The sequence below is a fragment of the Armatimonadota bacterium genome, assembly GCA_031432545.1.
Taxonomy (GTDB): Bacteria; Sysuimicrobiota; Sysuimicrobiia; order Sysuimicrobiales; family Sysuimicrobiaceae; genus Caldifonticola; species Caldifonticola tengchongensis.
The window spans coordinates 1-57,671 of the sequence record JAVKGX010000007.1; the positions used below are offsets into that span (position 1 = coordinate 1).

51 protein-coding genes and 1 pseudogene (1 of these 52 running past the window's edge) are annotated in these 57,671 nt (G+C 69.2%); 49 read left to right on the forward strand and 3 right to left on the reverse strand.

Annotated elements, in window-relative coordinates:
* Nucleotides 1-71: 71 nt before the first annotated feature.
* The 4 genes from QN163_07650 (at nt 72) to QN163_07665 (ending at nt 4,144) form a co-directional block, all read left to right on the forward strand.
* A complete protein-coding gene (locus tag QN163_07650) occupies nt 72-1,430 on the forward strand; it encodes a CCA tRNA nucleotidyltransferase (protein ID MDR5683883.1) in 1,359 nt (452 codons plus the stop codon).
* 40 nt (nt 1,431-1,470) lie between these two features.
* Entirely contained in the window at nt 1,471-2,298 is an 828-nt protein-coding gene (locus QN163_07655) for a ParA family protein (protein MDR5683884.1), read from the forward strand.
* A complete protein-coding gene (locus QN163_07660; protein ID MDR5683885.1) occupies nt 2,261-2,752 on the forward strand; it encodes a hypothetical protein in 492 nt (163 codons plus the stop codon). The genes QN163_07655 and QN163_07660 overlap by 38 nt, the downstream gene beginning before the upstream one ends.
* Before the next feature lie 153 nt (nt 2,753-2,905).
* Entirely contained in the window at nt 2,906-4,144 is a 1,239-nt protein-coding gene (locus QN163_07665; protein MDR5683886.1) for a copper amine oxidase N-terminal domain-containing protein, read from the forward strand.
* A 23-nt stretch (nt 4,145-4,167) separates the two neighbouring features.
* Here the strand turns inward: QN163_07665 and pfp are convergent, their stop codons facing one another.
* Complete coding sequence (pfp, locus tag QN163_07670; protein ID MDR5683887.1) at nt 4,168-5,442, reverse strand: diphosphate--fructose-6-phosphate 1-phosphotransferase; 1,275 nt, start codon at nt 5,440-5,442, stop codon at nt 4,168-4,170.
* Nucleotides 5,443-5,526: 84 nt separating this feature from the next.
* Here pfp and asnS point away from each other — a divergent pair, with 84 nt between their 5' ends.
* From asnS to QN163_07880, 42 genes and pseudogenes are all read left to right on the forward strand, one after another.
* On the forward strand, nt 5,527-6,825 hold the full coding sequence (asnS, locus tag QN163_07675; GenBank protein MDR5683888.1) for an asparagine--tRNA ligase: 1,299 nt from the start codon (nt 5,527-5,529) through the stop codon (nt 6,823-6,825).
* A 144-nt stretch (nt 6,826-6,969) separates the two neighbouring features.
* Complete coding sequence (rimP, locus tag QN163_07680) at nt 6,970-7,467, forward strand: ribosome maturation factor RimP (GenBank protein ID MDR5683889.1); 498 nt, start codon at nt 6,970-6,972, stop codon at nt 7,465-7,467.
* 57 nt (nt 7,468-7,524) lie between these two features.
* Nucleotides 7,525-8,760, forward strand: coding sequence for a transcription termination factor NusA (gene nusA, locus QN163_07685; protein ID MDR5683890.1), 1,236 nt, complete (start codon nt 7,525-7,527; stop codon nt 8,758-8,760).
* 69 nt (nt 8,761-8,829) lie between these two features.
* On the forward strand, nt 8,830-9,096 hold the full coding sequence (locus tag QN163_07690) for a YlxR family protein (protein MDR5683891.1): 267 nt from the start codon (nt 8,830-8,832) through the stop codon (nt 9,094-9,096).
* A 15-nt stretch (nt 9,097-9,111) separates the two neighbouring features.
* Nucleotides 9,112-11,520, forward strand: coding sequence for a translation initiation factor IF-2 (gene infB / locus QN163_07695; protein ID MDR5683892.1), 2,409 nt, complete (start codon nt 9,112-9,114; stop codon nt 11,518-11,520).
* Between the two features lie 33 nt (nt 11,521-11,553).
* A complete protein-coding gene (locus QN163_07700) occupies nt 11,554-11,835 on the forward strand; it encodes a DUF503 domain-containing protein (protein MDR5683893.1) in 282 nt (93 codons plus the stop codon).
* Nucleotides 11,836-11,877: 42 nt separating this feature from the next.
* Nucleotides 11,878-12,252 (forward strand): 30S ribosome-binding factor RbfA, encoded by a 375-nt coding sequence (rbfA, locus tag QN163_07705; protein ID MDR5683894.1) that lies wholly within the window; start codon nt 11,878-11,880, stop codon nt 12,250-12,252.
* The gene (locus QN163_07710) at nt 12,224-13,201 is read left to right on the forward strand and encodes a DHH family phosphoesterase (protein ID MDR5683895.1); all 978 of its coding nucleotides are present in this window, start codon (nt 12,224-12,226) and stop codon (nt 13,199-13,201) included. Before rbfA ends, QN163_07710 begins: the two co-directional genes overlap by 29 nt.
* Before the next feature lie 7 nt (nt 13,202-13,208).
* A complete protein-coding gene (gene truB, locus QN163_07715; GenBank protein MDR5683896.1) occupies nt 13,209-14,096 on the forward strand; it encodes a tRNA pseudouridine(55) synthase TruB in 888 nt (295 codons plus the stop codon).
* Entirely contained in the window at nt 14,093-14,686 is a 594-nt protein-coding gene (locus QN163_07720) for a hypothetical protein (protein ID MDR5683897.1), read from the forward strand. Before truB ends, QN163_07720 begins: the two co-directional genes overlap by 4 nt.
* 155 nt (nt 14,687-14,841) lie before the next feature.
* Nucleotides 14,842-15,111, forward strand: a complete 270-nt coding sequence (rpsO, locus tag QN163_07725) for a 30S ribosomal protein S15 (protein MDR5683898.1) — start codon at nt 14,842-14,844, stop codon at nt 15,109-15,111.
* 162 nt (nt 15,112-15,273) lie between these two features.
* On the forward strand, nt 15,274-17,511 hold the full coding sequence (gene pnp, locus QN163_07730) for a polyribonucleotide nucleotidyltransferase (GenBank protein MDR5683899.1): 2,238 nt from the start codon (nt 15,274-15,276) through the stop codon (nt 17,509-17,511).
* 44 nt (nt 17,512-17,555) lie between these two features.
* Complete coding sequence (locus QN163_07735; protein ID MDR5683900.1) at nt 17,556-18,839, forward strand: pitrilysin family protein; 1,284 nt, start codon at nt 17,556-17,558, stop codon at nt 18,837-18,839.
* A 28-nt stretch (nt 18,840-18,867) separates the two neighbouring features.
* The gene (gene dapB, locus QN163_07740) at nt 18,868-19,689 is read left to right on the forward strand and encodes a 4-hydroxy-tetrahydrodipicolinate reductase (protein ID MDR5683901.1); all 822 of its coding nucleotides are present in this window, start codon (nt 18,868-18,870) and stop codon (nt 19,687-19,689) included.
* A gap of 3 nt (nt 19,690-19,692) precedes the next feature.
* Complete coding sequence (locus QN163_07745; protein ID MDR5683902.1) at nt 19,693-20,733, forward strand: aspartate-semialdehyde dehydrogenase; 1,041 nt, start codon at nt 19,693-19,695, stop codon at nt 20,731-20,733.
* On the forward strand, nt 20,730-22,004 hold the full coding sequence (dapG, locus tag QN163_07750; protein MDR5683903.1) for an aspartate kinase: 1,275 nt from the start codon (nt 20,730-20,732) through the stop codon (nt 22,002-22,004). Before QN163_07745 ends, dapG begins: the two co-directional genes overlap by 4 nt.
* 79 nt (nt 22,005-22,083) lie before the next feature.
* Complete coding sequence (dapA, locus tag QN163_07755; protein MDR5683904.1) at nt 22,084-22,977, forward strand: 4-hydroxy-tetrahydrodipicolinate synthase; 894 nt, start codon at nt 22,084-22,086, stop codon at nt 22,975-22,977.
* Between the two features lie 39 nt (nt 22,978-23,016).
* Complete coding sequence (locus QN163_07760) at nt 23,017-24,684, forward strand: ribonuclease J (GenBank protein MDR5683905.1); 1,668 nt, start codon at nt 23,017-23,019, stop codon at nt 24,682-24,684.
* A gap of 115 nt (nt 24,685-24,799) precedes the next feature.
* A complete protein-coding gene (locus QN163_07765; protein MDR5683906.1) occupies nt 24,800-25,615 on the forward strand; it encodes an undecaprenyl-diphosphate phosphatase in 816 nt (271 codons plus the stop codon).
* Nucleotides 25,612-27,957, forward strand: coding sequence for a DNA translocase FtsK (locus QN163_07770; GenBank protein MDR5683907.1), 2,346 nt, complete (start codon nt 25,612-25,614; stop codon nt 27,955-27,957). The genes QN163_07765 and QN163_07770 overlap by 4 nt, the downstream gene beginning before the upstream one ends.
* A 93-nt stretch (nt 27,958-28,050) precedes the next feature.
* Nucleotides 28,051-29,130, forward strand: coding sequence for a BMP family protein (locus tag QN163_07775; GenBank protein ID MDR5683908.1), 1,080 nt, complete (start codon nt 28,051-28,053; stop codon nt 29,128-29,130).
* A gap of 68 nt (nt 29,131-29,198) precedes the next feature.
* Nucleotides 29,199-30,719, forward strand: a complete 1,521-nt coding sequence (locus tag QN163_07780) for an ABC transporter ATP-binding protein (GenBank protein MDR5683909.1) — start codon at nt 29,199-29,201, stop codon at nt 30,717-30,719.
* The gene (locus QN163_07785; protein MDR5683910.1) at nt 30,716-31,849 is read left to right on the forward strand and encodes an ABC transporter permease; all 1,134 of its coding nucleotides are present in this window, start codon (nt 30,716-30,718) and stop codon (nt 31,847-31,849) included. The genes QN163_07780 and QN163_07785 overlap by 4 nt, the downstream gene beginning before the upstream one ends.
* Before the next feature lie 8 nt (nt 31,850-31,857).
* Nucleotides 31,858-32,790: an ABC transporter permease gene (locus QN163_07790; protein ID MDR5683911.1), complete on the forward strand. Its 933-nt coding sequence runs from the start codon at nt 31,858-31,860 to the stop codon at nt 32,788-32,790.
* A 21-nt stretch (nt 32,791-32,811) separates the two neighbouring features.
* Nucleotides 32,812-33,630 (forward strand): DUF4115 domain-containing protein, encoded by an 819-nt coding sequence (locus QN163_07795; GenBank protein ID MDR5683912.1) that lies wholly within the window; start codon nt 32,812-32,814, stop codon nt 33,628-33,630.
* A gap of 9 nt (nt 33,631-33,639) precedes the next feature.
* Nucleotides 33,640-35,271: an isovaleryl-CoA dehydrogenase gene (locus QN163_07800; GenBank protein ID MDR5683913.1), complete on the forward strand. Its 1,632-nt coding sequence runs from the start codon at nt 33,640-33,642 to the stop codon at nt 35,269-35,271.
* Nucleotides 35,268-36,536, forward strand: coding sequence for a competence/damage-inducible protein A (locus tag QN163_07805; protein ID MDR5683914.1), 1,269 nt, complete (start codon nt 35,268-35,270; stop codon nt 36,534-36,536). Before QN163_07800 ends, QN163_07805 begins: the two co-directional genes overlap by 4 nt.
* A gap of 4 nt (nt 36,537-36,540) precedes the next feature.
* Nucleotides 36,541-37,113, forward strand: a complete 573-nt coding sequence (gene thpR, locus QN163_07810; GenBank protein MDR5683915.1) for an RNA 2',3'-cyclic phosphodiesterase — start codon at nt 36,541-36,543, stop codon at nt 37,111-37,113.
* Nucleotides 37,114-37,167: 54 nt separating this feature from the next.
* Nucleotides 37,168-38,241 carry a recombinase RecA gene (gene recA / locus QN163_07815; GenBank protein ID MDR5683916.1) on the forward strand — a complete coding sequence of 358 codons (1,074 nt, stop codon included), beginning with the start codon at nt 37,168-37,170 and terminating at the stop codon, nt 38,239-38,241.
* A gap of 116 nt (nt 38,242-38,357) precedes the next feature.
* On the forward strand, nt 38,358-38,603 hold the full coding sequence (locus tag QN163_07820; GenBank protein MDR5683917.1) for a DUF3276 family protein: 246 nt from the start codon (nt 38,358-38,360) through the stop codon (nt 38,601-38,603).
* A 146-nt stretch (nt 38,604-38,749) separates the two neighbouring features.
* Nucleotides 38,750-39,016, forward strand: coding sequence for a VOC family protein (locus tag QN163_07825; protein MDR5683918.1), 267 nt, complete (start codon nt 38,750-38,752; stop codon nt 39,014-39,016).
* 123 nt (nt 39,017-39,139) lie between these two features.
* Nucleotides 39,140-39,895: pseudogene (gene dapB, locus QN163_07830) on the forward strand (4-hydroxy-tetrahydrodipicolinate reductase).
* A 16-nt stretch (nt 39,896-39,911) separates the two neighbouring features.
* Nucleotides 39,912-40,298 (forward strand): DoxX family protein, encoded by a 387-nt coding sequence (locus QN163_07835; protein MDR5683919.1) that lies wholly within the window; start codon nt 39,912-39,914, stop codon nt 40,296-40,298.
* Nucleotides 40,259-41,050 carry an O-methyltransferase gene (locus QN163_07840; GenBank protein MDR5683920.1) on the forward strand — a complete coding sequence of 264 codons (792 nt, stop codon included), beginning with the start codon at nt 40,259-40,261 and terminating at the stop codon, nt 41,048-41,050. The genes QN163_07835 and QN163_07840 overlap by 40 nt, the downstream gene beginning before the upstream one ends.
* Before the next feature lie 57 nt (nt 41,051-41,107).
* The gene (locus QN163_07845) at nt 41,108-42,082 is read left to right on the forward strand and encodes an ornithine cyclodeaminase family protein (protein ID MDR5683921.1); all 975 of its coding nucleotides are present in this window, start codon (nt 41,108-41,110) and stop codon (nt 42,080-42,082) included.
* A gap of 184 nt (nt 42,083-42,266) precedes the next feature.
* Nucleotides 42,267-43,235, forward strand: a complete 969-nt coding sequence (locus QN163_07850; protein MDR5683922.1) for a quinone oxidoreductase — start codon at nt 42,267-42,269, stop codon at nt 43,233-43,235.
* 154 nt (nt 43,236-43,389) lie between these two features.
* On the forward strand, nt 43,390-44,097 hold the full coding sequence (locus tag QN163_07855; protein MDR5683923.1) for a regulatory protein RecX: 708 nt from the start codon (nt 43,390-43,392) through the stop codon (nt 44,095-44,097).
* 67 nt (nt 44,098-44,164) lie between these two features.
* Nucleotides 44,165-47,203, forward strand: a complete 3,039-nt coding sequence (locus QN163_07860; protein ID MDR5683924.1) for an ATP-dependent DNA helicase — start codon at nt 44,165-44,167, stop codon at nt 47,201-47,203.
* Between the two features lie 77 nt (nt 47,204-47,280).
* Nucleotides 47,281-47,958 (forward strand): HAD-IA family hydrolase, encoded by a 678-nt coding sequence (locus tag QN163_07865; GenBank protein ID MDR5683925.1) that lies wholly within the window; start codon nt 47,281-47,283, stop codon nt 47,956-47,958.
* The gene (locus tag QN163_07870; GenBank protein MDR5683926.1) at nt 47,955-49,124 is read left to right on the forward strand and encodes a DNA repair exonuclease; all 1,170 of its coding nucleotides are present in this window, start codon (nt 47,955-47,957) and stop codon (nt 49,122-49,124) included. Before QN163_07865 ends, QN163_07870 begins: the two co-directional genes overlap by 4 nt.
* A complete protein-coding gene (locus QN163_07875) occupies nt 49,121-51,295 on the forward strand; it encodes an AAA family ATPase (GenBank protein MDR5683927.1) in 2,175 nt (724 codons plus the stop codon). The genes QN163_07870 and QN163_07875 overlap by 4 nt, the downstream gene beginning before the upstream one ends.
* Before the next feature lie 80 nt (nt 51,296-51,375).
* On the forward strand, nt 51,376-52,803 hold the full coding sequence (locus tag QN163_07880; protein MDR5683928.1) for a class II fumarate hydratase: 1,428 nt from the start codon (nt 51,376-51,378) through the stop codon (nt 52,801-52,803).
* A 29-nt stretch (nt 52,804-52,832) separates the two neighbouring features.
* Here the strand turns inward: QN163_07880 and QN163_07885 are convergent, their stop codons facing one another.
* Nucleotides 52,833-53,267 (reverse strand): DUF420 domain-containing protein, encoded by a 435-nt coding sequence (locus QN163_07885; protein ID MDR5683929.1) that lies wholly within the window; start codon nt 53,265-53,267, stop codon nt 52,833-52,835.
* 189 nt (nt 53,268-53,456) lie between these two features.
* Between QN163_07885 and QN163_07890 the strand changes: the two genes are divergently transcribed.
* The 3 genes from QN163_07890 to QN163_07900 are packed head-to-tail and all read left to right on the forward strand — an operon-like array spanning nt 53,457 to nt 56,789.
* Entirely contained in the window at nt 53,457-54,638 is a 1,182-nt protein-coding gene (locus tag QN163_07890; GenBank protein ID MDR5683930.1) for a glycosyltransferase family 4 protein, read from the forward strand.
* 6 nt (nt 54,639-54,644) lie between these two features.
* Nucleotides 54,645-55,646, forward strand: coding sequence for a glycosyl transferase (locus QN163_07895; protein ID MDR5683931.1), 1,002 nt, complete (start codon nt 54,645-54,647; stop codon nt 55,644-55,646).
* A gap of 15 nt (nt 55,647-55,661) precedes the next feature.
* Nucleotides 55,662-56,789 (forward strand): glycosyltransferase family 4 protein, encoded by a 1,128-nt coding sequence (locus QN163_07900; GenBank protein ID MDR5683932.1) that lies wholly within the window; start codon nt 55,662-55,664, stop codon nt 56,787-56,789.
* On the opposite strand, the gene QN163_07905 is transcribed toward QN163_07900, so the two are convergent.
* On the reverse strand, nt 56,701-57,671 hold the 3' portion of the coding sequence (locus QN163_07905) for a glycosidase (protein MDR5683933.1). 64 nt of this gene lie beyond the right edge of the window; 971 of the gene's 1,035 nt are visible here — the last part of the coding sequence; its start codon lies beyond the right edge, outside the window; it ends in the stop codon at nt 56,701-56,703. The two genes, QN163_07900 and QN163_07905, sit on opposite strands and share 89 nt — an antisense overlap.

Here is a 57,671-nt window from a genome sequence, read left to right on the forward strand (position 1 = left end):
CGCCCGCGAGAAGCGCGAGGAGATGCTGGGCCGTCTGGAAGAGATGGAGGGGTAGAGACGTCGGCCACCGGATGACGGACGACGCCGTGGCGGAAGCGGCGCGCGCCGTGGTTCGGCGGCTGCGCGACGCCGGGCACGAAGCGTACTGGGCCGGGGGCTGCGTCCGCGACATGCTGCTGGGCCGGCGGCCCAAGGACTACGACGTCGCCACCTCGGCCCGGCCGGAGCAGATCCTGTCTCTCTTTCCCGGCTCGGCGTCGGTCGGCGCGGCCTTCGGTGTTGTTCAGGTGCCCCTGGACGGGGCGCGCGTCGAAGTCGCAACGTTCCGTGACGAAGGGCCTTACCTGGACGGACGGCATCCCGCCTCGGTGACGTTCGCAGACGCCCGGGCGGACGTCGCGCGCCGGGACTTCACGATCAACGGGTTGCTGTACGACCCGCTGACCGACCGGGTCGTAGACTGGGTGGATGGGCGGCGGGACCTGGAGGCCAGGCGCGTCCGAACGATCGGCGATCCCGCCGCGCGCTTCCAGGAGGACCGCCTCCGGATGCTGCGGGCCGTCCGGCTGGCGGCCGAACTGGACTTCGAGACCGAACCCCAGACCCTGGCGGCCATTCGTCGATTCGCCGACCGGATCCGCACCGTCAGCGCCGAGCGCATCCGAGACGAACTCGTTCGGATCTTCACCGGGCCCCACCCGGGGGCCGGTCTGCGGAGGCTGGACGAATCCGGGCTGCTGATCCACATCCTGCCGGAAGTGGCTGCGATGAAGGGGATTCCACAGCCCTCGGAGTTCCACCCCGAAGGCGACGTCTTCGAGCACACCGCACGGACGCTGGACGCGCTGCGCTCCCCCGGCGTGGTCCTGGCCTTCGGCGCGCTGCTGCACGACGTGGGCAAGCCGCGCACATACCAGGTCCGGGACCGGATCCGTTTCGATCGGCACGACGAGGTCGGTGCCCGGATCGCAGAAGAGGTCTTGCGGAGGCTGCGCTTCAGCGCCCGCGAGACCGAAGCCATCGTGGAACTGGTCCGGGAGCACATGCGCTTCAAGGAGATCCCAAGAATGCGGGAGGCCAAGCGGCGGCGCTTGTTCGCGCGGCCGGACTTCGACGACCATCTGGAACTGCACCGGGCCGACTGTCTGGCGAGCCACAAAGACCTGACGACGTACGAATGGGTCCAGCGGGCGCGGGCCGCGCTCGCACCCGAGGAGATCCGACCGCCGCGGCTGATCACCGGAGACGACCTGATCGCCATGGGCATGCGGCCGGGGCCGGCTTTCGCGAGGATCCTGGAAACGGTCGCCGATGCTCAGCTGGAGGGAAGGGTCCGCAGCCGAGAGGAGGCGCTTGAGCTGGCCGCCCGCGTCGCAGCGGAGATCGGCGGAGGAGAACCCTCGCGACGGGTCGAAGCGAAACCCCACTAGGCGCCGCCGGCACCGTGCACGCCCCGGAGGGTCTGCGACATTGAGCGAACGCCCGTCGCGCGTGATCGCACTCGTCAACCAGAAGGGCGGTTGCGGCAAGACCACGACGGCCGTCAATCTCGGCGCCTGCCTGGCGGCCGAGGGGCGCAGGGTGCTGCTGGTGGATCTGGACCCCCAGGCGAACGCGACTGTGAGCCTCGGGGTCGACCCCGCCGAGCTGGTGTTCACCATGTACCACGTGCTCGTCGACGCCCCGCGTGATGGCAGCGGCGAGCCTGTGACGATCGAAGAGATCCTGCGGCCGTCGACCGTCGACCGACTCGCGATCGCACCGTCCTCGATCGACCTGGCCGGAGCCGAGCTGGAGCTGGTTGCCCGGATCGGCCGGGAGCACGCGCTGCGCAAGAAGCTCGCACCTGTGCGCGAGCGCTACGACTTTGTGCTCATCGACACGCCGCCCTCTCTCGGCTTGCTGACGCTGAATGCGCTGGTGGCGTGCGAACAGATCATCATCCCGATCCAGACCCACTACTACGCGCTGCTGGGGATGCGCCAGCTGATGCGCACGCTGGAAGAGGTGCGCGACCAGGTCGGGCACTCGGTGGAGATCCTGGGCGTGCTGGCGACGATGTACGATTCGCGCAACAACATCAGCAAGGAGATCGTCAACGGGATCTACGAGTTCTTCGGCGAGAAGGTCTTCGAGACCACGGTGCACTTCAGCATCAAGCTCGTCGAGTCTTCGATGGCCGGCGTCCCGATCTTCCTGCACAACCCGCAGTCGCGCGGGGCGCAGGAATACACCGCGCTGGCGCGCGAGGTGATCGCCCGTGAGCAGGTCCCGGGAAGAGCTGCGGCGCGGCATTAGGTCGCTGATCCAGGATACGCAGCGCCGGATGCGGGAAGTGGAGATGGGCTCCGCGACGCCCGGCAAACCACTGCTCCCCCGACCGGAGGAGCTGGCGTCGTCGCCCGACGGGGCAGCAGAGCAGTTGGACCTGTCGGCACCAGCCGCCGACGCGACGCGGGCCGACAACGTCCGCTACATCCAGCCCCCGGTGTCGCGGCCGGGCGCCGACCGGGAGGGGCCGCCGCCCGAGGACCCGCGCAGGCCCCTGGCCAACCTGGAGGAGCTGTCGCAGTACGACGAACGCAAGGGCGTCTGCTTCGCCTTCTTCGTGAACCGGCGCTGCTGGGAAGTCCCCGAGGCGTACTGCAACCACGCGCTGCACATCTGCATGCTCCGCAACTGCCCCGTCTACCATCTCCACCGGCAGGACCTGGAGAAACGCTTCGCCGCCAAGTACCGACACCTCTGGTAACGCAGGCCGGGCAGGAAGGGACGGTTACCGGCACCGCCCCAGCTCGGTCGCGGAACTTCTCAGCCTCCCCCTCCGTATACCGAGGCGAGCGTGAACCGATTGCGGTTCACGCTTCGTCGTGTAGTGGAGTTCACACGGAAGGGGTGATGCCTTGTGAACGCACGCAGGACCACTTCCGTCGTCCTGCTCGCAGCGGCCCTCGCTGTGGCCCTCGTGGGGACGCCCTCGCTGAGCCAGACCGGGGTGCGCGTGTTCGTGGACGGCGAACGGGTCACGTTCGATCAACCCCCGGTCGTGATCGGCGGCCGCGTGCTGGTGCCCCTAAGGGGGGTCTTCGAGAGGCTGGGGGCGACCGTCGAGTGGGAGGCGTCGACGCGGACCGTGCTGGCGGTGCGGGGCGGTACGGTCGTCGAGCTGCCGGTGGGCAGTCGGATCGCCCGCGTGAACGACCGCCCGGTGACGCTCGACGTGCCCGCGATGATCGTCGGAGGTCGGACGCTGGTCCCCCTGCGGTTCGTCAGCGAGGCGATGGGGGCGCGCGTGGAGTGGCGGGAGGCCACCCGGACCGTCCTGATCTGGTCGGGCGGACTGGCGGCACCGCCGGGGCAGCCGCCGGCGGGTGCGCAGACCCTCCGTGGCGTCATCACGCAGGTGACGCCCGCGCGCGAGCCCGGGGAGGAGCCCCGCATCCGGGTCGAGTCCGGCAACGTGGCCTACACGATCCGCATCACCGCCGAGACCGCGATCACCCGGATTGAGACCTCGACCAACACCGGAGGCTCGGTGGGCGTGGCGGCCCTGCGTCCGGGAGACGACGCCGAGGTGACGATGAGCGGGGGTGTCGCCACGCGGATCCGGGCCACGTACACGATGAGTACGGGTCAGATCGAGGCGATCGCGCGCGCGGGTCGGACGCTCGTGCTGCGGGACGGGCGCTCGATCCGCTACGTGCCCGACGTGGTGGTCACGATCAATGGGCAGGTGACGCAGCGCGGCGCAGACGCCCTGGCGGCGGGCCAGGTCGTCGAGATGCGTCTCAACCCGACGACCCGGGAAGCCTGGGAGATCAACATCGTCGCCGGCGCCCAGCAGGTGCCGCCGACCGGCGAGATGCCGCTGGAGGTGACACGCCCGCGGCCCGGCGACACGGTCGGAAACCCGATCGAGGTCCGGGGGCGGACCGCACCCGGTGCGACGGTACAGATCTCCGTGAGCTGGATCTTGGGCATCCCCGTAGGTCAGCAGACGGTCACCGCCGGGTCCGGGGGCGGTTTTGTGGCCCGCGTGCCCATCAACGTGATCTCGCGGGGCACGCCCTACCTCGTCACCGTCACGGCGACGCACCGTGACCTGGGGCACAGGCAGGTGCAGTTTACGGTGACGGTGCGGTAGACGCCGGCTTCTTTCGGATCGGATCAGAGGTCGGCGAGGTGGCCGAAGCGCTCCCGGAAGGCCTCCGGCGTCATCCGCGCGGCCTCCGCCAGCCGCGCCAGGGTGGCCCCGTCCTCGAAGTCCGCGCGCTGCAGGCGGATCATGTACTGGCGCGCCACGCGGTAGGAGGTCGAGTTGGGATCGACGCGCCGGACCCGGGTCTTGCCGGTGACGGGATCGCGCATCTCGGCGAAGTCGATAAAGCGCAATCGGCGCCCCTCGACGACGACCATCGCACCCGTCATGTGGTTGGCAGCGTCGCCCACGAGGAACTCGACCGCCCCGTAGCCCAGGTCGCGGACGTACTCGAGGTCCCACGCCGCCGGCGGCGCACACCGTAGCTCGTACCCAATGCTCTTGTGTACGACCGTCACGGGATCCCCCCGCTCGGCAAACCGCCGCTCCACCGTCGTCTTGAGGATGTAGGAGAGATCGAGTTCGGCCAGCCGGATGTGGCCGTAGGGATCCCGTACGATGCGGACGCCCTCGATCGAGCGGAGTTCTTCCTCGGGGACCTTCTCCAGCACGCCTTCCGCGACGACTGCCACTCCGTCGGGACGCCCCATCGCCCGGCGTTTCAGCATCGACCCCTCGATGACGTCCGCCACGGTCTGCAACGACACTCGCTCCGGGAATTCCTCGGGGATGATCACGACCGTCGCACCGGCGGACTTCCCGATCCCCAGCGCCAGGTGTCCGGCCGACCGACCCATGACCGTGACGACGTACCACCGGCCGGTCGTGCGGGAGTCCTCCATCAGATTGCGCACCAGTTGGAAGCCCAGGTTGCGCGCCGTGGTGTAGCCGAACGTCGGGAGGTCGCCGGGCAGGGGCAGGTCGTTGTCGATCGTCTTGGGGACGTGGGCGAAGCGGATCGCCCCGCCGGCGCGCTCGGCAACTCGGGAGGCCGCGAACGCCGTGTCGTCACCGCCGATCGTCACCAGGCGCGTGATGTCCCACTCGCGCAGGACGCGCACGACGTGCTCCAGATCCTCCTCGCGACGAGTGGGGTTGGCGCGGGAGGTGCGGAGGATCGAGCCGCCATCGAAGTGGATGCGGGAGACGTCCTCGATGCGCAGCTCCCGGATGTGGCCGCGATCTCGGAGTTCGGCGGCACTGTGGCTCATCAGGTGCTGCCAGCCGTCGAAAATCCCCCACACGCGGTGCCCGCGGTTGCGCGCCTCGATGGTCACGGCGCTGATCACGCCGTTGATGCCTGGCGCGGGTCCGCCGCCTACGAGAATGCCCAACTCCGCCATGGGGTTCCTCCGTTGCCGGGTTTGGTTTCGGCACTAGAATGGCCGTAGGACACACCCGTTGCAACCCGTGCGGGAGGCGAGGGCGTGGCGGTCGTTTGGGTTCGCGTGGCCGAACTGGGCGGGCACACCGGACGGTCGGTCGAGGTGCGCGGCTGGCTGTATGACAAGCGCAGCAGCGGGAAGGTCCGCTTCCTGCTGGTGCGGGACGGCTCGGGCATCGTGCAGGCGGTGATGACCAAGTACGCGGTGCCGGAAGAGGTGTTCGCACGCTACGACGAGGCGACGCAGGAGTCGGCGGTCGTCGTCCGGGGCGAGGTGCGGGAGGATCGCCGCGCGCCGGGCGGGTACGAGATCGTCGTCGCGGACTTCGTGATCGTCCACCGGGCGGCGCCCTACCCCATCACGCCCAAGGAGCACGGCATCGAGTTCCTCATGGACCACCGGCACCTGTGGCTGCGCAGCCGGCGGCAGGGCGCGATTCTTCGGATCCGCAACGCCGTGGTTCGTGCCTGCGAGGACTTCCTCCAAGGTGCCGGCTACATCCGCGTGGACGCCCCCATCCTGACCCCTTCGTCGGTCGAGGGCACGACGACGCTGTTCGAGACCGCCTACTTCGACCGCAAGGCGTACCTCACCCAGAGCGGACAGCTATACAACGAGGCGGCCGCGATGGCGTTCGGGCGGGTGTATTGCTTCGGGCCGACCTTCCGGGCCGAGAAGTCGAAGACCCGCCGCCACCTGACCGAGTTCTGGATGCTCGAGCCCGAAGCCGCCTACCTGGGACTGGACGGCTACATGGAACTGGCCGAACGCATGGTGACGGCGGTGTTGGAACGGGTGCTGCAGACGCGGCGGGCCGACTTGGAACTGCTGGAGCGCGACACCGCGCCGCTGGAGCGCGTCGCACCGCCGTTCCCCCGGATCTCCTACGACGAAGCGGTGGAGATCGTTCGCGCCGAGGGCAAGCCCATGCGTTGGGGGGACGACTTCGGCGGCGACGAGGAGACCGTCCTCAGCGAGCGCTACGACCGACCGTTCTTCGTGCACCGCTATCCGACCGCCTGCAAGGCGTTCTACATGCAGCCGGACCCGCAGCGGCCCGACGTGGTGCTCAACGCCGACCTGCTCGCACCGGAAGGCTACGGGGAGATCGTCGGGGGAGGGCAGCGCATCCACGACCTGGCATTGCTGGAGCGGCGGCTGGAAGAGCACGGTCTGCCGCGCGAACCCTACGAGTGGTACCTGGATCTGCGGCGGTACGGGTCGGTGCCGCACTCGGGGTTCGGTCTGGGGATCGAGCGGACCGTGGCCTGGATCTGCGGGCTGGACCACGTGCGCGAGACGATCCCGTTTCCGAGGCTGCTCAACCGGCTGTACCCGTAAGCGGGCGGCGTTGTTGCAGCGCCGCCGCCCGGGGTGGTATATTTGTGGGCGGGCGAAGACGCCCGCTTTTTTGTGATCCGGCCTGCCGTAGGTCCGCGGGGAGTGGGTTCGTGCCCACTCCTTCGTTTTGAGGAGGTGGGAGCCGTGCGGCGGGACGACTTGGTGCGTCGGGTCGCGGACCTGGCCCAGGGCATCGCCGACCGGCTCGGTGTGGAGCTGGTGGACGTCGAGGTGGCGGGCGAGGGCGCCCGTACGACCTTGCGGGTGTACGTGGATCGCGTGGGCGGAGTGGGCGTCGACGACTGCGCCCGGATGAGCGAGATGCTGTCGCGCCAACTCGACATCGAAGAGCCCTTCGCCCACCACTACACCCTCGAGGTGGCCTCACCCGGGCTGGATCGCCCGCTGCGGCGCGCGGCTGACTTCGACCGGTTCGCAGGGCGGCTGGCCGAGATCACGACCGCCGCGCCGGTGGAAGGGCAGCGGCGGTTCGCAGGCCGCCTGTTGGGGATCACAGCGGGGCGTGTGGGCATGGTCCTAGAGGACGGGCGCGAGCTGCGCGTGCGGCTCGACGAGATCGCCCAGGCCCGGCTGCGGGTGGATCCGGACGAGATTCGGCAGGACCTGAAGAGGGGCCGGTAGCGGGCCGTCGGCACCGATCGAACGTCGGCTGCCGGAGGTCGGCCGTCGAGGTGATGCATGAACGGGGAACTGATCCGTGCGTTGGAGCTGCTCGAAGAGGAGCGTGGCGTCTCCAAGAACGTGCTCATCGAGGCCGTGGAGTCGGCACTGGTGTCCGCCTACAAGAAGAACTTCGGGGGCAGCGGGCAGAACGTGCGTGTGGAGGTAGATCCCAAGACCGGCGAGATCCGGGTCTTCAGCATGAAGACGATCGTGGAGCACGTGCAGGACCCCGGCACCGAGATGTCGCTGGAGGAGATGCGCGAGGAAGACCCCAGCGCCGAGCTCGGCGACGTCGTCGAGGAGGAGATCACGCCGCGCGACTTCGGCCGGATCGCGGCGCAGGCCGCCAAGCAGGTGGTCGTGCAGCGGATCCGTGAGGCCGAGCGCGAGATGATCAAGAAGGAGTTCGAGGAACGCGAAAAGCAGGTGGTCACCGGCATCGTCCAGCGGATCGAGAAGCGCAACGTCTTCATCGACCTGGGGCGCATCGAGGGCGTCCTGAGCCCCACCGAGCAGATCCCGCGGGAGTCCTACCGCCAGGGGGAGCGTCTGAAGGTGTACGTGACCGAGGTGCGCGACACGCCGCGCGGCCCGCAGATCCATGTCTCCCGCGCCCACCCCGGCCTCGTGCGTGCCCTGTTCGAGCAGGAGGTGCCCGAGATCCGCGAGGGGATCGTGGTCATCCAGAACATCGCCCGCGAGCCGGGGGCGCGCACGAAGATCGCGGTGTACTCGCGCGACCGCAACGTCGACCCGGTCGGCGCGTGCGTGGGGCCGAAGGGGTCGCGTGTGCAGGCGGTCGTCGACGAGCTGCGGGGCGAGAAGATCGACATCGTGCCGTGGGCCGGCGACCCGCCGCAGTTCGTGGCGTCGGCGCTGCAGCCGGCGAAGGTCGTACGCGTGGAGATCGATGAGGAGACCAAGACCGCCAACGTGATCGTGCCGGACAACCAGCTGTCGCTGGCGATCGGGCGCGAGGGCCAGAATGCGCGGCTGGCCGCGAAACTCACCGGGTGGCGGATCGACATCAAGAGCGAGAAGCAGATGCGCGAGGAGGAGGCCCGCAAGCTGTTCGTGGACCTGCCGCCCGAGGAGCTGGCCGCGGCAGCCGGGGAGGTGGCCACCGAAGCGGTCCAAGGCGCTGAGGAGGGAACGGAACCCGCGCGGGTGGAGCCCGCGCACGTCCAGGCGGTCTCCGTGACCGCGGACGCGACCCCGGAGGCGGAGGGACAGACGGACGGCGGGCAGTAGCAGGAGGGGTGGCGGGACTACGGCCGCCGACCGGAAACGGACGTGATGCCAAAGCAGCGCAGGATCCCGATGCGAATGTGTGTGGGCTGCGGCCAGATGCGGCCCAAGATGGAGATGGTGCGCGTGGTCCGCACGCCCGAGGGCCGGGTCGTGGTCGACACCACGCGCAGCGCAAAGCTGGCCGGGCGGGGGGCGTACGTGGAACCGAAGGAGGACTGCGTGGCGGCCGCTTGCAGGGCCAACCGGCTGGACCGCGCGTTGGAGGTCGCGATTCCCGCCGACGTGTTCGAACACCTGCAGCGGGTCGTCGCCCAGCGGGTGCAGACCGGCAGCTGATCGGCCGGAGGTCCCATGAGGCTACACGAGCTCGCCAAGGCACTCGGAATCTCGACCAAGGAAGCTGCCGAGCGCCTGGGCGCCCTGGGTTACCCAGTCAAGGTGAATCCGCAGTCGGCGGTACCGGAGTCGGCGTTGCGGGCACTGCGCCAGCAATTCCCGGATCTGCAGTTCGACGGAAGAATGGCACCGGCCAGACGCGTGACGAAGGTCAAGAAGGCAGCGCCGCCTCCTCCGGCGCCGGAGCCGGCCGGGCCCAAGCGGCGCATTGTGAAGAGGGCCGAGGAGGTGGAACGCGAGCGCCGGGAACAGGAAGAGCGCGAACGCCTGGCCGCCCTGGAGGCAGCGGAGCAGGCGCGGCTGGCCGAAGAGGCAGCAAGGCGCGCGGCCGAGGAGGCCGCACGCGTGGAGGCGGCCCGCGCGCCGGCGGAGCCGACCCCCCCTCCGGTCGAAGCCCCCAAGCCCGCGGGCGTCCCGCTGCCCGAGCGACACGCCGAACCGGTGGTGACCATCTCGCCGGAGGTGCTGCGCAGGGCTGCCCAGCCGAAACCCGAGCCGCGCAAGCCGCCCCCGCCGCCTCCATCCCTGCGGGGGCGTCGGCCTCCGCCGCCCCCGCCGGCGCCGCGGCTTCGGCACCAGGCGACCCGACCCGTGGTCGAACCACCAAAGCCGGAAGTGCCGGTCATGGCGTCGGAGATCCGTCTGGAGGGCACGATCACGGTCGGCGATCTCGCTCAGCGCCTGGGCCTCCCGCCGTCAGAGGTTGTCAAGAAGCTGCTCGACGTCGGCGTCCTGGCGGGCATCAACCAACAGTTGACGCTGGAGACCGCCCGCGCCGTGACCGAAGCGTTTGGGGTCAAGGTGTTGGCGCCCGAGCCGGCGGAGGCTGCCCGGGCGGCACGCAGACTGACCGTCACCTCCGAGGGCGAGCCGCGCGCGCCGGTCGTGACCGTCATGGGGCACGTGGACCACGGCAAGACCACTCTGCTGGACGCGATCCGACAGACGAACGTCGCGGCGGGCGAGTTCGGGGGGATCACGCAGCACATCGGCGCCTACCAGGTCGAGTGGAGCGGCAAGCGGATCACCTTCATCGACACGCCTGGTCACGAAGCGTTCACCACGCTGCGGGCGCGCGGAGCGCAGGTGACCGACATCGCGGTGCTCGTGGTCGCGGCCGACGATGGGGTGATGCCGCAGACGATCGAGGCGATCAACCACGCGAAGGCCGCCGGCGTGCCGATCGTGGTGGCGATCAACAAGATCGACCTGCCGGAAGCGAACGTCGACCGGGTGAAGCAGCAGCTCGCCGAGCACGGCCTGGTGCCCGAGGACTGGGGCGGCGACGTGATCACCGTACCGGTGTCGGCGCAGACCCAGCAGGGCCTTTCGGAGCTGCTGGAGATGATCCTCCTGGTCGCCGAGTTGCACGAACTGCGCGCACCGCGCGACCGGCCGGCGCGGGGGACCGTGCTGGAGGCCCGGCTGGATAGGGGGCGCGGACCCGTGGCGACCGTCCTGGTGCAGGAAGGGACGCTGCGGGTCGGCGACGCCGTCGTCGTCGGCGAATCGTACGGCAAGATCCGGGCGATGACCGACGACCGGGGGCGGCGCATGGCCGAGGCAGAACCGTCGATGCCGGTGGAGGTGATCGGACTGGCCGAAGTGCCGCTGGCCGGTGACCTCCTGGAGGTCGTCGCGGACGAGCGGCGGGCCAAGGCGATCGCCGAGGAGCGCAGGGAGCGTCGCCGCGTCGCGGAGACGGCGGTGGCCCGAAAGGGGAGCCTGGACGAACTCGTCGACGTCCGGGAGCTGCGACTGATCGTCAAGGCCGACGTGCACGGTTCGTTGGAGGCCATCACCGGCGCGCTCCAGCGGCTGCAGAGCGAGCAGGTCAAGATCAACATCCTGCACGCCGGCGTCGGTGCGATCACCGAGTCGGACGCGATGCTGGCCGCGGCCTCGGGTGCGGTCATCCTCGGGTTCAACGTCCGTCCGGACGGCGCGGTACGGCGGATCGCCGAGCAGGAGGGCTTGGACATCCGGCTGTACCGGGTGATCTACGAGGCGCTCGACGACGTCCGCAAGCTCGTGGCCGGACTGGTCGCCCCGGTCGTGGCCGAGGTGATCCTGGGCCGTGCTGAGGTCCGCCAGCTGTTCCGCGTGTCGCGCCTGGGCACCGTCGCCGGCTGCTACGTGACCGAAGGACGCATCCCGCGTGGGGCGCAGGTACGTGTGGTCCGCGACGGCGCGGTCGTCTACGAGGGGCGGCTGAGTTCGCTCAGGCGCTTCAAGGACGACGTCCGAGAAGTGGCCGCCGGCTTCGAGTGCGGCATGATGATCGAGAACTTCAACGACGTCAAGGAAGGCGACATCATCGAAGCGTACGAGATGCAGGAACAGTCGATCGCAGCCGGCGCGTGACCCCCGACGGCGCGTGCCGGAGCGTCGATTGCCATGATCGTCGGTACCCTTCGCGTCACGCTCGAACTGCCCGGTCCGCGCAACCTCAAGGACAAGCGGCGGATCGTCCAGAGCCTGTTGCGGCGCCTGCACAACGAGTTCGCGGTGGCGGCGTCGGAGGTGGACAACCAGGACACCTGGAGGCAGGCTACACTGGGCATCGCCTGCGTCGCGAACGATGGGCGCCACGCGGACCGGGTCCTGGCACAGGTGGTGCGCTACATCGAGCGGGAGCGCGAAGCGGTGCTCGTGGACTACGAGGTCGAAATGCGATGAGTGGGTCACAGACGGCGTCCGCCGGACCCGGGGTGATCGGCCATGGCTTCTTTGCAGCGCGTCGAGAGGATGAGGGAATTCATCCGGGACGAGGTCGGCCAGATCCTGCAGCGCGGGCTGAAAGACCCGCGCATCGGTTTCGTCTCGGTCACCGACGTGGAGCTCAGCCGCGATCTGCGCCACGCGAAGATCTTCGTGAGCGTCTTCGGCACCCCCGAAGAACGCGAGCAGACGATGCAGGGGCTCGCCAGCGCCACCGGGTTCGTCCGCACCGAACTGGCCCGACGGCTCAGGGTCCATCACGCGCCGGAGATCGAGTTCCGGCTGGACGACTCGATCGAGCGGGGCACCCGGGTGATGCAGCTGCTGCGCGAACTGGGTGCGGGGCGTGCTGACACCGGCGAAGGCGATCGCTGACGGCCTGCGCGCGGCGCAGACCGTCCTCATCGTCAACCACGAGAATCCCGACGGCGATTGCCTGGGCTCGTCCCTGGCGCTTGCGCTGGCGTTGGAGTCGCTGGGCAAGCAGGTCACGGTCGCCAGCACGGACGGGGTTCCCGCGATGTACGGTTTCCTGCCGGGGGCCGACCGGATCACGGAACGCGCGGACCTGGGTGGGCCCTTCGACGTCGCGGTCGGGGTCGAGTGCAGCGACGTCCACCGGGCGGGGAAGTTCGCCGGGGCGCTGTCTGCGGCGCGGGTTGTCGTCAACATCGACCACCACCTGGACAACAGCGGATACGGCGACCTGGTGTGGTCGGACCCCGAGGCGTCCGCCGTGGCCGAGTTGTTCTACCGCCTAATCCTCGAACTCGGGTGCGAGGTCGACGAACGCATCGCCACCTGCCTGATGACGGGGTTGCTGACCGACACCGGGTCGTTCCGGTACGCCTCGGTGCGTCCGGACAGCTACCTCCTGGCTGCCGAACTGGTCCGGCGGGGCGCCCAGCCCCACCGGATCTACGAGCGCGTCTACGAGTCGCGGCCACCAGCCGCCGTCCGCCTACTCGGTTTGGCACTCGCGCGGATGGTGCTGTCCGGCGACGGCGCGCTGGCGTGGACGGTGGTGGACGAGCCGATGCTGCAGGCCGCCGGAGCGCGATGGGAAGACACGGAGAACATCGTGGGCACTCTGCGTTCGGTCGCCGGTGTCCGGCTGGCGGTCCTGTTCAAGGTCCAGGCGCAGGAGGTCAAGGTCAGCCTGCGGGCGCGGGACGGGGTGCGGGCCAACGACGTGGCCTTGCGCTTCGGCGGGGGCGGCCACGTGGGCGCGGCGGGGTTCACGGCCCGCGGCCCCTTCGACAGCGTACTCGCACAGACCCTCCAGGCGGCCGAAGAGGAACTGCGGCGGGCAGCCGATCGGTGATCGAACCATGGACGGAATCGTCAACCTCCTGAAGCCTCCGGGCATGACGTCGCACGACTGCGTGGACGTCCTGCGCCGGCTGCTGCGGACGCGGCGGGTCGGGCACACCGGTACGCTGGACCCCGGTGCTGCGGGCGTGCTCGTTCTGTGCGTGGGTTCGGCGACGAGGCTGAGCGAGTTCCTGATGGAGGCCGACAAGGCCTACCGGGTCGACTTGGTGTTGGGCGTGGCGACGACGACCGGGGATGCCTACGGCGAGGTGGTCGCGGCCACCGAGCCGGTCACCGACCGGGCGACCGTTGAGGCAGCTTTGGCGGCCCTGGTGGGCAAGCAGCAGCAGGTGCCGCCGATGGTGTCGGCGGTCCACCATCAGGGCAGACGCCTGTACGAACTGGCGCGCAAGGGCATCGAGGTCGAGCGCTCTCCCCGCGAGATCACTGTCCACGAGATCCGCATCGTGCGTTTCGCGCCGCCGTCGGTCCTGTTCGACATCGTGTGCTCGAAGGGCACTTACGTCCGGCAGCTGTGCCACGACGTCGGGGAACGGCTGGGCTGCGGTGCGCACGCCGGCTTCATGGTGCGCACCCGGGTGGGACCACATGTCCTGGATGACAGCGTCACCTTCGAGGAGATCGAAGTGGCGCTGGCAGACGGCGTCCCGGACCGGGTGATCGTCTCCGCGGCCCACGCCCTGCCGGACGTGCCAGACGTCGAGGTGACCGGACGGCTACGGGCGGCGGTGTTGCAGGGCCAGGCGCTGCCCCTGTGGAAGGTGGCGCCGCACCTCTCGCTTCCGCCGCGCGCGCTGGTCAAGGTGCTGGACGAGGACGGCCGGCTGCTCGCGCTGGGTCGAGCGGAGGCCGGGAAGCTGCACCCCTTCAAGGTCATGCAGTGAAGGTCTTCCGGTCCCCTGAGGAAGTCGAGCCCCATCCCGCCGGGACGTGCCTGGCCCTGGGGACCTTCGACGGAGTCCATCGGGGTCACCAGGCGATCCTCGCGCGCACCGTACGGTGGGCACAGCAAGAGGGGTGGCGCAGTATGGCGCTGACCTTCGACCCCCACCCGCGGCAGGTGATCGCACCGTCCGTGGACTTCTTCTTGCTGACCGCGCTGGACGCGCGACTGGAGCTGATGGCCGCTGCGGGCCTGGACGCGGTGCTGCTCCTGCGCTTCGACGAAGCCCTGCGGCGGACCGAGCCCGAGGAGTTCGTACAACGGGTCGTGGTGGGGTCCGTCGGCGCGCGGGGTGTGGTCTGCGGTCCCGACTTCCGGTTCGGCCGCGAGCGTCGGGGCGACGTGGACCTGTTGCGGCGCCTGGGCGAGGCGTATGGGTTTGCGGTCGAGGTGTGCGCGCCGGTGATCGTCGGAGGTGAGCCGGTCAGCAGTTCCCGCATTCGCCGGCTCCTGCGCGAAGGCCGCACCGCCGAGGCCGAAGCGCTCATCGGGCGTCCGGACGGAGTCGACGGCGTCGAACGCGTGTGCTAAGATGCGGGAGGTCCCGGGGTACCCTCCCGAGGGCTGCGCGGGTGGGAGGGACGGAACCCGGACTGGTGGTCGTCCCGACTGGGGGTCCGAGGGCTCCGACGGCCCTCCGGTCGAGATCTCAGCAAACGCCGCGTCGCGGGGGAAAGGAGCAGGCTGTGGCTTTGAGCAAGGAGGCCAAGCAGGGCGTGATTTCGAAGTACCGCAGGACCCCGACCGATACCGGATCCCCCGAGGTCCAGATCGCGATCCTCACTGAGCGGATCAACATCCTGTCCGAACACCTCAGGACACACAAGAAGGACTTCCACTCGCGCAGAGGTCTGCTCAAGATGGTCGGCAAGCGCCGTCGGCTGCTGGACTACCTGGAGCGAGAGGACCTGGCGCGGTACCGGGGGGTGATCCAGGAGCTGGGCCTGCGGAGGTAGCACCCCGGGGAGTCTGCACCGGCGGGCGGCCGACGGACGGGGAGGAAGGGACTGCGATCATCGAGACGCGCGCTTCCGCGGGAGCGTGCATCCCGGTGATCGGCCCTCCTCCCAGCACCGCGCCCGGGCGGGAGCGCCCCGGGCAGATGAAGGAGGAGGCAGATGAGCGTGCAACTGGCAGTACCCGACGTGCACCGTCTCACCTTCGAGGTGGGCGGCGAGCAGTGGATCCTGGAAACCGGAAAGCTGGCCCGCCAGGCCGGCGGGGCGGTCACCGTCCAGTACGGAGAGACCGTCGTCTTGGTGACGGCCACCGCTTCGCTGCAACCCCGTGAGGGGGTCGACTTCTTTCCCCTGACCTGCGACTTCGAGGAGAGGATGTATGCGGCCGGGAAGATCCCCGGCGGCTTCTTCAAGCGCGAGGGGCGTCCGGGCGAGAAGGCAATCCTGACCTCGCGCCTGATGGACCGGCCGATCCGCCCGCTGTTCCCGAAGGGGTTTCGCAACGACGTGCAGGTGATCGCCACTACGCTGTCGGCCGACCAGATCCACGCGCCGGACGTGGCCGCGGTGGTGGGTGCGTCGGCCGCGCTCGCGCTGTCGGACATCCCGTGGGGCGGTCCGATCGGCTGCGTGCGGATCGGGCTGGTCGACGGGGAGCTCGTCATCAACCCGACCCTGCAGCAGTTGGAGACCCAGAGCGCGCTGGACCTCGTCGTGGCGGCCACCGACGAGGCGATCATCATGGTCGAGTGCGGCGCCGACGAGGTCCCCGAGGCCCGGATTCTCGAGGCCCTGGAACTGGCACACGCGGAGTGTCGCAGGATCGTCAATGCGGTCCGCGAACTCGCCGCCTCGTCCGGCAAGGCCAAGCGCGAGGTGACGCTGTTCGCCCCCGACCCCGAACTGGAGCGGGAGGTGCGCGCCGCAGCGACCGACCGGCTGGACGCGGCGCTGCGCAACCCCAACAAGCTGGTGCGGGAAGAACAGACCCGGCTGGCGGTGCAGGAGGTCGCTCAGCGCCTGTCCGAACGGTATCCGGGCCGCGAAGGGGAGATCGCCGCCGCACTGGACGACCTGCAAAAGGAACTCGTCCGCCGGATGATCCTGCGGGAGGGCGTCCGCCCCGATGGACGCGGCACGGCCGACATCCGGCCGCTGTACATCGAGGTCGGGCTGATGCCGCGCACACACGGCAGCGCGCTGTTTCAGCGCGGCCAGACCCAGGTGCTGACGCTGTGCACGCTCGGTACCGGAGAGGACGAACAGATCATCGACGACTTGGGCATCGTCGAGACGAAGCGGTTCATGCACCACTACGTCTTCCCGCCGTTCAGCGTCGGGGAAGTCCGACCGCTGCGCGGGCCGGGCCGGCGAGACATAGGTCACGGAGCCCTGGCGGAGCGGTCGTTGGTCCGGATGATCCCGCCGGAGGATGCGTTTCCGTACACGATCCGCCTGGTGTCAGAGGTGCTGGAGTCCAACGGTTCGACCTCGATGGCGTCGGTGTGCGCGAGCACGCTGGCCCTGATGGACGCGGGCATCCCGATCCGCGCGCCGGTGGCGGGGATTGCGATGGGTCTGATCACCGGCCCAGACGGCGAAGTCGCGATCCTCACCGACATCCAGGGGATCGAGGACGCGATGGGCGACATGGACTTCAAGGTCGCCGGGACGCGCGAGGGGATCACGGGCCTGCAGATGGACATCAAGGTACATGGACTGACCCGCGACATCCTGGCACGGGCACTGGAGCAGGCACGCGGGGCGCGGCTGGAGATCCTGGAGGCGATGCAGCAGACGCTGCCCTCGCCGCGGACCGAGCTGTCGCGGTATGCGCCGCGCCTGATCACGATCCAGATCCACCCGGACAAGATCCGCGAGGTCATCGGCCCCGGCGGCAAGGTGATCAACAAGATCACCGCCACCACGGGCGTGAAGATCGACATCGAGCAGGACGGCCGGGTGATCATCGCGTCGAGCGACGAGGCGGCCGCGCAGCAGGCCGTCCGGATGATCCACGACATCGTCCGCGAAGTCGAAGTCGGGCAGACCTATCTGGGCCGCGTCACCCGCCTCATGAACTTCGGGGCGTTCGTCGAGATCCTGCCCGGCAAGGAGGGCCTGGTCCACATCTCCGAACTGTCCAACCGGCGTGTCGACAAGGTGGAAGACGTGGTCAAGGTGGGCGACGAGATCCTGGTCCGGGTCAAGGAGATCGACTCGATGGGGCGCGTCAACCTGACCCGGCGCGGGCTGCTGCCCGACGAACCGGAAACCCAGGGGGAGGAGGCGGCCGTGGGATCGGGCCAACGGCGCGGCGACCGGCCGGGCGAGGGCCGGCCCCGCGACCGTCGGTCCCACCGGCGCCCGGACTACAGGGGAGGGGCCCAGCGCTAGCCGCGGCGTCTCCGCCACATTTCCTGGCAGCAAAGGAGCACGACTTGGCCGCTGGACCAGACAGCGAGTACCGCAAGACCACACTGCCGGGCGGCATCCGTGTGGTCAGCGAGACCATCTCGGACGTCCGGACCGTCGCGCTGGGCATCTGGGCGCAGACCGGGTCGCGCTTCGAGCCGATGTCCCAAAGCGGCATCGCGCACTTCGTCGAGCACATGATGTTCAAGGGGACGCGGCGGCGGACCGCCCGCCAGATCGCCGAGGAGACGGACGCGCTGGGCGCGCAGGTGAACGCGTTCACGGACAAGGAGCTGACCTGTTACTATGCCCGGGTGCTGTCCGACCACCTCCCCAGAATCGCGGACATCCTCACCGACATGGTGACCGACTCGCTGTTCAGCGAGGAGGCGATCGAGAAGGAGCGCCAGGTCATCTTCGAAGAGATCAAGATGTACGAGGACAGCCCCGACGACCTGGTCCAGGATCTGTTCTTGGAGACGATCTGGTCGGGCGACCCGCTCGGCCGGCCGGTCATCGGAACCACGGAGACGATCTCGCGGATCCGACGGGCGGACTTTCTCGAGTTCGTGGCGTCGGAGTACCGTCCGCAGAGGATCCTCGTGGCGGCCGCGGGCGACGTGCGGCACGAGGACCTGGTCGAGATGGTCGGTACCCCGCTCTCGCGCCTGGCCGGGGAGGCCCCACCGCGACGGACGGTCGCCCCCCAGGTGAGTCCGAGCGCGGCCTTCCGTCCGAAGGACGTCGAGCAGGTGCACCTCTGCCTGGGATACCCGGGTCTGCCCGCCGCGCATCCGGACCGGTTCGTGCAGTCCGTGCTCGACAACATCGCCGGAGGGGGCATGGCCTCCCGTCTGTTCCAGGAGGTGCGAGAAAGACGCGGGCTGGTCTACAGCATCGGGACGTTTTCGACCATGTACAGCGACGCGGGCACCTTCGGCGCCTACGCTGGTACGAGCCCGGAGCGGGCCGAAGAGGTCGTGCGGATCACGCTGCGCGAACTTTTGCGCCTGCGCGACCAGCCGGTCCTGCCGGACGAACTGCAACGCGCGAAGGACTCGCTCAAGGGCGGCCTGATGCTGTCGCTGGAAGGTACGGCGCCGCGCATGTTCTTCCTGTCGCGCAACGAACTGCACTTCGGCCGCCGCATCACCCTGGACCAAGTGCTCGCGGAAATCGAAGCGGTCACGGCCGAGCGCATCCAGCGCCTGGCCGCGCAGATCCTCGACGGGGAGCCCGCCCTGGCCGCCATCGGCCCGGCGGGGTCGGAGGCGATCGTCCGCCGGGCGCTGGAGATGGCCGCGGCATGACCCGGCAGGGATCGGTGCCGGAGGAGGGATGACCGAGCCTCTTCGCGTCGCGGTATGTGGGGCTGCCGGCCGCATGGGGCGCGCGGTGGTCCGGGCGGTGACCTTTCAGCCCGACATGCGCCTGGTGGCCGCCTTCGGTCGCCAGCGGGGCATCGGACAGGATGCTGGGTCGGTGGCGGGGGCTGGGCCGCTGGGCGTAGCGATCGAACCGGCCGAGGGTGTCGGGCGGCTGGGGGGCGTCGCCGATGTCCTCGTGGAGTTCAGCGTCGGGGATGGGGCGGTGCACAACGCCGTGCGAGCGGCTCGGGTCGGGGTGCGTCCGGTCGTGGGAGCCACCGGGTACGCGCCCGGGAGGCTGGACGAACTCGCCCAGGCCTGCGCGCAGGCACACATCGGCGGCCTGGTCGCTCCGAACTTCGCCCTGGGGGCTGTGCTCATGATGGAGTTCGCGCAGCGGGCCGCAGCGTACTTCCCGCACGCCGAGATCATAGAGCTGCACCACGACCGCAAGCGAGACGCTCCATCCGGAACGGCGGCGCGCACGGCACACCTGATCGCCGCCGCGCGCGGCCGAGTCCCGCAGCCCGCGGTGCAGGAGGAAGAGACCGCACCCGGTGCGCGTGGGGCGTCACAGGCAGGCGTTCGCGTCCACAGCGTGCGCCTGCCCGGCCTGGTCGCCCACCAGGAGGTGATCTTCGGCGGACCGGGACAGACCCTCACCATCCGGCACGACTCGGTGAGCGAGGAGTCCTTCCTCTCCGGCGTGCTGCTGGCGATCCGCCGCGTGGGTGCGCTCGATTCGCTCGTGGTCGGGCTGGAGAGGCTGCTGCATATCGAGGAGGGAGGGTAGGCGTTGGCGGCGCGAGGCTACGTGGTGACCGTCGTCGGGGCGACCGGCGCGGTCGGGCGGCAGGTGCTGACCATCCTGGAGTCGCGGCGGTTCCCGGTCCGGGAGTTGCGCCTGGCGGCGTCTGCGCGCTCGGCGGGCAGGCGCGTCGACGGGCACGTCGTGCGCTCCCTGTCCGAGGAGGTCTTCGAAGGCTGTGACCTCGCCGTCTTCGACGTCCCGGACGCCGTGTCCGCGGAGTGGGTGCCCCGCGCGGCGCAAGCCGGCGCGGTCGTGATCGACAACGCCGCCACCTTTCGCCTGGATCCCCACGTGCCTCTGGTGATCCCGGAGATCAACGCAGAGGCGGTCCGCCACCGCCCACACGGCATCATCGCCAATCCGAACTGCACCACCGCGACGTTTTTGCTCCCGCTGGCGCCGCTGCACCGCGCCTACGGGCTGCGGCGCGTGGTCGCCTGCTCGTACCAGTCGGTGTCCGGAGCCGGGCAGGCCGGCGTCGAGCAGCTGTGGGCGGAGATGCGGGCGGTGGTCGAGCGCGGTGAGCCCCTCTCGGAGTCCCTGGGGGCTGCCTTCCCACATCCGATCGCGATGAACGTCATCCCCGCGATCGGTTCGGTGCGCGAGGGCGATCACACGAGCGAAGAGGTGAAGGCGGCGGCCGAGAGCCGCAAGATCCTCGACCACCCCACACTGGAACTGGGCATCACCTGTGTCCGTGTGCCGACGCTTGTGGGGCATGCCGTCGCCGTCCACGCGACCTTCGAGCGAACGCCGGATCCGGCGGAGGCGCGCCGCATCCTGCGTTCGGCTCCGGGCATCGAGGTTGTGGACGAACCGCGGGCCTCCCGCTACCCGACACCGCTGGGCGCCGCAGCCCGCGATCCCGCCTACGTCGGTCGGATCCGCCTGGACGGCGCCGGCAATCTGGCGTTCTTCGTGGTCGCGGACAACCTGAGGAAGGGGGCGGCGCTGAACGCGGTCCAGGTCGCGGAGACACTGATCACCCTGGATCCGAACTTCAACGCCCGACCCGCCAGGATATGACCGGTACCGAGAACCGGCACCACGAACCCATGGGCATCGTGGTCCAGAAGTACGGCGGCACGCTGCTGCAGACCGAGGAAGGTCGCGCCAGGGTGGCCAGCCAGATCGAAGCCACCCGCGCCGCCGGCCACGAGGTGGTGGTGGTCGCCTCGGCGATCGGCAGGGCCGGGGAGCCCTACGCCACCGATACGCTACTGGGCCTGGCGAAGGAGATCGACCCCGACGTCGAGCCGCGGACGCTGGACCTGCTGCTGTCGTGCGGCGAGATCATCTCGACCGCGTTGCTGGCCCACCTCCTGACCCGCAGACACCACCCCGCCGTCGCCCTAACCGGAGCACAGGCCGGGATCCTCACGAGCGAACAGTTCGGCGATGCCCGGATCCTCACCATCCGGCCGGGACGCGTGTGGCGGGCGCTGGGAGAGGGGCGCATCCCGGTCGTGGCGGGCTTCCAGGGCGTGACCGCCACCGGCGAGATCACCACGCTGGGCCGTGGCGGCAGTGACACGACCGCCGTCGCGATGGGAGCGGCGCTGGGCGCCGACCTGGTGGAGATCTTCAAGGACGTGGACGGTGTGATGACCTCGGATCCGCAGATCGTCCCGGACGCGCGGCCGATCCCGCGGATCAGCTACGACGAGGTCTCGCAGATGGCCTGGTTGGGCGCGCGGGTCCTGCACCCGCGTGCGGCCGACATCGGGCGCGAGCACGGCGTGCGGCTGATCGTGCGCAAACTCGGATCGCAAAGGGGGACGGAGATCGTGAGAGGCGCCGACATCGACGTTCCGATCCACGACGGACGCGTGGTGATCGGCCTGGCGCACCTGCCGGACGTGACGCAACTCCGGCTGCGCCGCCGCGCGCGCGACGGCCTCGAGGAGCCCTTGAAGGCGTTGCGGGTGTTGGCCGAGGCCGGGATCAGCATCGACCTCATCAACCTCCTACCCGAACTGCTGGCGTTCACCGTGCGCGAGGAAGACGGCGATCGGGCGGAGCAGCTCCTGGAAGACGGCGGATTCGACGTCGAGCGCAGCGGTCCGTGCGCCAAGGTTTCGATCATCGGCGCCGGCATCCGAGGCGTCCCCGGCGTGATGATGCGGGTGGTGCGCGCGCTGCAGGCGGCCGGCATCGACATCCTCGAGACGGCGGACTCGCACACGACCATCTCCTGCCTGGTGCACCGCAAGCATATGGAGGCGGCACTGCGGGCGCTGCACGACGAATTCCGCCTGGCCGCAGAGGTACACTCGGTGCAGGAGGTGACGATCTGACGACCCATCGGCCGCCCACCTGCCGGAAGGGTTTGCCCGGGCGGCGCGGAAAGCCTAAGCAGACCGTGTGCGGGAGGCGATGGAGATGAACTGGGGACGTGTGATCACGGCGATGGCCACGCCGTTCGCACCTGACGGCTCCGTCGATTTCGACCGGGCGGGCGAACTCGCCAGGCGGCTGGTGGACACCGGGACCGACAGCCTGGTGGTGGCCGGCACGACCGGCGAGGCGCCGACCCTCACCGACGAGGAGAAGATCCGGCTGTTCCGGATCGTCAAGGAGGCGGTGGGTCCCCGTGCCGCGGTGTTGGCCGGGACCGGGACGTACGACACGGCGCACTCGGTGCACCTCAGCCGGGAGGCGAAGCGGGCGGGCGCCGACGGTCTGCTGCTGGTCGTTCCGTACTACAACCGGCCCTCGCAGGAAGGCCTGTACCGCCACTTCCGAACGATCGCCGAGAGCGTCGACCTCCCCGTGATGATGTACAACATCCCCGGCCGCACCGGCACGAACATGCTTGCGGAGACGATCGCGCGCCTGAGCGAGGTGCCGAACATCGTCGCGGTGAAAGAAGCGGCCGGGAGTCTCGAGCAGGTCTCGGAGATCCGGCGCCGTACCCCGGAGACGTTCCTGATCTACAGCGGGGACGACAGCCTCACCCTACCGTTCTGCAGCGTCGGAGCAGTCGGCGTCGTGAGCGTGGCCTCGCACCTGGTGGGAGGGGAGATCGGAGAGATGATCGACGCCTACCACGCCGGCCGGGTGGCCGAGGCACGGCGCATCCACTTCCGGTTGCTCCCGCTGTTCAAGGCGCTGTTCATCGCGCCCAACCCGGTGCCGCTGAAGGCCGCGATGGAGCTCAGCGGCTTTCCGATCGGCCAGCCGCGCCTGCCGCTGGTCCCGGCGACGGAGGCGGAGCAGGCCCAGATCGCGGCCGTCCTGCGCGAAACGGTCGGCGCCCCCGTCGCATAACTCGGCGAGGCGGCTGACCACCGACCGCTCCACGGCCCGATGCCTCGCAGACGCAGGACAACAGGCACCGGCACGCTGCGCATCGTGCCGCTGGGTGGTTTGGGCGAGATCGGGAAGAACTGCACCGCGATCCAGTGGGGCTCCGACGTCGTGCTCGTCGATGCCGGTGTGATGTTCCCGGAAGAGGAACTGTACGGCGTCGACCTGGTCATCCCCGATTTCGGCCCGTTGCGTAAGGGCGGGCGGCGCCTGACCGGCGTGCTGCTGACCCACGCGCACGAGGACCACGTCGGCGCCCTCCCGTTCCTTCTGCGCGACCTGCCCGCGGCGGTCTACGGCACCAAGTTGACCGTCGGGCTGGCACGCGCGAAGAGCGAGGGGCACAAGGACTTCCACGCCGTCCGACCGCGGGAGCGGGTCCGGATCGGCCCGTTCGAGGCTGAGTGGATCCGGGTCGGCCACAGCATCCCCGACGCATGCAGCGTCGCGGTCCACACGCCCGGCGGCACGGTCGTCGTCAGCGGCGACTTCAAGTTCGATCAGACGCCGATCGACGGCAGGCCCACCGACGTCGCACGCCTGGCGGCGTTGGGGGAAGAGGGGGTCCTCGCGCTGCTGCTGGACAGCACGAACGTCGAGCGGGTGGGCATGACGCCCTCCGAGCGTGTGGTCGGGGACGCTTTTGCCGAGCTGTTCCCGCGCATCCGCGGCCGCATCCTCCTCACCACGTTCGCCAGCAACGTCCACAGGCTGCAGCAGGCCTTCGACGCCGGTGCGGCGACCGGCCGCAAAATCACCGCGGTGGGCCGCGGAATGGTCGAGGTGATCGGGACCGCGGTCGACCTCGGCTACCTGCGCATCCCCAAGGGTGCCTACGTAGCCGTGGAGCAGGCGAACCGGCTGCCGGACGGCAAGGTCCTGATCCTCGTCACCGGATCCCAGGGCGAACCGCTGGCGGCCCTGACGCGGATCTCCACCGGGTCGCACAAGCAGGTCCGGCTCAAGCGCGGTGACACGGTGATCTTCTCCGCCTCCCCGATCCCCGGCAACGAAGCGATGGTCGCGCGCACCATCAATTATCTGTTCCGCCAGGGGGCCGAAGTGGTCTACGGGCCGGACTCCGGCGTGCACGTCTCCGGGCACGCCGCGCAGGAGGAACTGCGCATGATGATCAACCTGCTGCGGCCGCGCTACGTAGTGCCGGTCCACGGGGAGTACCGCCACCTCGTCCTCAACGCACGCCTGGCGCAAGGAGTCGGCATCCCCGCCGACCGCGTGCTGTTGGGGGAGAACGGGACGGTGTTCGAGTTCCGCAACGGCACCGGACGGGTGGCCGGCCGCGAGGATGTCGGGAACGTGCTCGTGGACGGGTTGGGCGTCGGTGACGTCGGCACGGTGGTGCTGCGTGACCGTCAGCACCTGGCCCGCGACGGCGTGGTGATCGCACAGGTGGCGATCGAGCGCCAGACCGGTCGACTGGTGCAGGAACCCGAGGTCATCTCCCGCGGATTCGTCTACGAGCGGGAGGCCGCCGACTTGATCCGCAGGGCCGAAGAGCAGGTGCGCAACGCCGTTGCGCGCTGCCGCAAACAGGGGCAGACGGACTTCGGAGCCGTTCGCGGCGAGATCCGCGACACCCTGGCGAAGTTCCTGTATGAGCGCACCGGCCGCCAGCCGATGGTGTTGCCACTGCTCGTGGAAGTGTGAGGAGCCGGCTCGTGGCAGCCGACGGGACCGTGGGAGGAAACCCGCGCGCCCAGGTCGTAGTCTGATGGGTTGAGCACGCAACGGCAGAGGCGACGCAGCGTCCAACGGAGCAACGATGTCGCAGGCATGGCAGCTCGCGCTGCTCGGCGCGGTACAGGGTCTGACCGAGTTCCTCCCGGTCAGCAGTTCCGCCCACCTGGTCTTCGCCCAGTACCTGCTCGGGCTGCAGCGGCCCGGCGTGCTGCTGGAGGCGGTCCTGCACCTGGGCACCGTCGCGGCCGTGCTGGTGCTGTACGGGCGCGACCTGTTCGCCATCGTGACCGACTGGTTGCGGGCGCCGCTGGACATCCGGACGCCGCGGGCGGGGCGGGTGGTGTGGCTAATCGCGCTGACCACCGCCGTGACGGCCGCACCGGGGCTGGTGTTCGAGCGACCCCTGCGGGCGGTCTTCGATTCGGTCACGTGGACCGCGGGGGCTTTGTTGGTGACCGGGTTCCTGTTGTGGTTCGCCCGCGAGCGCGCGCGCCGACCGATGCACGCGATGACCCTTTGGGACGCCGGCCTGATCGGGCTGGCGCAGGCGGTATCGATCCTTCCGGGCATCTCGCGCTCCGGCGTCACCATCGCGACAGGTCTGTGGCGCGGCGTGGCGCGTGAGGACGCCGCCCGCTACTCCTTTCTCGCATCGGTGCCGGCGATTCTGGGCGCGGGCGGATATTCGCTGGCCAAGGAGTGGCGTGTTGCGCTCGCGCACGGACACACACCCGGCGAGTTTGCTGTGGGTTTCGCGGTGTCGTTGGTGGCCGGCACGGCCGCGATCCTGTGGCTCGTGGACTTCGTGCGCCGGGGGCGGCTGGGGCGTTTTTCCTACTACTGCTGGGGCGTGGGGCTGGTGATGCTCGCCGTGGGCGTCGCCCGGGGTGGGACATGAGCCGTCGCGTGGTGGCCGCCCGACGGGCGGCGACGCGGCATCCGGCGGCTCGGAGGAGTCGGCCGCGACCGACGTCCCGGCGCCGCGCGGTCGGAGCGCTCGCCCTCGCCGCAGCTTTGGTGGCCGCGGCGAGCCTGATCCCCGGCGCCGGCGGCGTGATTCCCCGCTACCTCGCCTCCTGGCAGAGGTGGTTGTTCGGGCTGCACGCCTGGGCGGTACCGGTCCTGCTGGCGCTGGCCGGTCTGGTGCTGCTGGTGGTGGAGCGCCCGCGCCTGACGAAGCGTCTGGCAGGGCTGCTCGTTCTGCTGCTCACGGTCCTGCTCGCCGAACACCTCCCCCTGGAACCCGGCCGCGAGATGGCGCAAGGCGCCAGCGGACACGGCGGCGGCAGCGTGGGCGGTGCGCAGGCGTGGCTGTGGAGGAGGCTGCTGGGCGATCCCGGCCCCGCGGTTGGTGTGGCGCTCGGCGCAGTGGCAGCGTTTTTCCTGGTCACTCGCCTGAGCCCCCTGCGCGTGATCGAGGCCGTGGCCCTGGGCGTGCTGCGCGCCGCAGCGGCGATTTGGCGGTCGGTTCCGGGAGTCGCGCGCACGATTGGAAGAGCGGCGGCGGCGGCGTGGACCTGGATTGTGGGGGCGGTGGTTGGGGTCGCGTCTTGGTTGTGGGGGATCGTACCCAGGCACGAAGAGCGTCGCGGAGAACAGACCCCCGCACCGGAGTTCGTGCTGTGCGCCCCAGAGCTGTCAAGCGAGCCCGCCGCCCAGGCTCCGGCCGCCCAGGACGCCCCCGAGCCGAAGACCGCGCTGGCCCGGAAGCCCAGACCGAAGGTGCGCCAGCAAGCCCTCGCCCTCGAGCCGGACGCCGCCTCGCACGGTCCGTGGACCGTCCCACCGCGTTCGATCCTCCAGCCTTCCCCTCCTGGCCGCGGCCGCCAGAAGCTCGATCCGCAGGAGGTCGGCCGGAGCCTGGAAGCCGTCCTGCGCTCGTTCGGGGTCGAGGTAAAGTGCGTGGGCTGGGAGCAGGGCCCGGTCGTGACGCGCTACGAACTGCAGCCGGCGCCGGGCGTGAAGGTCCAGCGCATCACGAGCCTGACCAACGACATCGCGCTTGCGCTGGCGGCCCAGTCGGTACGGATCGAAGCGCCCATCCCCGGCAAGTCCGCGGTCGGCATCGAACTCCCCAACGAAAAGGCGGCGCTGGTCACCCTGCACGAGATCCTCGACGCGCCCGAGTTCGGCCACCCCGACCCGTTGCTGGTCGCGCTCGGAAAGGACATCGCCGGCTATCCGGTCGTCGCCAACCTCGTGGAGATGCCGCACCTGCTCATCGCGGGTGCCACGGGATCGGGCAAGAGCGTCACGTTGAACACGATCATCGCCAGCGTCCTGATGCGGGCGACGCCGGACCAGGTTCGGTTCGTGATGATCGACCCCAAGCGCGTGGAGCTGACGCACTACGACGACATTCCTCACCTGCTCATCCCCGTCGTGCGCAGCGCGAAGGACGCCGCCGCCAAGCTGCGCAAGATCATCGCCGGCATGGAGCGGCGCTACGAGGTGTTCGCCGCGGCGACGGCGCGCAACGTGCAGGCCTTCAACGCGTTGTCCTCAGAAGAGCGCGTGCGGGCGATGGAGGCAGTGTCCGGTGACAAGCTCGGCGAGGGCCAGGATGGCTTCCTGCCGTACGTGGTGGTCGTGATCGACGAGCTGGCCGATCTGATGATGGTCGCCCCGGCGGACTTCGAGGACAGCATCGTCCGCCTGGCCCAGATGGCGCGCGCCACCGGGATCCACCTCGTCGTCGCGACCCAACGCCCGTCGGTGGATGTGATCACGGGGCTGATCAAGGCAAACATCCCATCTCGGATCGCGTTCGCGGTCTCCTCGATGGTCGATTCCCGCACGATCCTCGACACCCCGGGGGCGGAGAAACTGCTGGGGCGCGGCGACATGCTCTACCTGCCGACCGGAGCGAACCGGCCGACCCGCGTACAGGGTGCCTACGTCTCCGATCAGGAGATCGAGCGCATCGCGGACTTCTGGAAGGATCAGGGCCGACCCGCCTACGACGACTCCCTGCTGCAGGCCGACGGGCAGGAAGTGGGAGAGGAAGGAGAGGACGAACTGCTCGGGCAGGCCGCCCGGATCGTCGTCCAGACAGGCTACGGCTCGGTGTCGCTGCTGCAGCGCAAGATGAAGATCGGATACGTGCGCGCCGCCCGGATCGTCGACCAGCTCGAAGCGCGTGGCATCGTCGGCCCGCCCCAGGGCAGCAACCCCCGAGAGGTGCTAATCGGCCTGGAGGAAGTGGACCGGCTGTTTTCGGCCACCGCGCAGACCCCGTAGACCGACGATCCACCCGCGGCCTTCCCGCAGGGACGCCCGACCGTGGCGGAGAAGTCTTCCGACGATTGCTCAAACCTAGCCCAGGGGGAGCGCATGAGGCTTCAGCCACATATACGTTCGTTCGTAGCCGTGCTTGTGACGACTTTGCTGTTCGCGGCGGCCTGCCAGCCCCGCCAGGCCGCCCAGCCGACGGCCGAGAAGATCAGGGTCGGCATCGTGTACGACGTCGGCGGCCGGGGAGACCTCTCGTTCAACGACATGGCCTTCGCCGGTCTGGAGCGTGCCCAGCAAGAGTTCGGCGACCGCATCGAGACCCGGGACCTCGAACCGGCCGCGGGTGGGGAGAACCGCGAGGAGCTCCTGCGGCTGCTGGCCGGCGAGGGCTTCGCGCTGGTGTTCGGGATCGGGTTCCTGTTCACCGACAGCATCAAGCGCGTGGCGGAGGAGTTCCCCAACGTCAAGTTCGGCCTGGTAGACGGATTCATCGAGGAACTGAACGAGGACTCCAACATCGTCTGCCTGCTGTTCAACGAGCACGAGGGATCGTTCCTCGTGGGGGCCGCGGCGGCGATGAAGTCCCAGACGGGCAGGGTCGGCTTCGTCGGCGGCATGAGGATCCCTCTGATCGAGAAGTTCGAAGCGGGCTTCATCGCAGGCGCCAAATACGTCAACCCGCACATCGAGGTCTTCTCAGACTACGCGGGCACAACCGGTGAGGCGTTCCGGGACCCGGTCAAGGGCCGCGAGCTCGCCCTGGCCCAGTACGATCGCGGCGCGGACATCATCTACCACGCCTCCGGCGGCACGGGGATCGGTGTCTTCGAGGCGGCCGTCGAGAGGCGGCGGCTGGCGATCGGGGTGGACGCCGATCAGTCGCTGACAGTGAAGGAAGACCAGCGACCGCACATCCTCACCAGCATGCTCAAGCGCGTCGACGTGGCCGTCTACGAGACGATCAAGGCCCTGGTCGAGGGGCAGTTTAAGGGCGGTTACCGCAACTTCGGCTTGGCCGACGACGGCGTGGGCTACGCCGAGAACGACTACAACCGCGACATGATCGCCGACATCAAGCCGCGCCTGGAGGAACTCAAGCAGAAGATCGTGGCCGGTGAGATCCGGGTGCCGTCCACCCGGCAGGAACTGGAAGAGTTCCTCAGGACGCTGCGCCGCTAGGAGGCGGCGACGCACGAGGCGAGAGCGGGTGGCTGGGGCGCGCCCGCTCTCGCTTTGTCTTCACCGACATGACGCAGACTCTCCTCGAACTGCGCGGCATCTCCAAACGGTTCCCCGGCGTGGTCGCCAACGACGACATCTCGCTGAGGGTGGAACGGGGGGAGATCCACGCGATCGTCGGCGAGAACGGCGCCGGCAAGAGCACACTGATGAAGATCCTGTACGGGCTGTACCAGCCGGACGAGGGCGAGATCCTGATCCGTGGGCGTCCTGTCCGGATGGCCGGTCCGCGCACCGCACTCATGCTGGGGATCGGAATGGTGCACCAGCACTTCATGCTGATCCCCGCGTTCACCGTCGCCGAGAACGTCATCCTGGGATCCGAACCCTCGGGGGTGCTGTCGCGGCGGGAGGCCGAAAGACGCGTGCGCGAACTCAGCGACCGGTACGGCTTCCGCCTGGACCCCTCCGCACCGGTGTCCTCGCTGTCGGTGGGCGAGCAGCAGCGCGTGGAGATCCTCAAGGTGCTGTACCGCGGGGCGGAGCTGCTGATCCTCGACGAGCCCACCGCCGTCTTGACGCCCCAGGAGGTCGAAGACCTCTTCCGGAACCTCCGCGGGCTGCGCGAGGGCGGCAAGACGATTATTTTCATCAGCCACAAGCTCGACGAAGTCCTCGCGCTGGCGGATCGGGTTAGCGTGCTTCGGCGCGGACGCATGATCGGGACGGTCCAGGCCGGCCAGACGGACGAGACGCGGCTGGCCGAGATGATGGTCGGCCGGCCGGTTCTGATGCGTCTGGAGCGCCCGCAGGTCGCCGCCGGCGAGCCGCGTCTGGAGGCCGATCGGCTGCGCGTGCTCGGGACGCGAGGGCGCGTGGCAGTGCGCGACGTCTCGTTTGCGGTGCGGTCCGGGGAGATCTACGCGATCGCCGGTGTGGAAGGCAACGGTCAGACGGAACTGGTGGAGGCGCTGGTGGGCTTGAGACCGATCGCCGGGGGCTCGCTGCGGATCTGCGGCGCCGATGCAACGCACCTGGACGCCCGCGAGATCCGGATGCTGGGCACCGCGCACATCCCGGAGGACCGGCACCGGCGCGGGCTGGTGCTGCCGATGGAGATGCGCGAGAACGTGATCCTCGGTCACCACGTGCGCCCGGTGTTCGGGCGCGGCTTCGTGCTTGACGATCGTGCCGTGGATGCGTTCGCGCAGCAGAAGATCCACGAGTACGACATCCGTGTGACCTCCACGCGCACGCCCGTTCTGGCGATGTCGGGCGGGAACCAGCAGAAGGTCGTCGTGGCGCGGGAGTTCGCCTTCGAGCCCCGGGTGCTCGTCGCAGCGCAGCCGACGCGGGGCTTGGACATCGGTGCGACGGAGTTCGTCAGCGGGAAGGTCCTGGAAGCCAAGGCGCAGGGGATGGCGGTGGTGCTCGTCTCGTCCGATCTGGACGAGGCCCTCGCCCTGGGAGACCGGATCGGCGTGATGTTCGGAGGCGAACTCGTTGGGGAGTTCTCCGCCGAGGCGGTCACGGCATCCGAGCTGGGTCTGTACATGACCGGGGCGCGGCGGCAGGAGGCGGGCACGTGAGCGCGAGGTTGTGGCTACTGCAGTTGAGCACGCCGCTGCTGGCGATCCTCTTCGGTGCGCTCGTCTCCTCGGCGATCATCCTCGCCATCGGCAAGAACCCCCTCGACGTGTATACGCTGATGATCCGGTTCAACGTCACCCGCGCCGACAGCATCGCCTCGATCCTCTTCAAGACCACGCCGCTCATCCTGGCCGGATTGGCGGTGGCCCTCAGCTTCCGTGCAGCCCTGTGGAACATCGGCGTCGAGGGGCAGTACTACATCGGCGCTCTTTGCGCCGCGGTGGTCGCGTTCGGCGTCAAGGGGCTGCCGGCCGTGGTCCACCTGCCGCTGACCATGGCGGCCGCCGTGATCGGCGGGATGGCGTGGGCACTGGTGCCGATCGCACTGAAGCTGCGGCGGGGCGCTCACGAGGTCATCACGACGATCATGATGAACCACATCGCCGCCGCCACGATCCTCTACTTCCTCACCGACGTCTTGCGGGACCCGACCCAGGTTGGGACGCCACGGGTCCGGACGCCGATCTTCGAGCCGACGGCGCGGATCCCGTCGATGCGGGGGGTGCTCGACGCGATCGGTTTTCAGATCCCGGGATATTCGAGCCTCAACTGGCTGCTGCCGGTCGGAGTGGCGTTGGCGATCGCACTGTACCTCTTGCTGAGCCGCACGCGGTTCGGCTACGAGGTGCGGGCGATGGCACTCAACCCCGACGCGGCGGAGGCCGGCGGGATCCGCATCGGTCGCGTGCAGTTCACGATGTTCATGCTCAGCGGGGCGGTCGCGGGACTGGTCGGGCTCAACGACGTGCTGGGCTTTTTCGGCTACCTGGACATCGACTTTCCGAAGGGGCTGGGGTTTTTGGGGATCTCCATCGCGCTGCTCGCCAAAAACAACCCCCTGGGCGTCATCCCCTCAGCGCTGCTGATCGCGTTCCTAGACCGGGGCGCGCAGGGCGTGCAGGTCTTCGCCGGCGTGCCGCGGGAGGTGATTACGATCCTCCAGGCGGTGATCATCCTGGCGATCGTGGTAGCGTACGAACTGTTGACCCGCTACGTCCGCAACGTGCGCAAGCGCGAGGCCGGTCGCGTCGTCGCAGCCGCCGGACCGGTGCTGGAGCCCGGCGGCTGAGGAACCCGATGGAGGTCGTGAGCGTCCTGTTCGACATGGCACTGATCGCCTCGGCGATCCGGCTGACGGTGCCGATCGTCCTGGCGGCGCTGGGGGCGGTGTTCTCCGAGCGCGGCGGGGTCATCAACATCGGCCTGGAAGGCATCATGATCATGGGCACGTTCTTCGGCGCCGTCGGCACGCTGTACGGGGGGCCGACGGTTGGGGTGTTCGCCGCGGTGACCGCGGGTGTGGCGTTCGCGGCCATCCACGCCCTGGTCACGATCACCTTCCGCGTCGACCAGATCATCAGCGGCGTCGTGCTGAACCTGCTGGCCGTGGGGCTGGCGCGCTTTTTGAACATCCTCCTGTTCGGAGTGGCCACACAGTCGCCAGGCATCGGGGGCTTCGCGCCGGTGAGCATCCCGCTGCTGCGCGACGTCCCGGGACTGCGGCCGGTCGCCACCGGGATCTCGCCTCTGATCCTGGTCGCGATCCTGCTCGTGTTCGTCGGGCAGTGGGTCCTCGTCAGGACCAAGTTCGGGCTGCGGCTGCGCGCAGTGGGTGAGAACCCCGCGGCGGCGGACACGCTGGGCGTCAACGTCTACCTGATGCGGTATCTGGGCGTGCTGATCAGCGGCGCGCTGGCGGGCATGGCCGGGGCGTACCTGGCGATCGAGCAGGGCCGGGGCTACCTCGAGGGGATGACGCAGGGCCGCGGCTTCATCGCCCTGGCGGCGATGATCTTCGGCAACTGGTGGCCGATCGGAGCCCTGGGGGCCTCAGCCCTGTTCGGCTACTTCGACGCCCTCAGCCTGCGGGTCGTCGTTCTCAACGTCCCGCACCAGTTCCTGAACGTCCTGCCGCACATCGTGACGATCCTCGTCCTGGCGGGGTTCGTTCGGCGGGCCCGGCCACCTGCCGCCGACGGCGTACCGTACACAAAGGGCGAGGAGAGCTGACGGCTTGTTACACTACTGTTGATGAGCCGTCCGGCGGCCCGCACCGACGCTCGCGAGGCCCGGCCGGGGCCCCTGGGGATCGGGGAGACCCTGCGCCGCCGCCGCGAGAATCTGAACGTCTCCCTGGAGCAGGTCCACGAGCGCATCCGCATCCCCGTCGCCTCCCTCCGAGCCCTCGAGGAGGAACGCTTCGAGGTCTTCGCGGCTGCCCAGTACGCGAAGGGATTCCTGCGCTCGTACGCGGCGTTTTTGGACCTGGATCCGCAACCGCTCCTTGAGCGTCTGAGCACCGTCGTCCGAGCCGACCGGAAGCCGGAGCTGGTCGCCCGCAGCGGGGAGGTGCCGATTCGGCCGGCAGCACCGCCGTCGCCGCTGCGCCGCGTGCTGCGGTGGGCCGTCGCGGTGCTGGTCGTGCTGTTCGGGGTGGTCGCCTACGTGGGATACAGGGAAATCCGCGCGTTCTACGCGACTCCCATTCCTACGCCGGAACCGCTGGCCGCCACCCCCGTGCCGACGGTGCCCCAGCCGGTGGCCGCCGAGCCTTCGCCGGAGTTGCCGCCGCCGACGCCGGCGACCGTGGACGGAGTCCGGCTGGTGGCCCGCGCCGCGGACGTGTCCTGGCTGCGCGTGGTGGCCGATGGCCGCCGCGTCTTTGAGGGATTCATCCGTCCCGGGGAGAGCCAGGTGTGGGAGGCCCAGCAGACGCTGAACATCGTCATCGGCAATGCGTCCGCCGTCGCCCTGGAGGTCAACGGTCGGCAGATGGGTACGCTGGGCGGGCCTGGGGAGGTCGTCCGCCGCACCTTCACGATCGGCGAGGTCGCTCCGGTGCTGCCGTAGGAACACCCGTTGGCCACGCACGAAGTCACCAACCAACCCCCGCCGCTGGTCGGCTACGACGCCTATACCGCGGATCTGGCCCTCGTCGAGGCCGTCTGCCGCGAGGGAGGTGGCTGGGCGGAAGGGGAGTTGCGCAAGATCGGGGCGTTCTGCGGCTCTGCGGCCGCCCATGAACTCGGCTTTCTCGCCAACGGCCATCCCCCGGTCCTGCACACCCACGACCGGTTCGGGTTCCGCCGCGACGAGGTCACCTACCACCCCGCCTACCACGAGCTGATGCGCCACGCCGTGGCGTTCGGCGCGCACGCCGCTCCCTGGGGCGATCCGCACCCGGGCGCGCACGTCGTCCGCGCGGCCAAGTTTTTCCTGCTCACGCAGGTCGAAGCGGGCCACGGTTGTCCGGTCTCGATGACCTACGCGGCCGTCCCGGCGCTGCGGACGACCCCAGACGTCGCGTCCGAGTGGGAGGGCCGTCTGTTTTCGCGCGTCTACGACCCGAGCTTCCGGCCGGTGTCCGAAAAGGCGGGGGCATTGATGGGCATGGCCATGACCGAAAAGCAAGGTGGATCGGACGTGCGGGCCAACACCACCCGGGCCGAGCCGATCGGGAAACCCGGCCCAGGCGGGGAGTACCGGATCACCGGTCACAAGTGGTTCTGCTCGGCGCCGATGTCCGACGCGTTCTTGGTCCTCGCCCAAGCACCCGGTGGGTTGTCGTGCTTCCTGTTGCCGCGGTGGACGCCCGACGGTCAGCGCAATGCCTTTTTCCTCCAGCGGCTGAAGGACAAGCTCGGCAACCGGTCCAACGCGTCGGTCGAGGTGGAGTTCGATGGAGCCTGGGCACGGATGGTCGGGGAGGAGGGGCGCGGCGTGCGGACGATCCTCGAGATGGTCACCCACACGCGCCTGGACTGCGTGATCGGCTCGGCGGCCGGAATGCGTCACGCTGTCGCCGAGGCCATCCACCACGCCGCCCATCGCCGGGCGTTCGGTAGGCTCTTGCTCGATCAGCCGCTCATGCAGAACGTGCTGGCCGACCTCGCATTGGAGAGCGAGGCGGCCACGGTGCTGGCCATGCGGCTCGCCCGTGCCTACGACACGACCGCTCCGGAGGAAGTGGCCTTCCGGCGCCTGGCGACCGCGGTCGCCAAGTACTGGGTCTGCAAGCGCACTCCGCCGCACGCGGCTGAGGCCCTCGAGTGCCTGGGCGGCAACGGCTACGTCGAAGAGTCCGTGATGCCGCGTCTGTTCCGCGAGAGCCCGCTCAACGGCCTGTGGGAAGGAGCCGGCAACGTCATCTGTCTGGACGTGCTGCGCGCGATCCGGCGCGACCCCCAATCCGTAGAGGCCTTCTGGAACGAGGTCCGGCTGGCCCACGGTGGGGATGCGCGCTTGGACGCGTTCGTCCGCCGTCTGGAACGGGACATAGCCGAACCCGACGAAGCCGCCGCGAGGCGGCTCACGGAGGACATGGCACTGGCCCTGCAGGCCTCCTTGCTGGTGTGTTGTGGTCCCCCCGCCGTGGCGGACGCATTCTGCGCGAGCCGGCTGGGGGCAGACCCCAGGCGCGCCTTCGGCACCCTTCCGGCGGGCGTCGATCTGTCGGCGATCGTGGAGCGCGCCCGCCCACGACTCCCATGAGAGCCGGCGAGGTCGTCTCCGTCGGGACCGAGCTGCTCTTGGGGCAGATCACCGACACCAACGCGACGTACATCTGCGAGCGCCTGGCCGAACTCGGCATCCCCGTCTACTTCCGGCAGACCGTGGGCGACAACCTCGAGCGCATCCAGCAGGCTTTTCGTCTGGCGTCTTCGCGGGCCGACCTCGTCGTCTTCACGGGGGGGTTGGGACCGACCGAGGACGACCTCACCAAGGAAGCTGTGGCTGCCGCCCTGGGCGTGGACATGGTGGTCGACGAGGCGTCGCTGGCGCACCTGGAAGCGTTCTTCGCGCGCCGCAACCGCCAGATGACGCCGAACCAGCGGCGCCAGGCGCTCATCCCGCGTGGTGCTGAGGCGATTCCGAACCGATGGGGTACGGCGCCGGGGATTCTTTGGGAGCACGACAGTCGCCTGATCGTGATCCTGCCGGGCATCCCGCGCGAGATGCGCGGGATGTTCACCGAGACCGTGATCCCGTATCTGCGCGAACGCGGCTGGGTGGGGCGAAGCGTGATCCGCTCCCTCGTGCTGCGCACCGTCGGCGTCGGCGAGGGCGCGCTAGAAGAGCAGATCCGCGACCTCATCCACACGACCAACCCGACGGTCGCCCCGCTAGCCCATTTGGGCGAGGTGCACCTGCGCATCACCGCACGCGGTACCCCCGCTGAGGTGGACGCGATGCTGGCTTCAGCCGAAGCAGCTCTGCGGAAGCGGTTGGGCGACGCGGTGTACGGCGTGGACGACGAGACACTAGAGATGGCCGTGGCCCGGCTGCTGTCCGGGCAGGGAGTCACCGTCGCTGTCGCGGAGTCCTGCACCGGCGGGCTGGTCGGACACCGACTGACCAACGTACCGGGAAGTTCCGCCTACTTCCTCGGCGGGGTCGTGGCGTACGCGAACGAGGCCAAGCAGGCCCTACTCGGCGTGTCCCAAGCGCTGCTGGAGCGCCACGGAGCCGTCTCCGGAGAGGTCGCCGAGGCGATGGCGCGGGGCGTCCGCGAACGGTTCGGCGCAGACGTCGGTCTTGGGACCACGGGCATCGCCGGGCCCACCGGCGCCACGCCCGAAAAGCCGGTCGGGCTGGTGTTCCTGTCGCTTGCGGGAGCCGGGGACGCGCGCACCGTACGGGTGAACTTCGGGGAAGAACCCGGGCGGGAGGGCGTCAAGCACCTCGCGGCACAGGCGACGCTGAACCTGCTGCGACGGTATCTGTTGGAGGACCGATCGCGCACGCCGCCGTCGTGATGTCATGCGCCTGTTCGTGGCCATCCCCCTCGACCCCGCGCTGCGGCCTGCAGCCCAGCGTGTCCGCGACGAGATCGTGCGCCTGTGCCCCGAAGCGGCGACCGGCGTCAAGTGGGTTGAGCCGCACAACCTCCACTTCACGTTGAAGTTTTTGGGCGAGGTCCCCGACGCGAAGGTGCCGGAGGTTGCCGCATCGCTGGGACGCCTGCGCGAATGCGAGGCTTTCGAGATCCGCATCGAGGGCGTCGGTGCGTTTCCCACTTCCAGCAGTCCCCGGGTGGTGTGGGTCGGTGTCTTTGAGGGCGCCGACCGCCTGACGGCCCTCGCTGCCCGGGCGGAAGAGATCCTGGCTGAAGTGGGGTTTGCGCGGGAGGCCCGGCCCTTTTCGGCCCACCTGACCCTGGGCCGCGCCCGGGAGCGCAGACGCCTCCCTTGCTTGAAAGTCGCCCTGGAGGCCCAGCGGCATACGAAAATCGGGGTCCAGTGCGTTGGTTCGGTGGTGCTGATGCAGAGCCGACTGAGCCCAAGGGGCCCGACGTACGTAGAGAGGGCGACGTTTCCACTGGTTCGGTATTGACAGGCAAACATATGTTTGGTATGATCCGCGGGACAACGCAGGAGGGTGATCACGATGAGCGAGCGGCAGAAGGCGCTGGACCTAGCCTTGGCGCAGATCGAAAAGCAGTTCGGCAAGGGGTCCATCATGAAGCTGGGCGAGGCGTCGCAGCGGCTTGCCGTCGAGGTCATCCCCACCGGCGCCCTGGGCGTGGACGTGGCGCTCGGGGTCGGCGGAGTGCCGCGCGGCCGGGTCGTCGAGATCTACGGCCCGGAGTCGTCGGGCAAGACCACGCTGGGATACCACATCATGGCCGAAGCGCAGAGGGAAGGGGGGGTGGCGGCATTCATCGACGCCGAGCACGCCCTCGACCCGGCCTACGCGCGGTCGTTGGGCGTCAACGTCGACGAACTGCTGATCTCCCAGCCGGACAGCGGGGAGCAGGCGTTGGAGATCGCCGAGACCCTGGTGCGCTCCGGCGCCGTGGACGTCATCGTTGTGGACTCAGTGGCGGCCCTCGTGCCCCGCGCCGAGCTCGAGGGTGACATGGGCGACGCCCACGTCGGGCTGCAGGCCCGCCTGATGTCGCAGGCGCTGCGCAAGCTGGTCGGTGCGATCAGCCGCTCGCGTTGCGTCGTCGTTTTCATCAACCAGATCCGCGAGAAGGTCGGGGTGATGTTCGGAAACCCCGAGACCACGACCGGCGGCCGCGCCCTGAAGTTCTACTCTTCGGTGCGCATGGAGATCCGCCGCACCGAGAACATCAAGAGCGGGGACGAGGTCCGCGGCATGCGCGCCCGGGTCAAGGTCGTCAAGAACAAGGTCGCCCCGCCGTTCCGTGATGCGGAGGTGGAGATCTACTACGGGAAGGGGATCTCCAGAGCCGCCAGCCTACTCGACGTCGCCACCAACCTCGGGCTGATCCAGCGCGTCGGCACGTGGTTCTCCTACGGAGAGATGCGGATCGGTCAGGGCAGAGACAACGCCCGCGAGTTCCTGGAGAACAACTCGGAACTGGCCGCGGAGATCGAGGCGAAGGTGCGCGAGAAACTGAACCTGGGCCGCGGCCGCGCCCCGCTGCCCGAGGCACCGGTGGTCGCCGAGCCGCCCTCGCGCAACAGCAAGGAGGCCCCGGCACGGACGCGGTAGCGGGGCGAGTCACCCTCGGGGGTGGCGGCTCAGGATCGTTGCCGCGGATGGTGTGGCTGGGCGCAGATCGGGGGTTGAGTCCCAAAGTCCGCGCCTTGCGGGAAGGGAGGTTGACGATGGCAGCCGACGTACATAACGGCGAGGCGGGCAAGGCGATATTCAGCGAGCAGGTGCGCGCCGGAGGGCGAACCTACTTCTTTGATGTCAGGGAGTCGAAGAACCGCAGGCGCTATCTGGTCATCACCGAGACGCGCAAGACGGGCACGGGCCGCCAGCGCGCCAGCATCCTGGTGTTTCCGGACGACGTCGAGGCGTTCGGGCAGGCCCTGCGCAAGGCGGAGGGAAGACTGCAGAACGCGTGATCCTGAGCGAAACGTTCTCACTCCCCCGGGAGGGAGACGACTGACGGACAGGAGGGCCGACTGCTGCCGTTGGTCCTCGGGCCAGCGGAGCCAACCCGACGGCAGCTGGGCGGTCGTGAGCCCATCGTATCGGCGTGAGATGTCCTATGGCTTCCAAGATGCGCTCTCGGATCTTTCCGCGTCTTTGGTATTCGAGCGACGCCGAAAACGCAGCCAGTTTCTACACCTCCATTTCCCCGGATTCGCGGGTCGACCGCGTCAGGGCGCTGCTGAGTGATTCCCCAAGCGGCCCGGCCGGAACGGTGAAGGTAGTCGATTTCACCCGGCTCGGTCAACGCTTTCAAGCGATCAGCGCCGGACCTCACCACGATTTCAACGATGCGATCTCTGTGGTTGTGCTTGCGGTCGGGTGACAATGTCCAGCAACTTTCTGTGACATCCGGGAGGAGCCGGGATGTCTGTGGGCAAACACGAGGGGAGAGGCCAAGGACTGCACGGCCCCAAGTCACTGTCAGGACACGGCCGGGGTGGCTTCGATGACCATCAGGGTATGCCTCGCGGGGTCCGAACTGGCGCGTGCCGTCGCGAGAGCTGCGGACCTGTCTCTCGTGGCCGGCGTGTCGCGCACGCACGCGGGTCGGAACTTGGGCGAGGTATTGGGTGAGCCACACCTCGTCTGCCCCATCTACCGGTCGGTTGCAGAAGCGCTGGCCCATCCTTGCGACGTCTTCGTCGAGTACACGGAGCCGGGGACTGCCAGAACTCACGTCCTGAACGCACTCGAAAGGGGAGCCCATGTCGTGGTGGGAAGTTCCGGGCTTGCGGATGACGACTTCGCGCGAATCGATCGGGTCGCTCGCGAGCGGCGGCGCGGCGTCCTCGCGTGCGGCAACTTCGCCCTCACGGCCGTGCTGCTGCAGAAGTTCGCCGAGGTGGCAGCCAGGTACATTCCGCAGTGGGAGATCATCGACTACGCGCACGACAACAAGGTGGACGCTCCGAGCGGAACGGTCCGTGAACTGGCCGCTCGCCTCGCCAGGGTGCGCCCTCCCAAACCGACGGTGCCCGCAGACCGGACGGTGGGGCTGCGCGAAGCGCGGGGCGCCACACTGGCGTCTTCCCAAGTCCATTCCCTCCGGCTGCCCGGGTACATGATCAGCGCCGAGATCATCTTTGGGATGCCCGACCAGCGACTGACGATTCGTCACGACGCGGGCAGCAGCGCTCGACCCTACGTCGACGGAGCTGTGCTCGCCATCCGTAGGGTTTCGACGCTGCTCGGTCTGCACCGGACACGGAGCAAGCGGGATGCACACGCTTCTATGGGTTGTGCAGGTCGTCCTCGGCATCTACTTCTTCGTCACCGGCCTCATCCACTTCTTGGTGCCGCCGGGCTTGCCCGGGCCGATGGCGTGGATGTACGAGTTGCCCACAACACTGCACTTCGTCGCTGGCGGTGCCGAAATCCTCGCTGGTCTGGGCCTGATTCTGCCCGGAGCGATCCGCGCTCGAGGTGAACTGACGGTGCTGGCAGCGTTGGGGCTGGTCGTGGTGATGCTGGGTGCGGCTGCGTGGCACCTTTGGCGTGGGGAGTACGAGAACATCTTCATGAACCTGGTTCTGGCGGGCCTGGCGGGGTTCGTGGCCTACGGCCGATGGAAGGTGAGACCTCTGGGCGGGTCTTCGCGGCCATGAAGGAGCGCGACCGCGCGGCACGGCGGGCGATCAAGTCGGACAGTGGGCCGCGGTCGGACCCACGGCAGGTCGGGGCTCTGCCCTCGGAGCCAAGCAGCGCGTTCGCCGCGATCGACGGGTACATCGAGGGTCTGTTCGTGCCGCAGGATGTCGCTCTGGATGCGACGGTACGCTCGATCGCGGATGCGGGGATGCCGCCGATCCAGGTGTCTGCGGTCCAGGGAAAGTTCCTCCATCTGCTCGCCCGGCTTGTGCGAGCGCGCCGGATCCTCGAGATCGGTACGCTCGCTGGATACAGCACGATCTGGCTGGCGCGGGCTCTGCCAGCCGACGGCAGCCTGATCTCGCTGGAACGAAACCCTCGGTACGCACAGGTGGCGCGTGCCAATCTGGCATGCGCGGGCGTGGACACCAGAGTCGAAATCGTCGTAGGCCCGGCGCTGGAAACCCTCCCGCGGCTCTGGCGCGCAGGAGGAGGCCCCTTCGACATGGTCTTCATCGATGCCGACAAGGAGAACTACCCGGCATACTTGGATTGGAGCCTGCGCCTGACGCGCTCGGGCAGCCTGATCGTCGCGGATAACGTCGTGCGCGCAGGCCGCGTCCTCGCGGCCCACCCCGCAGACGGCGCCGACCGCGGCGCGCGGGCGTTCAACGCGGCGCTGGCGGCCGAAGCACGGGTCGAGGCGATCGTCGTGCAGCACGTCGGCGTCAAGGGACACGACGGCATGGCGATCGCCGTCGTGAGGTAGCCCGTCGCCGCTTACCCCGGACGTCCGCGGCGTCGGACGAGCCCGAGCCCGGCGCAGATGGAGGAAGCCGTGCTGATCCTCGGTCGCCGTGACGTCGAAGCTCTGCTGGACGTCGACGTCCTGATCGATGGGCTCGCGGTGGCGATGGCCGATGTGAGCGCCGGCCGTGCGTCCGTCCCGCCCCGAAACTTCGCGACGGTGGCAGACCGAGGGCTCCTGGCCGCGATGCCCGCGTATCTGGAGACCCGCAGTGTGCTGGCGGCCAAGCTCGTGTGTGTGTTCCCGGGCAACGCCCTCCGGGGCATCGAAACGCATCAGGCTCTGATCGGCGTCTTCGAAGCGGACTCCGGCCAGCCGGTGGCGATCCTCGATGGCGCCTCGATCACGGCCGTGCGCACCGCGGCGGGCTCGGCGCTGGCGACTCGCCTGTGCGCGCGTCAGGACGCGCGCGTCCTGGCGATCCTCGGCACCGGCGTACAGGCGCGCTCCCACGCGCGCGTCGTGCCCCGCGTCCGCCGGTTCGCCGAGATCCTGGTCGCGGGCCGCACGCCCGAGAAGGTGGAGGCTCTGGCGACCGAGATCGGGGCCACGCCGGTGCGATCGTACGCCGAGGCGGTCGCGCTCGCCGATGTGGTCTGCGCATGCACCCACGCGACCGAGCCGATCGTGCGGCGGGAGTGGCTGAGGCCGGGGACCCACGTGAACTCCGTCGGGTTCACCGCCGGGTTCGAAGTGGATCCTGCTGCGTTCGCGGACGCCGTCGTGATCGTGGAGTCCCGGGACGCAGCGATTGGTGAGTACCCCAACGGCGCGGCCGACCTGACGGCCGCCGTCCGTCAGGGACTGGCGCGCCCCGAAGACATCTGCGAAATCGGCGAACTGGTCGAGGGGCGCCGATCCGGACGCACGGACCCGGATCAGATCACGGTCTACCGCTCCGTGGGAGTGGCCGCCGAGGACGCGATCGCCGCTTGTCTGGTCGTGGAGGCGGCGCGCAGGCGGGGTCTGGGCGTAGAGGTCGATCTGTCGTGATCCTTGAGGCAAGGCTACCCGCACAGGCGCTGGACCGGCGTGGCCGTCGAACGGGACGCGGCGCCGGGTCGCATGGCAGGCCTGAGGGCGGCACCACAAGACCAGCCGAACGGAGGGGAGGCGGCCGCGGACGAGCGCGCTCGGTACAATAGCGCCGGGAACACGTGGAGCGGAGGAGGGTGGCATGCGCGCGATCCGGATTCACGAGACCGGTGGCCCGGAAGTGATGCGTCACGAGGAAGTGCCTACTCCCTCGCCCCAGGAGGGGCAGGCGTTGGTCCGTCTGGCGGCAGCAGGCGTAAACTTCATCGACGTGTACCAGCGCAAGGGGCTGTACAAGCTGCCGCTCCCGGCGGTGCTCGGGCAGGAAGGAGCAGGGGTGGTGGAAGCCGTCGGCCCGGGAGTGGAGGTGGTCAGGCCCGGAGACCGTGTGGCGTTCGCAAACGTGTTGGGGGCTTACGCGGAGTACGTCGTCGCCCCCGCCGATCGTCTGGTGCTCCTTCCGGAGGGAGTGGACCTGGAGACGGCCGCCGCAGTCATGCTCCAGGGCATGACCGCACACTACCTGACCCATTCCACGTACCCCCTGCGGGAGGGGGACGTGGCGCTCGTGCATGCCGCCGCCGGTGGAGTGGGCCTGCTGCTCACCCAGATGGCCAAGCGACGGGGGGCGACGGTGATCGGAACGGTCTCGACGGAGGCGAAGGCCCGACTCGCGGAAGACGCGGGTGTGGATCACGTGGTCCTGTACACCGAGACGAATTTCGAAGCCGAGGCGCGACGCATCACGGACGGCAAGGGGGTTCAGGTCGTCTACGACTCGGTGGGACGGGATACGTTCGAGCGCAGTCTCGGCAGCCTGACGCTGCGCGGCATGCTCGTGCTGTTCGGGCAGTCCAGCGGTCCAGTCGCTCCGTTCGACCCACAGATCCTCAACGCCAAGGGATCGCTGTTCCTGACGCGGCCCACGCTGATGCACTACACCGCCACGCGCGAAGAGTTGCTGTGGCGTGCGAACGACGTCCTCGGATGGGTAGCCTCGGGAGAACTCAGGGTCCGGATCGACCGGACCTTCCCGCTGGATCAGGCGGCCGAAGCCCATCGGGCATTGGAGAGCCGGCAGACGACCGGCAAGGTGTTGCTGTCCATGTGAGCCGGTTGGTCAGATCTCCGGCGGCCGCACTCACAGCCGGCCGGCGCCCGGCGACCCCCCGCACCGGATGGACGTTCGCCAGCGAGAGGGAACGTGTGTTTGCTATAATGGGGCGGCAGGAGGCGGACTTCCTGAAACGCATCGAGAGCAGACGGTGACGGAACTGCAGACACCTGCGTCGCGCTCAAGACGGGCGGCTGCGCGGGGCGGCGGGCTCACACCGCAGGTCGTGAGTGTCCTTCCCGCCCGCCAGCCCGGTCTGGTGCGGATACGGATGTCCACGGGGGAGTTTCTGCGTGTCCGGGAGCAGACTTGTAGGGAGCTGGGCGTCAGCCTGGGGGCGATCACCGCCCAGACCCTGCGCCGGCTGACCGACGAAGACGCTGGCACCAGGCTCCGGGAACGCGCCCTGCGCCTGCTGGCTGCGCGTCCGAGGTCGCGGGCCGAGCTGGCTGCCAGACTGCGACGGGTAGGCCCCGCCGCGCGGGTGGCCGGCGTGCTGGCGGAACTGGAACGGCAGGGCCTGGTGGACGACGAACGCTTCGCACGCCTGTGGACGCAGTCCCGCCGTCAGGCGCGCAGGTGGGGTGCGCTTCGGATCCGCCGGGAACTACGCGCTAAGGGAATCCCCCCCGACGTCATCGAGCGGGTGTTGGACGAAGACCCAACCGATGAAGAGGCTGTGGCCGAAGCGCTCGCCTGCCAGAGGCTGCGTGCCTACGCCGGGCTCGACCGCAAGACCGCTGCCCGCCGCCTGGCCGCGTTCTTGGCCCGCCGTGGCTTCCGGGACGGCAGCGTGATCCACGCGTTGCGCAGGGTCGGGTTGTTCGCGGACCGAACCGCAGACGAGGGGCCCGCCTGATGCGCCAATCCATCGAATCGCCCAACCGTCCCCGGTACACCGTGGTCTTGGAGACCGAGGCCCTTCGATGAAGCAGCATGCGCCGAACCGTTCCGCAACCGGGACCGCGGCCCGGGCAGTGCGGGCGAGCCTCCAGATCGCACTCACGCTCGATACGGCCCCCCAAGTTCCGACATCTCCGATCGAGCGCGTCGTGGACGGGTTGAACGATGAGCAGCGCCGCGCGGTGGCGTGGGATAGCGGCCCCCTGCTGATCATCGCCGGGGCCGGTACCGGGAAGACCGCCGTGATCACCCGTCGGATCGCCTACCTGATCACCAGCAAGCGCGCACGCCCGTCGGAGATCCTCGCGCTGACGTTCACGGACAAGGCCGCCGCCGAGATGGAAGAGCGCGTCGACGTACTCGTCCCCTACGGCTATACGGACATCTGGATCTCCACCTTCCACGCGTTCGGAGAACGCGTGCTCCGGGACAACGCCCTGGTGCTGGGGCTGCCCCCCGACTTCCGGGTCTTGGACCGCGCCGAGCAGGTGCTGTTCTTGCGGGAAAATCTCTTCGAGCTTCCGCTGCGGATCTACCGGCCTCTGGGGGATCCCACGCGGCACCTCCAGGCGCTGGTCTCGCTGTTCAGCCGGGCCAAGGACGAGGCCGTCTCGCCGTCCGACTACCTCCAGTACGCGGAGGCGGTGGCGGCGCAGGCCACCCAGAATCCCGGCGACGAGGAGATGCAGCGAGAGGCGGACCGGCAGATGGAGCTGGCCCAAGCCTACGCCGCGTACCAGAGGCTGCTGGGGGAGCGCGGCCTGGTGGACTTCGGCGACCTGATCACCCTGACGCTTCGGCTGTTCCGAGACCATCCGGCCGCGCTGCGACCCTACCAGGAGCGCTTCCGCTACATCCTGGTCGATGAGTTCCAGGACACCAACCACGCGCAGTTCGAGATCGTCAAGCTCCTGGCCGCCCGCCATCGGAACGTCACCGTGGTCGGCGACGATGACCAGGCCATCTACAAGTGGCGGGGAGCAGCCATCAGCAACATCCTGGACTTCGCGCGCACCTACCCCGACGCCCACAAGATCGTCCTGCTGCGCAACTACCGCAGCGGTCAGGCCATCCTCGACGCGGCCTACCGGCTGATCCGCCACAACGACCCCGACCGGCTGGAAGTACGCGAGGACGTCGACAAGCGCCTGATCGCCGATCGGCCACAGGGGCCTTTGCCCGAACACCTGCACTTCGACACGCTCAGCACGGAGGCCGACGCGGTCGCCGCCCGAATCGCAGACCGCGTGGAAGCGGGCGAATGGCATTACCGCGACGTGGCGATCCTCGTCCGTGCCAACAACGACGCCGAGCCCTTCCTGCGGGCGCTGAACATGCGGGGGATTCCGTTCCAGTTCAGCGGCAGCCGTGGGTTGTACGACCGCGAGGAGATCCGGCTGGTGCTCGCCTTCCTCCGCGTGCTCGCCGACCCGCAGGACAGCCTCAGCCTGTACTACCTGGGCACGTCGCCTTTGTACGCCGTCGGCGCCACGGACATGGCGCGCTGCCTGGCGACCGCCCGGCAGAAGAACCGATCGCTGGAGTGGGTCTTCCGCAACTTGGATGCGCAAGACCTCAGCGCCGAGGTGTCCCCCGAAAGCCGCGCCGCCATCGAGAAGATGCTGGCAGACCTGGAAGCGATGCGCGAGCGTAGCGCCGCACACCCGACGGGCCGCGTACTCTACGAATACCTGGTCGAGCGGACGGGCTACGTCAAGCGCCTCGCGTCCTCGGGGAACCCCAACGACGAGATGCGCGTACGCAACCTGGCGCGCTTGTTTGACATCGTCGCCCGCACCGCACCCCTGCTGCGCTACGACCGGGCCGTGGAGTTCCTGCGCCACATCGACGAGCGGATCCAGGCCGGCGACGACCCGGCGGTGGCGGAAGCCGATCCGGATGCCGACGCCGTGCAGGTGCTGACCGTCCACAAGGCCAAGGGACTGGAGTTCCCTGTAGTGTTCGTCGTTTCGTGTGTGGACCGCCGCTTCCCCCTGGGACGGCGCGCAGATCCCATCGAGTTGCCGGACACACTCATCCGGGATGTCCTGCCCGAGGGCGACCACCACCTCCAGGAGGAGCGGAGGTTGTTCTACGTGGCGATGACGCGCGCCCGGCGTGAGCTGTACCTCACCAGCGCCCGCGACTACGGGGGGCTGCGACCCCGCAAGGTCAGCCGCTTCGTGCTCGAAGCCTTGGATGTCCCCGCGGGGTCACAGCAGCCCTTCCGGGCATCGGCGGCCGAGCAGATCCATCGGCACGCACCGCCGGCCGGTGAGCCGCTGGCGCTGGAGGGCATCGTGCCATCGGACGGTGTCGTCAGCGTCTCCTTCCGGCAGCTGGACGACTACCAGACGTGTCCGCTGAAGTTCAAGTACGCGCACATTCTGCGCGTCCCCGTGACCCGCGATCACCGCGTGGCCTACGGCTTCGCGATCCACGAGGCGGTCCGGGAGTACAACCGGCGGCGCGCGCGCCGTCAGGCGATCACGCTCGACGAGCTGATCGCCTACTTCGAGAAGGTGTGGGTGAACGAGGGTTTCATCAGCCGCGAGCACGAAGAGCGCCGAATGGCCGAGGGTCGCGCGGTTCTGGCGGCCTTCTACGAGCACCAGGCGTCGGCGGGCACCGTCCCGACGATGGTTGAGGCCCCGTTCTCGTTCGTCCGGGGCAACACCCGTGTGCGCGGGCGCTGGGACCGGGTCGACGTCCGCGACGGCGAGGTGTGCGTCGTGGACTTCAAGACCTCGGACGTCCGAGAGCCGGATCGGGCCGACGAGCGCGTCCGGGACAGCCTGCAGCTGCGTCTGTACGCGATGGCCTACAACGAGGTCTACGGAAAGCTGCCCGACCGTCTGGAGATGCACTTTTTGGGGCCGGGCGGCGTCGTCGTTGGGTCGCTGGCTCCGGAGCCCTCATGGGTCGCCGATGCTGCGGACGCGATCGATCGGGTGGCCGACGGTATCCGGCGCGGCGACTTCGTCGCCACGCCCGACTGGTTCCGGGCCTGCCGACACTGCGCGTTCTCGGCGATCTGTCCGTACACGGCAAAGGGGGATTGAACGACGTGGTCGGCGATCGTGAGCCGGGGTCCACTGGGCCAGCAGCCACATCCGGGCGACCGCACGCGGTCCGAGCGGTGTTGTTGGACGCGGGGCACACGATCATCGAAGGGAGGCCCTCGTGGTTCGACGTGTGGGAGGAGGCGCTCGGGGCTTTCGACGTGACGCTGGATCGCGAGGCGTTGCAGAAGGCCTATGCGCGCGCCAGCGACGCACTCAGCCACATCCCCCCCGAGCAGTTCACCCCCGAGACGTGGCGGCAGTTCCTGCGCGAGATGGTGGCGAACCTCGAGATCCCCGGCCACGAGGATGCGATCGCCGACCGCATGCACCGGATCCTGGCCGAGGTGCGACCCCAGTACAGGGCCTACGAGGAAGTCCCCGAAGTCCTCGAGCGCCTGCGCAGGCGGGGACTGCGTCTTGCGGTGGTGTCGAACTGGGAACTGGATCTCCCGGAGGTCCTTGCCCGCGCAGGTCTGGACGGTCGGTTCGACGCCGTGGTCGCGTCCGCGGCGGTCGGCGCCGCCAAGCCCGACCCGCGCATCTTCCACATCGCCCTGGACCGGGTGGGCGTCGCGCCGTCAGCAGCGGTGCACGTGGGTGACTCGTACGAAGCCGACGTGCAAGGTGCCCGGGCGGCCGGGGTGCATCCGGTTCTGCTGGATCGGGATCGTCTGTACCATGACGTGGACTGTGATCTGATCCGCAACCTGCGTGAACTGCCGGCCGTGTTGGACCGGCTGGAGGCACGGTGAACCGCCCACCCGGTGGCGCGCCGATGCCGGCGCCGCCCGCCATGCCGGGGCCGATGCGCCTTCTGCACGTGGCCGACGTGCACCTCGGAGCTCCGCTCAGGGTACTGGGCGACCGCGGTGCCGAGCAGCGGGAGCAGATCCGGCGCACCTTCGCACGCTGTGTCGACCTGGCGCTCGAGCAGGGATGCCAGGTCGTGCTGATCGCTGGGGACCTGTTCGATTGCCCGCACCCGCCGCGTGCCCTCGTGGAGTTTGCCGGGGAGCAGCTCCGGAGGCTGCTGGCCGCGGGTATCCGGGTCTTCGCGACCTGGGGGAACCACGACGGGGGAACCGACAGTGTCTGGGTCCATCCGCAGTTTCGCGAGCGCATCGCCGGCGTGACGGTGTTTGGCGAGGAGCTACAGACGGTGGTCCTGGAGGATCTGGACCTCAGCGTCACCGGCTGCTCGCCGCGGCCGGGGGCCGGGCGCAGTCCGCTCGCCGACTGGGAACCCCGACGGGTGACGACGTTCGCGGTCGGGATGGCCCACGGGAGTGCGTACCGAGGCGGCCAGTCCGAGCGGCCCGACGCGATCCGACCGGAACAGATCCGTTTGCTCGGACTGGACTACCTGGCCCTGGGGGACTGGCACTCGGCACAGGAGGTGCACCCGCCCCCGCAGGCGGCGTGGTACGCGGGCGCCCCAGAACTCCTGAACATCGACCAGCCGGGCAGCGGCCACGTGCTGCTGGTGACCCTCCATCGGCCCGGTGCGGCAACCGTGGAGCCGGTCCGGGTCGGGCGGCGCATCCTGCGCCGGGAGTCCGCCGATGCTGCCGATGTGAACGAGGAGGCGTTGCGGACCCTGCTCGAAGAGTGGGCGGATCCAGACACGGTGCTGGACCTGCGGATCCGGGGTCTGCGTCCGGTGGACCACACCCTTCCGGTGGATGCCCTGGAACGGGAGTTCGCGGACCGGTTCTTCCGGCTGCGCATCGCCGACGTCTCGCATCCGCGGCTGGACCCCGAAGAGCTCGACCGCTTCGAGGCGACGACCGTGCTGGGGGAGTTCGTCCGCCGCATGGGCCAGCAGATCGAGCAGGCACCCCCCGAGCGGCGTGCGCTGTTGGAAGAGGCACTTCAGATCGGTGTGGCGGCCCTACAGGGCAAGGAGGTGGGGCCGTGATCCTGCGGGCCCTGCGTCTGAGGAACTTCCGGCGCCACGGCGACGCGGACTACGAGTTCACCCGCGGGCTGAACGTCGTCGTCGGCCCCAACGAGGCCGGCAAGTCCGCGATCCGCGACGCGATCCGCGTGGCCTTGTTCGAGAACGCCGAGACCCGGTCGGAATCTCTGCGCGACAGTCTCCGCAGTTGGGGGCAGACGGACGAGGCGGTCGTAGAACTCGACTTCGAAGTGCCAGAAGGGGCGTTCCGGGTCATAAAGGACTTCGGCGGCAGGCGTGTGGCCCTAATGGGCGACCGGGGGAGGTGGGAGAAGAACAAGGTGGTCCAAGAGGCGATCGGACGGGCCCTCGGGCTGGAGCGCAAGGACGTGTTCGAAGCCACGGCACACGTCGGGCAGGCCGACCTGGCGCGGCTGGAGCAGGAGGGAGGGGACATCGCCTCGCAGCTGAGCCGGATCATCAGCGGCGCCGACGAGGACGCCGCCAGGGCGATCCAGCGGCTCCGGGCGGTTCTCAACGAACTGGAGCGCGGCGAATCCCGTCAGGCGGCCAACCCCGGCAGGATCGCCAGAGTGCGCCGGCGGGTCCAAGAACTCACCGCCGAGCGCGAACGCATCGAGCGGGAACTGCGCGAGGCTCAGCGCGCCCGGGAGCAACGGGACGCTGGGCACGCGCGCCTGCGGGAGATCGCCGACGCCCTGGCAGACCGCACGGCCCTGTTGGACCTCAACCGACGCATCCAACACAGTGTGGAGCAGGCGGACCGCATCCGGGCACGGATGCAGGAGATCCAGGCGAAGCTCGACCACGTGGGGGCGCTGCGGGAAGCCCTCGACCGGGCACGCGAGGGCTTGGTCTCGGTACCGCAGGTCGATCCCGCTGAACTCGGACGCCTTCGTTCCCTGCTCCGCGACGCCGAATCGCTCGAGCGGCAGGCGGCAAGCTTCGACATTCAGGAGACGCCCGGACCTGTCCCCGCACCGCGACCGTGGCTGTGGTGGATCGCCGCGGCGGCGGTCGCCGGAGCGCTGTTGACCGCGCAGACCTGGAAGTGGTTGGCAATCGCGCTGGGCGGTGTGGGCCTCGGCGCGGGGTGGTTCGCCTGGCATGCCCACCGTGCGCGCGACCGGGCAGTCCGCGCACGAGAGGCTTTCGAGCGGATTCGTGAGGATCGCGCCCTGCGTGCCGAGCGGCTGCGCGCCGAGGCCGCGCGCGCCCGCGCCCAGGTGCGGGACGTGATGCGCTCGCTGGGCGTGGACAGCCTGGAGCGGCTCGAGGAAGCCGCAGCGCAACGCGCGGAACGGGAGCGCGAAGTGAGGTCGCTGTCCGAAAGGATCGCCGACGCGCTGCGCGGCCAAGACGAAGATGGCCTGCGGGAAGAACGACAGCGCCTTGCCGCCGACCTCGCTGCCCACCAAGCCTTCCTGGACAGCGACGAGGCCCGACACAAGGGATTGGGCGCCCTGGAGGTACAGAAGATCCAGCGCGAGCAGGAGGCGCTTTTGACCGAGCAGCGCGACGTGCAGCGCACCGTGGACATGCTCGAAGGCCAGCTGACCAGGGCACCGGACGAGGAGGACCTGCTGCGGGTCGACGAGGCGCTGGCGGTCGCCCACGACACTCTGAGCCGGTTGGAGCGGCGGCGGGAAGCGCTGCGCGTGGCCCTGGAGGTCCTCGAACAGGCCAAGGCCGCGGTCGAGGTCCCTGCGCGCCGCGCTGTGGAGCAGCGGGCCGGCGCGTTCCTGGAGTCCCTGACCGGGGGGCGGTACGGGAGGTTGCGGGTTCCCGAGGGATCCATGCAGATCGAGGTCTGGTCACCCGACGCCGGCCGTTGGGTGCGCCCCGCCGAACCCGACCTGAGCCGCGGCACCGCGGACCTGGTGTACCTGGCCGCGCGCGTCGCGCTCGTCGACGTGCTGGCGGGCGGAGCGCGGCCACCCTTGCTGTTCGACGATCCGTTCGTCACCTTCGACCCCGAGCGCCAGACCCGCGCCATCGCCTGGTTGCGGGAGTTGAGCCGCGACCGCCAGATCCTCTTGTTCACCTGCAACGACGCGTACGCCGCACACGCCGATCACGTCATCCGCCTGGGCGGTCGGCCGACGCCATCGCCCGCGTCCGACCCAGCCCAGCCGCGTGGAGAGTTCCCCGTCCAGTCGCGGCTGTTCTGACCGGAGTGCCGGCATCGGCGGTCTGCTGGCCGGTGTTGTTACACTGGTCACGAGGGCTGCACGCAAACCGGGAGGCTGTTATGAGTGACGGAGTCGGCACGGAGACCAAGTATCGGACCGAGCGTGACTCTCTAGGGGAGATGGAAGTACCGGCGGATGCGCTGTACGGCGCCAGCACGCAGCGCGCGGTCCTGAACTTCCCAATCAGTGGCATCCGATTTCCGCGCGTGTTCTTGCGGGCGCTCGGCCTGATCAAGCGGTACGCGGCCGAGGTCAACGCGGAACTCGGTCTGCTGGACCGCACGGTGGCCGACGCGATCGTCCAGGCCGCGCAGGAAGTCGCCGACGGTGCGTGGGACGACCACTTCCCGCTCGACATCTACCAGACCGGGTCGGGCACATCGACCAACACGAACGCCAACGAGGTGATCGCCAACCGCGCCATCGAGATTCTCGGTGGCGAGCGAGGCAGCAAGAGAGTGCACCCCAACGACCACGTCAACCTGGGGCAGTCCAGCAACGACGTCATCCCGACCGCGATCCACCTCAGCGCTCTGCTGTCGATCCGCGAACAGTTGCGGCCGGCGCTGCAACGGCTGGCCGAAGCCCTGCGCGGGAAGGCCGAAGAGTTCATGCCCATCGTCAAGACCGGGCGCACGCACCTCATGGACGCCACACCGATCCGGCTCGGTCAGGAGTTTGCCGGATATGCCGGCCACGTGGAGTCGGCGCTCCGCCACCTCGAACACGCCGAGCAGGCCCTCTGCGAGGTTCCATTGGGGGGAACCGCCGTGGGGACCGGCACGAACCGTCACCCGGAGTTCGCCGAGCGAGTGTGCGCCAGACTCCAGGTCGCCACCGGCATCCCCGTACGGGAGGCGTCCAACCACTTCCAGGCTCAGGCCTGTTTGGACGCGGTCGTGCTGACCAGCGGCGTGCTGCGGACGTATGCGACCGCTCTGATGAAGGTCGCCAACGACATCCGCTGGATGGGGTCGGGGCCGCACGCAGGTCTGGCCGAGCTTGAACTGCCCGCCGTCCAGCCTGGATCGTCAATCATGCCGGGCAAAGTGAATCCGGTGATCGCGGAGTCGGTGATCCAGGTGTGCGCCCAGGTGCAGGGCAACGATCTCGTCGTCGCATTGGGCAACCAGTGGGGGAACTTCGAGCTGAACACGATGATGCCGGTGATGGCGCACAACCTGCTGCAGTCGATCTCACTGCTCGCGGCCGCCTCCGCAAACTTCGCGCGGCAGTGCGTCGAAGGGCTGCGGGCGACGCCGCGCGGGCCCGAGACCGTGGAGCGCGGATTGATGCTCGCCACGGCTCTGGCGCCGGTGATCGGCTACGACGCGGCGGCGGAGATCGCCAAGGAGGCGGCGCGTACCGGCCGTACCATCCGCGACATCGCGCGCGAACGGACGCAGCTGTCCGACGAAGACCTGGCGCGTATCCTGGATCCCTCGCGGATGACCGAACCGGGATTCACGACAGGCGGCGGAGGTTGAGCCCCACACGGGCGCGCCAACAGACTCGCTCACCTTCCGTAGCCCTGCGGCAGGCAGTACAGCATGGCATACACCGCCCACCCGCTGGCGGCGACGTACAGCCAGACCGGCAGCGTCTTGCGAGCGATGCGCCTGTGGCTTGCGTACTGTCCTGCCAGGGCACGCCGCAACGTGACGAGGACCATCGGCGCCAGCGCGGTCGCCAGGATCACGTGCGTGACCAGCGTCGCCAGGTAGACGCCGCGGAGCCATCCTTCCCCTGCAAAGGGCTTCGAACCCAGCAGCGCCCACCGGATGGCGTATACGACGAGGAACAGCGCGGCGAACACCGCAGCCGTGATCATCGCACGCCTGTGCGCCGTGACGCGGCGACGCCGGATGAAGGCGTATCCTGTGAGGACCGCTACGCCGCTGATGGCGATGAGTGCAGTGTTCAGCGCCGGCAGCCACTGTTCGAGTCGCATCAAATCCCCCGCGCGGTGAGTCCCACGACGATTGTAGCCCTCCAAAGCCCGCACCGCAGGTCCCGTGCTGCCCTGCGATGGTATAATGAAATCGATCCCATAGTCGAAATCCGACTCCCAGGCGGTTCGTCCGCGCCGGAACGCATCCGGCGCGGGGAGCTGTGCATTCTTCGCGGGAGGCTGTTCGCCGTGGAACGCTCGGTTGGCCACACGGACACGCTGGCGGTCGCGATCGTCTCGACGTATCCGCCCCGCGCCTGCGGGATCGCGACGTTCAGCCGCGATCTGGCCGCGGCGCTGCGGGCAGCGGGCGTGCGAACGCGGGTCGTGGGGATGAACGAGGAGGCCGCAGGCTACACGTACGAGCCCGAGGTGGCCTGGCAGATCCACGACAACGCACCCGAGGAGTACCGGGCGGTGGCCGACGCACTGAACCACAGCGACGTCGACGTCGTCAACCTCCAGCACGAGTTCGGGATCTTCGGGGGCGAGTGGGGCGAATACGTACTGGAACTCGTGGAACGCCTAGACCGGCCGCTCGTGACGACGCTGCACACCGTGCTGCCGAATCCACCGGCCCGGGCCCGCCGTATCGTCCGGGCGCTGTCGCGGCGTTCGTCGTGCGTGGTGGTCATGAGCCCCTCGGCCCTGTCCCTGATGGAGGAGCGGTACGGGGTGGCGCGCAACAGGCTCAGGGTGATCTGGCACGGGGTGCCCGAGATCGAGTGGGTCCCGCGCGAGCGGGCAAAGGAGCGTCTGGGGCTCGGCGGACGACAGGTGCTCTCCACCTTCGGACTCGTGAACGCGGGGAAGGGGATCGAGGACGTGCTCGATGCGCTCCCCTCTGTCGCGACCGCCTTCCCCGACGTCCTGTACCTGATTCTCGGGGAGACCCATCCCAACGTGCGGCGGCGCGAGGGGGAGAGCTACCGCAACATGCTCCTGGACAGGGTCCGGACACTGGGGTTAGGGGGCCACGTGCGGTTCGAGAACCGCTACATGGCGGACTCGGAGCTGATCGCATATCTGCAGGTGACCGACATCTACCTAACCCCGTACCACAACCCGGACCAGATTGTGAGCGGTACCCTCTCCTGGGCGTTGGCTGCGGGGTGCGCGATCGTCTCCACACCGTACCGATATGCGCAGGACGTGCTGGCGGACGATCGCGGCGTGCTGGTCCCGTTCCGGTCGCCTTCGGCGATCGCCTCGGCGGTGCGCAACCTGCTGGCGTCTGCGGAACGACGCCAGAGCATGGGGCAGCGGGCATACCGATTCGCCCGGCAGATGCTGTGGCCGTCGGTCGGCTCCCGGTATGCAGCACTGTTCGAAGAGGTCGCCGGCCGACGGGCGGTCGAGATGGCCGGCTGATCCGTCATGCGCACAGGCTCTGCGGTCCGCCCGGTGGTGTCCATCCGCCTAGACCACCTGCGCCGTCTGACGGACGACTTCGGCGTCATCCAGTTCGCGCGGGGTCGCGACCCGGATCCCGCCAGCGGATATGCCGCCGACGACGTCGCGCGCGCTCTGGTCGTCGCGGCGCGTCTGGGACAGGAGGATCTCGCTCGAATCTACCTCGCCTTCCTCGGACGTGCCCTCCGCGCCGACGGCTGGTTCCACAACCTGTGGTCCCCATTTCGCCGTCCGCTGCCCGCGGCACGCTCCGAGGACTGCCAGGGAAGGTGTCTGTGGGCGCTGGGGGAGGTGGTGGGATCCTCGCTGCCGCACGAGCTGCGCGAGCAGGCGGGCCGCCTCGTCGCCGCGGCCGCACCTACCTCCGCACAACTGCACGGCGTTCGCGGGAGAGCCAACGCGTTGCTCGGCCTGGCGGTCGCGGGGCTTCCGGAGATCGTCAACAGCCTTGCGGACGCGCTGCACCGCCAGCTGGACCGGGCGCCCGATGCCTGGCCGTGGCCGGAACCCGTGCTGACGTACGAACTGGCGCGCGTGCCCCACGGGCTGATCAGGAGCGCCGACAGGGTTCCGGCCGGAGCTCTTGTGCTCGCCACCGCGCTGCGGACCCTGGACTTCTTGATCGATGTGATGATTGAAGACGGCGTGGTCTGGCCGGTGGGCAACCGGGGCTGGTATCCGCGCGGCGGGACCAAGGCACGATGGGACCAGCAACCTGTGGACCCCGGCGCGCTGGCGGAGGCGTGCGCGGAGGCGTACAGGGCGACCGGGCTGGAGCGGTACCGCGAGGTGGCGAGGCTGGCGGTGCAGTGGTTCGAAGGTCGGAATGCCTGCCGGGTCCCGCTCGTCGACGAGGACGGCGCCTGCCGGGACGGCCTGAGTCCGCACGGCGTCAGCGAGAATCGGGGCGCGGAGTCCTGCCTGGCCTATCTGCTCGCGGCACTCACCGCTGCATCCCTCGTCTAGAGAGCGGAGCGACCCGTGCGCGTGGCGATGCTTGCACCCATCGCGTGGCGGGTCCCCCCGCGCCACTACGGCGGCTGGGAACAGGCAGTCTCGGTCCTCACGGAAGGGTTGGTGGCCGCGGGCGTAGACGTCACGCTGTTCGCTTCCGGGGATTCGATCAGCTCCGCGCGCGTGCACAGCATCGTACCGCGGCCGCTGCAGGAGGATCCCGATCTCGGACGGTTGTCCCGGGCGTACGAGATCCTGCACGCGGTCTCGTGCCTGGAACATGCCGCCCGGTTCGACATCATCCACAACCACGCCGGATCCTTCGTGGTGTCCTACGCGCCCTTCGTGGCCGCGCCCCTGGTGACGACCCTGCACGGCTCAGGTGCGGAACCGGACAGCGCCGTCCTGTACCGGCACTTCCGTGCCCTGCCCTACATCGCCCTCAGCAGTGCCGAACGCCGCCTGATGGGGGAGCTGAACTGCGTCGCGACCATTCCCCACGGTGTCGACGTCGAGAAGTTTCCGTTCTCGGAGAGGGCAGGGGACTACCTCCTGTACGTCGGACGGGTCGCCAGGGTCAAGGGCGTGCACAACGCGATCGCCGTGGCGAAGGCGACCGGCGTTCCGCTGGTGATCGGAGGGATCGTACCGCCCGAAGAGCGCGACTACTTCGAGCTGGAGGTCGCCCCCCACATCGACGGACACACCGTCCGCTTCGTCGGCCCGGTGGACGCCGACCGGCGCAACCGCTACTGCCTGGGGGCGCTGGCGCTGCTACACCTTGTAGAGTACGAGGAGGCGTTCGGACTCACGATGATCGAAGCGATGGCCTGCGGACTCCCCGTGATCGGCACCGCGCGCGGATCCGTACCGGAGGTCGTGGCGCACGGACGGACCGGTTTCGTGGTGGGCGACCTGGCCGAGGCAACCGAAGCGGTCCGGCGGGCGGCTGGGATCTCTCGCGCTGCGTGCAGGGAGTGGGTGGCCCGGCGCTTCAGCGCGTCGAAGATGGTCCAGCGACACCTCCGCGCCTACCGCCGGATCGTCGAACGGTGGCGCGCGGGGTCTAGCGGGCGCCGTCCTGCCGGGCAAGCAAGGTGGCGTCGCGTGCCCAGGCCAGCATCCGATCCCGAGGCACCGACGCCACGCCGATGACGCTGTCAGCGGCGCCGTAGTAGGCCATGATGCGCCCGCCGTAGTCGACCGCGCCGCACGAGAAGACGACGTTCGGTACGAGGCCTTCCCGTTCGTAGGGCTCTTCGGGTTCCAGGATCGGATTGTCCGAGCGCGCCACGACCCGGCGCGGGTCGTGGAGGTCGAGCAGCGCCAAACCCAACCGGTAGACGCGGTGGTCGTCGACCCCATGGTAGATCAACAGCCAACCATAGGGCGTGAACAGGGGAGGGCCCGCCACCCCGACCCGGTTGCCATCCCATTGCCCCGGTCGAACCCGGATCAGCGGACCGTAGTTATGCCAGTGGTGGAGGTCGGACGACACCCCGAGGTGGATGTCCGGGAACAGACGGTGCAGCAGGAGGTAGCGGCCCCGAATCTTGCGCGGGAACAGGGCGCCGTTCTTGTTGTCCCAGTTGCGGAACGCCAGCCCGCACCGCCGGAAGTTGCGGAAGTCACGGGTCCGGGCGATGGCGATGCGGGTACGCCAGGGTACTCCCTCGTCGGAGAACGCCGAGGGGCGCCTGTACTGTCGGGGCTTGAGCGCCGGGTACAGGGAGGCGGCGGTGTAGCACAGGTAGTAGACGTCGCCGATGCGGGAGACCCGGGGGTCTTCGACCCCCAGACGCTCCCACGTGTTGTCGATCGCGGGTTCGAACACCGGTCGGGGGCTCCGATGGGCGACGGTGACCCCGTCCTCTTCCAGGACGGCCAGCCCCAGCCGCGAGATCCAGTCCACACCCTGGGCCCGGTACAGCAGGTGGACGCGTCCGCGGTACACCGCGGCGGCCGTGTTGTAGACCCACCGGGACTCCCACCACCTGTCGGTGGGCTGGAGGATCGGGTTGCCCCGGTACCTCTCCA

Excerpts from the sequence above, each read along its gene's own strand:
- QN163_07820 (MDR5683917.1), top strand. The coding sequence starts at position 38,358 with ATGGCAGCCGACGTACATAACGGCGAGGCGGGCAAGGCGATATTCAGC.
- QN163_07780 (MDR5683909.1), top strand. The coding sequence starts at position 29,199 with ATGACGCAGACTCTCCTCGAACTGCGCGGCATCTCCAAACGGTTCCCC.
- QN163_07860 (MDR5683924.1), top strand. The coding sequence starts at position 44,165 with ATGAAGCAGCATGCGCCGAACCGTTCCGCAACCGGGACCGCGGCCCGG.
- QN163_07690 (MDR5683891.1), top strand. The coding sequence starts at position 8,830 with ATGCGAATGTGTGTGGGCTGCGGCCAGATGCGGCCCAAGATGGAGATG.
- QN163_07650 (MDR5683883.1), top strand. The coding sequence starts at position 72 with ATGACGGACGACGCCGTGGCGGAAGCGGCGCGCGCCGTGGTTCGGCGG.
- QN163_07805 (MDR5683914.1), top strand. The coding sequence starts at position 35,268 with ATGAGAGCCGGCGAGGTCGTCTCCGTCGGGACCGAGCTGCTCTTGGGG.
- QN163_07885 (MDR5683929.1), bottom strand. The coding sequence starts at position 53,267 with ATGCGACTCGAACAGTGGCTGCCGGCGCTGAACACTGCACTCATCGCC.
- infB (MDR5683892.1), top strand. The coding sequence starts at position 9,112 with ATGAGGCTACACGAGCTCGCCAAGGCACTCGGAATCTCGACCAAGGAA.
- QN163_07850 (MDR5683922.1), top strand. The coding sequence starts at position 42,267 with ATGCGCGCGATCCGGATTCACGAGACCGGTGGCCCGGAAGTGATGCGT.
- truB (MDR5683896.1), top strand. The coding sequence starts at position 13,209 with ATGGACGGAATCGTCAACCTCCTGAAGCCTCCGGGCATGACGTCGCAC.
- QN163_07760 (MDR5683905.1), top strand. The coding sequence starts at position 23,017 with ATGCCTCGCAGACGCAGGACAACAGGCACCGGCACGCTGCGCATCGTG.
- rbfA (MDR5683894.1), top strand. The coding sequence starts at position 11,878 with ATGGCTTCTTTGCAGCGCGTCGAGAGGATGAGGGAATTCATCCGGGAC.
- QN163_07765 (MDR5683906.1), top strand. The coding sequence starts at position 24,800 with ATGTCGCAGGCATGGCAGCTCGCGCTGCTCGGCGCGGTACAGGGTCTG.
- pfp (MDR5683887.1), bottom strand. The coding sequence starts at position 5,442 with ATGGCGGAGTTGGGCATTCTCGTAGGCGGCGGACCCGCGCCAGGCATC.
- nusA (MDR5683890.1), top strand. The coding sequence starts at position 7,525 with ATGAACGGGGAACTGATCCGTGCGTTGGAGCTGCTCGAAGAGGAGCGT.
- QN163_07700 (MDR5683893.1), top strand. The coding sequence starts at position 11,554 with ATGATCGTCGGTACCCTTCGCGTCACGCTCGAACTGCCCGGTCCGCGC.
- QN163_07895 (MDR5683931.1), top strand. The coding sequence starts at position 54,645 with ATGCGCACAGGCTCTGCGGTCCGCCCGGTGGTGTCCATCCGCCTAGAC.
- QN163_07825 (MDR5683918.1), top strand. The coding sequence starts at position 38,750 with ATGGCTTCCAAGATGCGCTCTCGGATCTTTCCGCGTCTTTGGTATTCG.
- QN163_07790 (MDR5683911.1), top strand. The coding sequence starts at position 31,858 with ATGGAGGTCGTGAGCGTCCTGTTCGACATGGCACTGATCGCCTCGGCG.
- QN163_07845 (MDR5683921.1), top strand. The coding sequence starts at position 41,108 with ATGGAGGAAGCCGTGCTGATCCTCGGTCGCCGTGACGTCGAAGCTCTG.
- QN163_07795 (MDR5683912.1), top strand. The coding sequence starts at position 32,812 with ATGAGCCGTCCGGCGGCCCGCACCGACGCTCGCGAGGCCCGGCCGGGG.
- dapG (MDR5683903.1), top strand. The coding sequence starts at position 20,730 with ATGACCGGTACCGAGAACCGGCACCACGAACCCATGGGCATCGTGGTC.
- thpR (MDR5683915.1), top strand. The coding sequence starts at position 36,541 with ATGCGCCTGTTCGTGGCCATCCCCCTCGACCCCGCGCTGCGGCCTGCA.
- QN163_07835 (MDR5683919.1), top strand. The coding sequence starts at position 39,912 with ATGCACACGCTTCTATGGGTTGTGCAGGTCGTCCTCGGCATCTACTTC.
- QN163_07775 (MDR5683908.1), top strand. The coding sequence starts at position 28,051 with ATGAGGCTTCAGCCACATATACGTTCGTTCGTAGCCGTGCTTGTGACG.
- pnp (MDR5683899.1), top strand. The coding sequence starts at position 15,274 with ATGAGCGTGCAACTGGCAGTACCCGACGTGCACCGTCTCACCTTCGAG.
- dapB (MDR5683901.1), top strand. The coding sequence starts at position 18,868 with ATGACCGAGCCTCTTCGCGTCGCGGTATGTGGGGCTGCCGGCCGCATG.
- QN163_07770 (MDR5683907.1), top strand. The coding sequence starts at position 25,612 with ATGAGCCGTCGCGTGGTGGCCGCCCGACGGGCGGCGACGCGGCATCCG.
- dapA (MDR5683904.1), top strand. The coding sequence starts at position 22,084 with ATGGAGATGAACTGGGGACGTGTGATCACGGCGATGGCCACGCCGTTC.
- QN163_07840 (MDR5683920.1), top strand. The coding sequence starts at position 40,259 with ATGGAAGGTGAGACCTCTGGGCGGGTCTTCGCGGCCATGAAGGAGCGC.
- QN163_07880 (MDR5683928.1), top strand. The coding sequence starts at position 51,376 with ATGAGTGACGGAGTCGGCACGGAGACCAAGTATCGGACCGAGCGTGAC.
- recA (MDR5683916.1), top strand. The coding sequence starts at position 37,168 with ATGAGCGAGCGGCAGAAGGCGCTGGACCTAGCCTTGGCGCAGATCGAA.